Raw genomic sequence first — 57,671 nt, 5'->3', positions numbered from 1 at the left:
CGACGCCAAAAGCGTACGACTCGACCAGTGGCTTCACGCCGCGCGGTTTTACAAAACACGCGCACTCTCGGCGCAGGCGATTAAAACCGGCCGGGTGCTGCTCAATGGCATGCGCACAAAACCGGCCCATGGCGTCAAACCGGGAGATTGCGTCAGCGTGCGACGCGATAGTCTTCAAACCGATGTGATCGTGCGCATTTTGAGCACGCGACGCGCTGCGGCATCGATCACACAGACCTGGTACGAGGAGACCGATGCCAGCCGCGAAGCGCGCGAGGCGCGAGCGGAGCAGCTGCGGATTGGCGCGGCGCTTTCCGCCGGTCCAAAACGCCGTCCTGACAAGAAATCCAGACGTCAAATCATCCGATTTATTCGCGACAAAAAGTAGCTTCTGTTTATGGTTGTCTTTTGTCAGCAGGGGCGGTAAAAGGATCGTATTGCCGTCAATTACTGCGCGGTGAACCGCGACTAATCAGGGACTTATTCATGTCGACTCAAATCGAATTTTTGGTGAGCGCCACCGAAAACGACCTAACGCCCTTAAACGAGGCGATAAACCAGCTCTATCTGGCCGACGAAACCGAATGTGTGGATGCGGCGCTCGCGCTGGCGCGGCTCGAGGCGCCCGCGCAGGCACGCGTGCAGGCGTTGGCCACACAGCTGGTGCACAGTGTCCGAGCCAACCGCAAACGTGCCGGTGGACTCGATGCCTTTTTGCAGGAATACGATCTTTCCTCACAAGAAGGGATTGTCTTGATGTGTTTGGCCGAGGCGTTGCTTCGTGTGCCTGATGGTGACACCGCCGATAAATTGATCAAAGACAAGCTGCAAAGCGGGCATTGGAAAGGTCATCTGGGCAACAACCGCTCGCTGTTTGTGAATGCGTCAACATGGGGATTGATGCTGACCGGGCAGATTCTGGGCGCAGAGAAAGACGCGGTCGACGACCCTGAGTCGTTTATGGAAAAGATGGTCGCCCGCGCCGGCGAGCCGGTCGTCCGAACGGCTATGCGACAAGCCATGCGTATTATGGGCCGGCAGTTTGTGATGGGCCGTAACATAGACGATGCGTTGAAACGTTCTCTGAAAAAGGACAATCGCGACTATCGCTACTCGTTCGATATGCTCGGGGAGGCAGCTCTAACCGCTAAAGACGCACGCCGCTACTTTGACGCCTACGCCAAGGCCATTGAACAGATCGGCAAGAACAAGGCGTCCAAAGGAAAAAGCACATTCGAGTCGCCGGGAATCTCAGTTAAGCTCTCGGCCCTGCATCCGCGTTACGACCTTCATCACCGCAAACGTGTACTCCACGAAATGGTGCCAATGCTCGAAGCGCTGGCGGTCAAGGCGCGCGACTACGATATTGGGTTTTGCGTTGATGCGGAAGAGGCGGCGCGCCTTGAACTGTCGCTCGAGGTCATCGGACGTGTGTTTCACTCGCCAGCGTGCGCCAACTGGGAAGGCTATGGCATCGCCTTGCAGGCGTATCAGAAGCGCAGCCTTGAAATCTGTCGGTGGGTGGTCGAGCAGGGCCGCAAGGCCGGACGGCGCATGTCTGTACGCCTCGTAAAAGGCGCGTACTGGGATACTGAAATCAAACTCGGTCAAGAATTGGGATTGGAAAGTTATCCGGTGTTTACCCGCAAGGCGTCGACCGATGTCTCATACCTCGCTTGCGCGCGAATTTTGCTCGACGCGCCGGAAGCGATTTACCCTCAGTTTGCAACGCACAACGCGCACACCGTCGCGTCGATCGTTGAAATGGCGGGCGACAAACCGTTCGAGTTTCAGCGACTGCATGGTATGGGTGAAGAACTGTATGCCGAAGTGATTGGCGAAGATAAGCTCAACCGCCCCTGTCGCGTTTACGCGCCTGTGGGTGAGCATGAGGATCTATTGCCCTATCTGGTCCGTCGACTGCTTGAGAACGGTGCAAACACTTCGTTTGTTAATCGCATCGTTGACGATAATGCGCCGGTCGAGAAAATCATCGAAGATCCCGTCAAGCAGATCGAACAGCTTGAGCACAAACCGCATCCTCAAATCCGCCTGCCGGTCGACCTGTTTGGCGATGAACGTGTGAATTCCAAAGGACTGAATTTGTTCGACGCGCAGCGTATTCGAACTTTGTCTTCTGATATTGCTACGCACACCTCGACCGCTATCCATACAACGCCCCTGATCGTCAATCTCAACAAGCGAAAATCGCTTGACGTGGGCGACACCATAACGGTACGCAATCCCGCCAATCTCGCTGATACGGTCGGCACATGGCAGACCGCCACGCAGGCCGATGTGGACACCGCAATGGCCACGGCAAAATTTGCCCAAACGCGATGGAACCGGTTGGGCGGTCGCGCGCGTGGCGAGATCCTGATCAAGGCGGCCGAGCTATTGCAACAGAACGAAGCGCGTTTATTCAATGTGTGTATTCGGGAGGCGGGCAAGTCAATTTTCGATGCGCACGCGGAATTGCGTGAGGCGATCGACTTTCTTTACTACTACGGCAAACGCGCCGCTCACGAGTTCGGTGAACCTATGGTGATGCCTGGACCGACGGGCGAGAGCAATACGCTGGCGCTTGAAGGCCGGGGAACCTTTGTCTGCATCAGCCCTTGGAACTTCCCGATCGCAATCTTTACCGGTCAGGTCTCCGCCGCTTTGGCGGCCGGCAATGCGGTGGTGGCCAAACCGGCTGAGCAAAGCACGCTGTGCGCACACGCCGTGACTGAATTGCTGCACAAAGCCGGTGTGCCCAAAGAGGTGCTCCAACTCGTGCCTGGCATGGGAGGCGAGGTGGGTGCTCGACTCGTTGAACACGCTGATGTTGATGGCGTTGCGTTTACCGGTTCAACCGAAACCGCGCGTGTGATCAATCGAGCGCTGGCTGCGAAAGATGGCCCAATCGCCACATTGGTGGCCGAGACCGGCGGGCTCAATGCCATGCTCGTGGACAGTTCGGCGTTGCCGGAACAGGTCGTGCTCGACGTGGTGAGCTCGGCGTTCAACAGTGCCGGTCAACGTTGTTCGGCGCTACGCGTGCTGTTTCTTCAAGACGAGATCGCGCCGCGCGTCTTGGAACTCTTGGCGGGTTACATGGATGAACTGGTGGTGGGCAACCCTGGTTTACTCAGTACCGATTGCGGCCCGGTCATCGACCCAGCTGCACTGGCGATGCTCAATGCACATCGGGCGCATCTACTGTCCACGGGCAAACTCGTTCATGAGTGCCAACTGCCTAAAGACCTGCCGGACGGGCATTACTTTGCGCCCATCGCGGTAGAAATTGATTCCATCGGTCAACTTGAACGCGAGGTGTTCGGGCCTATCTTGCACGTCGTTCGCTATTCGAGTGAATCGCTCGAGAAGATGATTGCCGACATCAACGCGACGGGTTACGGCTTAACGTTGGGTATTCACAGCCGCATCGAAAGCACCGCGCGTTTTATCCAAAAGCGAGTGAAAGTGGGCAATGTCTACATCAACCGCAATCAGATTGGCGCGGTGGTGGGCGTCCAACCGTTCGGCGGCTGCGGCTTGTCAGGAACGGGTCCCAAGGCCGGTGGCCCGTTCTATCTGCATCGCTACGCTAACGAGAAGACCATTACTAACAACACGGCAGCGGTGGGGGGGAACACGAGTCTCCTGTCGTTGGGTCCCAGTACGTAACGCAAATAGCGGCCACGACGTCATTCGGCCTTTATGTCAACGATCGACGGTCAAAAGGGCCGAATCACGCGGAAGCAGGTCGGGGGCAGTCGGCAGAGAGACTGAGTGAGTCCTACAATAGTCAGGCGAGAGGGCGGAGCTTGCCATGAGTATCAGTGCGTTTGACATTTTTAAGATCGGCGTCGGACCGTCGAGTTCGCACACGATGGGACCCATGAACGCCGCGGCGCAGTTCGTGGGCAAGTTACATCAGCGCGGTGAGCTCGATGAGGTTGCTCACGTAACCGCCGAGTTATTTGGTTCGTTGGCGTTAACCGGCGTTGGCCATTGCACGGATACGGCCGTGTTGCTGGGTTTGGAGGGCGTTGAGCCGCGCACGCTTGATCCGGATGTCGGTGAGCAGCAAGTGGCTCGGATTCGCCAAGAACGCGCCCTCAATCTAGGCGGGCGTCATATGATCGCGTTCGACGAGCAGCTCGATCTTCTGTTTCTGACTGAACAGTACCTGCCCGAGCATCCCAATGGTATGCGTTTCACCGCGTTCGATGCCCATGAGCACGTTCTGCTTCAGGAGGAGTACTTCTCGACGGGCGGTGGATTCATTGTGACCAAAGACGAGGTCAATCAGCCGCTTGGTGAGCAAGGGCAGACCTTTCCGTACCCCTACAAAAGCGCCGCGCATATTTTGGCCTTCTGCGCGGAACACAGCGTATCGATTGCGGAGATGGCCATGGCCAATGAGCGTCACTTGGCCGACGAGCAAGCGGTTCGCGAGGGGCTTCTCGCGCTTTGGGGGGTGATGCAGCGATGCGTCGAGCGTGGTTTCTCACAGCGGGGTATTTTGCCCGGGGTGCTTAAAGTGACTCGGCGCGCGCCTAAGTCCCATGATCTGTTGACCGCACCGGACTATAAAAGTCCAACACTGTTTATGGACTGGGTCACGGCCTGGGCGCTGTCGGTTAACGAGGAAAACGCAGCGGGTGGCAAAGTGGTGACGGCGCCGACCAACGGCGCGGCGGGCATTATTCCTGCCGTGATGCATTACTACATGAAATTTGAGGACGACGCAGACGAAGAAGGAATCATTCGCTTTTTGCTTGTGGCCGCTGTGATTGGCAGTCTGTACAAAATGAATGCATCGATTTCAGGTGCGGAAATGGGCTGCCAGGGCGAAGTCGGCGTGGCCTGCTCTATGGCGGCGGGCGGGCTCGTGGCCGCGCTTAATGGATCAAACGAACAAATCGAAAACGCGGCCGAGATTGGCATGGAGCACAATTTAGGTTTGACCTGCGATCCGATCGCGGGGCTGGTACAGATTCCCTGTATTGAGCGAAATGCGATGGGCGCGATCAAAGCCATCAATGCAGCGCGCTTGGCATTGCGCGGCGATGGTACGCACAAGGTGACACTCGATCAGGTGATCGAGACCATGCGTCAAACCGGCAATGACATGAACTCGGTGTATAAGGAAACGTCGCGCGGTGGTTTGGCGGTGAACGTCGTCGAGTGCTGACTGCGAAGATGCGGCTGACTCCGTGCGTAGGATTGAGGGATGTGATTCGGGCGTCGACAGTTGAAGGCCAAGCACATTGGTCGACCTCAATGCGGGAGTCGACTAGTGAGAGACGCCGTGTAAGTTAATAAACGCCTCAATCGCGTCCGCCGGCACCGAGATTGAACGATTCGGTATGGCCACCGCTTCGCCTTGTCGCACACGCGCCAAGTAGCTGCGAATCATGCCGGCTAGCTTAAAGGTGCCGCGTTCACAATGCAGCAATCCACCGCCCGATGAGCCCGCATCGATCCCAGCAGAGGTTAAAAGACCGCCATTTCGGTAGCGGTAAAACTGTCCCTTCGTGGTTGACTGGTCGAGCGCCAGTGGAAAACCAACCGCCCATACCGACTCGTTGGTGACCAATCCGCGGTCGCTGATCTGAATGGGTTGCAGATTTTCAGTGCCGACCATCAGTAATGCCAGATCCGAATACGCATCGCGACCGAGTACGGTCGCCTCTTTGTAGTGATTACCGATGTAGACAAGCCCAACGGACGCGCCTTCGAGAACGTGTGCGGCCGTGAGTACGACATTCGGCGCAACGACAACGCCACTGCCATCGCCGCCATTTGTCGTGATGCTGGCTACGCGCACAATGGCGTCGAGTGTTTCGTAGTCTGGTGAGCGACAATCAATATGGGCATGATGTGCAACCAGATTGGCGGCCTGTGGTGTGGCGGTAACCGAGTAGTGAGTCGACGCGGGTTTAATCCGAGTTTCGGCGCAGGCGGTGAGCAGCAGGGCGCTGCCTACGAGCCAGAGCAAGCACAGTGCGCGACGAAAACTGCGTGGACCGTGTATCACGTTGCCTCTCGATGGTGTCCTTCTGTTGCCGGTTGTCGATATGTTGATGGGATCATGATTGTCTCTTTACACTTTGCCGTCGTCGTTCATAGATCGATTACTAGTACGACACGCAAACGCTGACTCTGGTTCCACCCTGCCAAAAACCGTTCGTCGCGCCTACGATCCAGATCACAGTTTGGTACGTAAAAATGGCGTTATAGGTTAGGGTAATTACCGATAACGGTGAGTAGAAAAAAGCAACATATAGAGTAAGGCGTCGAAATAATGGCCTTTGATTTCAAGGCTGTGTGTCGTGCGCTCAATCAGTGATTGCGCGGAAAGTCGAACGCCACGTAATCGCCGGTTTTGAGTTCCACATTGTGCCAAACGTCTACATCAAAACGCATATGATACATACCGCATGTCGGGATATTATCCACCGCCACTTCGGTCATCATATTGGCAAACTGCGTAAGGCCTGGATTGTGGCCGACCATCATGAGGCAGTCGACGTTGTTGTCGCACAATTGGGTCAGCGATAACAATACATCGGTATCAGCGAGGTACATTTCGTCGAGGACTTCGATTCGATCGGATGGCAGTTTCATATACGGCGCCAGCATTGTTGCGGTGTGATGCGCGCGTTCAGCGGGGCTCGACAAAATCATATCGGGCATGATCTCGCGCGCAGCCAAACGCTCTCCCATGGTCGGCACCTCGCGGCGACCCGTGTCGTTGAGCTGGCGATCGATGTCGGGCACGTCTGGATTGTTCCAGCTGGCTTTAGCGTGGCGCACCAGTATGAGATCTTTCACGAGCAGTCCTTTCGCATGAGTCCGGCGCCCTCTGGCGCGTCAGAATGCTCTAGTTTTAGTGGGAATTCAGGCGCTTGTCAAACGCTCGATGCGACGGCGGCTCGTGTTGCGGTCAGTACATCATGCCGGTTTGAAGCTGTGCTTCTTCGGACATCATGGAGCGATCCCAGGGCGGATCAAACACCAGCTCCACGTCAGTGTCGGTGACGGTTGGCACCAGCGCGACTTTGCTTCGAACGTCTTCGACCAGAATATCGCCCATCCCGCAACCGGGTGCGGTGAGCGTCATGGTGATGCTTACCTGTCGAGTATTGTCCGCGTGTTTGACAATGTCGCAGGTATAAATCAGTCCCAAATCGACCACGTTAATGGGAATCTCGGGGTCATAACACGTTCTGATTTGGCTCCAGATCAGAACTTCAACGTCTTCATCGGTCGAGTTATCTGGCAGCGTGGGCGGCTCCACCGGTTCTTTGCCCAGCGCATCGGCATCGATGCCGCTGATGCGAAACAGGCTGCCGTCCACGTACACAGTAAAGCTACCCCCAAGCGCTTGCGTGATGTAACCGATGCTGCCCTGGGGAAGCTCGATCTCATAGCCTTCGGGAATGAGGGTTGCTTTGCAATTGCGGTGAAGAGTGACCGGTTCGCTGGAGGCGCTGTACATAGTTGGACTCGGTTTAATGAACGTCGTGGCGTTATTCGGTTGAGGCTGTGCCGTCAGCGTTCAGTGCGTTATTGAGCGCGTGCCAGCTCAGGCTTGCACATTTTATGCGGGATGGGTACGCCCGTACACCCGCTAGCGCACCGAGTTTGCCCAGCTCTTCAAGGTTCTCTGGCTCCTCGATGGCGGTAAACACATCGTGCAGTTGCGCAAACGTCTCGCGCGCCTCACTGACGGTCCGGCCCTTCAGCCGTTCGGTGAGCAGTGACGCCGATGCCACCGAAATCGCGCAGCCGCTGCCTTCAAATGCGATGTCGGTAATGACATCGCCATCAAGGGTGATGTAGAGGGTCAACTTATCGCCGCATAGTGGATTGAACCCTTGAGCGGAGTGGGTGGGGTGATCGATCTTGCGAAAATTACGCGGGCTGCGGTTGTGATCGACAATGATCTGTTGATAGAGATCGCGCAAATCCATTATGCAAACATCCGCTGAGCTTTGCGCAGGGCCCCGGCGAGTACATCGACTTCGCTATGTTGATTGTAAAACGCGAACGATGCACGTGCCGTGGCCGGCACGTTGAAGAAATCCATAACCGGCATGGCGCAATGGTGGCCGGTACGGATGGCCACTCCCTCACTGTCTACAATGGTACCCAGGTCGTGGGCGTGGACCGAGTCAAGTACAAAGGAGACAACGCTGGCTTTGTTGCGCGCAGTGCCAATGATGCGTAGATCCGGGATGTCTCTGAGCTGCTCGTGGGCATACTGCAACAGTGACTGTTCGTGCTGTGCGATCACATCGAAGTCGAGCGCTGACAGATAGTCAATCGCTGCACCCAATCCGACAACGCCTGCAATGTTGGGTGTACCGGCTTCAAACTTGGCGGGCAGCTCATTGTAGAGCGTCTTTTCGAAATCCACGGCGAGAATCATGTCTCCGCCGCCCTGATAGGGTGGCATCGCATCGAGTAGTGCCTGCTTGCCATAGAGTACGCCGACACCCGTGGGGCCAAACATTTTGTGACTTGAGAAGGCGAAAAAATCCGCATCGAGGGCCTGCACATCAACCCGGCCGTGCGGCATAGACTGCGCGCCATCAACCAGCACCGGAACATCAAACTGATGCGCGTGCTCGATAATGGCTTTGATCGGGTTGACCGTGCCGATGGCATTCGAAATGTGCCCCACTGCGAGGAGGCGTGTGCGTTCGTTCAACAAGCCCTTCAGTGCATCCAAGTCAAGCTCACCGGCGTCCGTGATCGGCGCCACTACGAGCTTTGCGCCAGTCTGCTTACAGACCATTTGCCATGGCACAATGTTGGCATGGTGTTCCATCCACGTAATCAAGATTTCGTCGCCGGGGCCGAGTCGCTCCCGCCCGTAGGATTGCGCCACAAGATTGATCGCTTCGGTGGTGCCCCGAACAAAAATAATTTCGGCGGTTGACTGCGCATTGATGTAGGCCCGTACTTTTTCTCGGGCGCCCTCATACGCGGCCGTGGCGCGTTCGCTCAAAGCGTGGACACCGCGATGCACATTGGCGTGATCACGCGAATAGTAACGGCTGATCGCGTCAATGACCTGTTGCGGTCGTTGGGCTGACGCCGCGCTGTCCAAAAACACGAGATCTTTACCGTGGACCGACTGATTGAGAATGGGGAAGTCAGAACGAATCGCGTCGATGTCGAACGCTGGGGATGCGGTAGCGGGTACAGTCATTGCGTGTCCTCCACCATGACGTCAAGTTTGGACAGGATTGCCGCGTCGAGCCAGGCAGCGAGCGTGTCGTTGTGCACGTTGCTATATATGTCGCGCACAAAACCCTGCACGAGCAGTCGTTGAGCGTCATGCTTACTCAACCCACGGCTTTGTAAATAGAACAGCGACGTCGGGTCGAGCTGACCGACCGTCGCTCCATGCGAGCATTTGACGTCGTCGGCATAAATTTCGAGTTCCGGCTTGGTGTCGACGGCCGCCTTCTCGCTCAGCAGTATGTTTTGATTGCTCTGCTCAGCAGTGATTTTTTGTGCGTCCTTTTGCACCAACACCTTGCCATTAAACACACCGTGGCCCTTGGTGCCGGCCACCCCGTGATAGCGCTGTTGGCTGTGAGTGTGTGGGGTGTTGTGATGCACCACCGTATGGTGATCCACATGTTGGTCACCATGCGGCAAATACACAGCGAGCATCGTGCATTGCGCGTTGTGATCATTGAGCGCAATGCCCAAGTCGTGACGGGCAAGTTGTGCACCCAAATCAATGGTTAGCGCCGCGTAGTGGGCGTCGCGTCCAACCGTGACCTGCGTGTTATTGATAAAACTCGCGCTGTGGTCATGCTGTTGCAGAAGCGCGTGCTGCACATGCGAGTTGGCGTCGAGCGATAACGAAAGATGCCGGTTGGTGACGCCCGATTCACTATGACCACCCAGATGATCCACCACGTGTAGGTCGCACTGCGCACCGACCTGGATATGCAGTTTGGGTGACGCCAAGGTATGGGTGCCATCCAAGGAATGCACTAAATAGATGGGTTTATCAAGCCGGGTATTGTCCGCGATCGAGAGCACGCCTGCTGAATCGGCGAACGCTTGATTGAGATCTTGCATGACCGAATAGCGAATCGGCGTATCCGCGGGGTGGCGCTCGCCATTTACGCTCAGCGTTACACCCTCGGGCAGTGGTGCTGGCGTGATAAGACGCCCGTTACGCCACTCGATCAGGTGGCTGTTCGTGGCGTCGAATACTCGGTGCTCCACTGAGCGCTCGAGTGCCGCGTCGCGGGCAACTGGCGAGCGCAGCGGCAGCTTCGCTAACCCAAAGAGACTCGTGTATTTCCAGTGCTCGTCTCGACGCCAAGGTAATCCGTGCTCGAAGGCGCGTTGCCAGGCGTGCGCTTGATCATCGACAAGCCAAGCGGGTAGGTTGGCTTGTTCACGGTCGGCAAAGGCCTGCGCCAGCAGGTCCATGGAGGGTCTCATGACGCAACAGCCTGCGGTACAATCCAGTCGTAACCGCGTTTTTCCAGTTCGAGCGCCAACTCTCGATCGCCACTTTTTACGATGCGGCCGTTGGCCAGCACATGCACATAGTCTGGCACAATATAATCGAGTAAGCGCTGGTAGTGCGTGATGACAAGAAACGAGCGTTGTTCATCGCGCAGTCCGTTGACCCCATCGGCAACGATTTTGAGCGCGTCGATATCGAGTCCGGAGTCGGTTTCATCGAGCACTGCGAGCGCGGGTTCGAGCATTTGCATTTGCAGCACCTCATTGCGCTTTTTCTCGCCGCCCGAGAAGCCGGCGTTTACATCGCGCTTGAGAAAGTCCTCGCTCATGTTCATGGTTTTCATGCTGGATTTGATCTTGGTCAGAAACTCGAAGGCGTCGAGTTCGGGCTCGCCGTTGTAGGCACGCTTGGCGTTGAGCGCTGCTTTTAGCAGATAGGCATTGTTGACCCCAGGGATTTCGACCGGGTATTGGAAGGCCAAGAACAGACCGGCGCGAGCGCGATCTTCCGTGCTCATGTCATTAAGGTCGTCACCCAAAAAATCGACGGTGCCATCGGTCACGTCGTAGCGTGGGTTGCCGGCGAGCACACCGGCGAGTGTGCTTTTACCCGAGCCATTTGGACCCATGATCGCGTGCACGCTGCCAGGCTCAATATTCAGGTCGATGCCCTTTAGAATCCGCGTGTCGTCAACGCTTGCGTGTAGATTGTTAATATTAAGCATAGTCATTCCTATCCAACAGCGCCTTCGAGGCTGACCGTCAGAAGCGCCTGAGCTTCGACAGCAAATTCCATTGGCAATTCTTTAAATACTTCTTTGCAAAACCCATTGACGATTAAGCTCACCGCGTCTTCTTCTGACAGACCACGCTGCTGGCAATAGAACATTTGATCCTCGCCAATTTTGGATGTCGTCGCTTCGTGCTCGATTTTAGCTGTGGCGTTAGCGGCCTCGATATACGGGAACGTATGGGCGCCACACTTATCGCCGAGCAGCAGTGAATCGCACTGCGCATAGTTCCGCGCGTGACTGGCGCCGGGCAGCACTTTGACCAGGCCGCGATAGGCATTCTGTGCCTGTCCGGCGGAAATGCCTTTCGAAATGATGGTGCTGCGGGTGTTCTTGCCCATATGAACCATTTTGGTGCCCGTATCGGCCTGCTGCCAGTTATTGGTAACAGCCACTGAATAGAACTCGCCCTGAGAATCGTCTCCCCGAAGAATACAGCTTGGGTATTTCCAGGTGATGGCGGAGCCGGTTTCGACTTGAGTCCACGAAATTTTTGAGCGTGGACCACGACAATCGCCGCGTTTGGTCACGAAATTGTAAATGCCGCCGACACCGTTTTCGTCGCCGGGGTACCAGTTTTGCACCGTGCTGTATTTGATTTGTGCGTCATCGAGTGCGACGAGTTCCACGACTGCAGCATGCAGCTGATTTTCGTCGCGCATAGGCGCGGTGCAGCCTTCGAGATAGCTCACGTGACTGCCTTTGTCTGCGACGATCAGCGTGCGTTCGAACTGACCGGTGTTCGCTGCGTTGATCCGAAAGTACGTTGAGAGCTCCATTGGGCAACGAACCCCCTCCGGGATATACACAAACGAGCCGTCGGTGAACACGGCCGAATTGAGCGCGGCAAAATAGTTATCGGCGTGCGACACGACCGAGCCCAAGTACTGTTTGACTAACTCAGGGTAGTCTTTGACCGCTTCAGAAAAAGAACAAAAGATGACGCCGGCGTCGAGCAATTTCTCGCGAAAGGTGGTGGCGACCGACACACTGTCGAACACGGCATCGACGGCCACACCGGCCAATCGCGCGCGCTCATGCAGCGGAATGCCCAGCTTGTCATACGTTTCGAGCAGCTTGGGATCGACCTCATCGAGACTTTGTGGCTTGTCCTTTTCGGATTTGGGCGCCGAATAATACGAGATCGCTTGGTAGTCGATCGGCTCGATATTCAGTTTCGCCCAGTTGGGTGGCTCCATCTTCAGCCATCGGCGATACGCCTTGAGCCGCCATTCGAGCAAAAACTCGGGCTCGTTTTTAATCGCAGAAATACGTCGAATCACATCCTCGTCGAGTCCTGGTGGAAGCGTTTCGGACGCGATGTCCGTCACGAATCCATGCTTGTACGAGCGATCGACTAAGTCGTGCATATCGTCTTGAGATTTGGCCATTACGGTGTCCGATTAGTTCGCCGAAGCGGGGAGAGGGAGATCAAACTGCATAGGGTTCATTGCCAACGGGCCGCCTTGCAGTAGCTGCGCCAGCGAGATGTCCTCGAGCGCCATGCGGATTTGGTGATTGATGATTTGCCAGCTACGGCCCACGGTGCAGCAAGATTGAATGTGACAGGTGTATTCCGGTGCGCTGCACTGGGTAAGCATGACGGGCCCTTCAAGTGCGTCGATGATTCGGGCGGCACTGATTTCGTGCGCGCTGCCTTTCAGTGCGTAGCCGCCTTGCTGCCCGCGAAACGAATCGACTAGATTCGCGCGTGCGAGTGTCTTGAGGATTTTTTTGACCGTCGGCTCGTTAAGGCGAGTGGCTTCGGCAACTTCTACCGCACTAAACACGGCGCCGGGTTGATTGGCGAGGGTTGCCAAAACCACGGTGCCATAGTCCGTCATTTTGCTCATTTTTAGCACAGCTGTACCCAGTCTTCGCGCCGCCACGCGGCGCATCATCTAAAGGGTACTATTCTAGTCCTGTTTGCTCGTAAGCGCCAGTATTATGTGGTGTTGTTTGGCAATCTCGTACTAGTGCAAGTCGCCACTGGGCGAGTGCGTGAACGGCCTGTGAAGGGGTTTTAGCGCGTTGCGAGGTGGTGACTATCGGGCCGCAACCGCGTCGCGCAAAGGCTGTGGTTTAGCCCTGGGTGCGCGGCGCTGGTTTCGACGACTTTTCACAATGACGGCTTCGATTTCCTCGAGACGCGTTTCAATACGAGCGAATTGGTAGTCGCGAATGTCGGGGGATTTGAGTGCGAGGCGAAGTTGATCGGCCGCCAACGAGAGTTGGCCATTGAGCACATGAAATTCGGACATATAGTAGTGCGCGTCGCCGTTGTAACCGGCGGCGTTTGCTGCCAGCGCCAGGATGCGAAGCTGCTCGGTGGTGTAGTCGACGTTATTAACCAAATCGAGCATCAGTGTGCGCGCCTCTTCGGATTCGCCGGCGTCAACCAGCAGGCTGGCGTGACTCATTGTTAGCGGCACATTGCGCGGGAATAAGCGCTGCGACTGTCCCAGCCGCACCAGCGCCTCGTCAACCTGGTCGTCGGCGAAAAGCGCCTCGCCGTAGAGAATATGGTAGGCGACAGTGGCTTGGTTGCGTTTGAACAGCGGTTCGATGAGTTCGACAGCGCGTTGGGTTTCTCCGGCGCGCATGAGGGCGAGCCCAAAGGCATACTGGACGTCGTCGCGTTCTTCGGAGGGATGACCCTCAATGCGCGCCTCAATGTCACTGAGAGCCACGGTTGCGCTGCGCTTTGATAGAATGTTCAAACGCGCCTTGGCCAGCCCATAGCTCATCGAACTGGGCACACGACGCTCAGGAAGCTGCTCGGCGCGGTTTCGGGTTTCCGCGATGCGATTTCGGGTTACCGGGTGGGTGCGGAGAAATTCGGGTACCTGCTGACCGGCCACGCCGTTACGGCGTGAAAGGGTCTGGAAAAAACTCGGCATGCCCTCGGGATCAAAGCCCGCTTCATACAGAAACTGTACGCCGACGCGATCCGCTTCGTATTCGTTGTCACGGGTAAAGTTGATGCGCTGTTGAATGGAGGCGCCCTGGACAGCCTGCACAGCTGCGCCGATGGCCGCGCTGTCCGCCCCGCCCAAACCGCCGATCAAAATAGCCGCCAAACTTGCCGCGGTCGTGAGCATGCTGTTTTGACCCTGAGATTCGATGAACCGCGCGATGTGTTTCTGACTGACGTGCGCGATTTCGTGCGCCAGTACACCCGCGAGTTCATTTTCGTTACGGGTGGCCGCGATCAAGCCGGTGTGGACGCCGATGAAGCCGCCCGGCAGGGCAAACGCGTTGATTTCTGGATCGTCGACGACAAAAAAGGTGAAGCGCTGGTCGCCTTCGTGTGCGTGAATCGCGATGCGATGGCCGATGGCTTGGATATACGCGGTGAGCTCCGGGTCCTGAAGAATGGCACCGCGTCGCTGTAAATCTCGAACAATCGCGCGGCCAAGCTGATATTCCTGGGTGCTGGAAATGCGTGCGCTGGCGGAGAGGCCGAGATCGGGCAGGTCGCTGTTTACATTTGCATAGATACTTGAGGTAAATCCCATAACAATAAGAAATAAAACAAGTTTCATTTTATGCTCCTGCCCGCCCATCAGTCTTTCAGACCGACTGTCCAGGGTGAGGTTCCCGGTCATGGCGGGCCCCTCATCACGACGGCAGACCGGCGTATCCACGGTGTCCGAGTGGTGTGAGCGAGCCAGCATCCATGGCCTTGGATCTCAAAGGGCATCCGATGCGTAATCGGCCAGACGGGAGCGTTCGCCCTGCATCAGGGTGATATGACCCGAATGGGGCCAGGATTTGAAACGATTCACGACGTAGGTCAGTCCGGACGTGGTTTCGGTTAGGTAGGGCGTGTCGATTTGCGCGACGTTACCGATCGCCACCACCTTGGTGCCCGGGCCGGCCCGAGTGATGAGCGCTTTCATTTGTTTGGCGGTGAGGTTTTGGGCTTCGTCGACAATAATGTACCGCCCGAAGAAGGTGCGACCTCGCATAAAATTCATCGACCGAATTTTGATGCGACTGCGGACCAAATCTTGCGTTGCGCCGCGCCCCCATGAGCCGCTCTCTTCGCTTTGCGTGAGCACCTCCAGATTGTCCATCAGCGCGCCCATCCACGACTCCATTTTTTCTTCTTCGGTGCCAGGCAGAAAACCGATGTCCTCACCCAACGGTACCGTGACGCGAGTCATGATGATTTCTTTGAAGCGATTATCATCCAGCGTTTGTTGAAGGCCAGCGGCGAGGGCGAGCAAGGTTTTTCCGGTGCCTGCTGCGCCGAGTACCGTGACAAAATCGATGTCGTCGTTGAGCAGCAGGTTGAGCACGTAGTTTTGCTCGCGATTACGCGCTCGAATGCCCCACACGTTGTTGTGTTCGCTGCGATAGTCCTGCACTAACTCGACCGTTGCGCCGTCGTCGTCAAGACTGACCACCGTGGCGTCGAAGGCGGTCGCTTGGTCCGAGTAGACGAATTGACCGGGTGCCCATGTGCTGACCAGCGGGCCGCTGAGTTTGTAAAACGTGCGGCCTTCCTCGAGCCAGGAATCCATGTTCTTGCTATGGGTGTCCCAAAAATCATGGGGCAGCTCGCTCACGCCAGAAAAGAGCAGGTCAACATCGTTGAGCGTCTTATCATTGTAGTAGTCCTCGGCGGCGACACCCACAATGCGCGCCTTGATGCGCAGGTTGATATCTTTTGAGACCAGTACGACGTCCGCGTCGGAGTACTTGACCTTGAGATGGATGGCGGTAGAGAGAATGCTGTTGTCCGGCACTTCCTCGGTTAATGCTACTGAGGGCGTCTGGAGGGTATCGGTATCGAACATCAGACGACCCGCGTCGATTTCGTTGTCCTCGCCACGGTGAAATCGCCCAGGCAGCTGAACGCCTTCTTCGATGAGCGTGTCGCCCCCTTTTTGTATCAGCTCGTCAATAAAGCGGCTCGCTTGACGCGCGTTCCGCGCGGCTTCTGACATGCCTTTTTTGCCGCGATCCAGTTCCTCAAGCACCATCATGGGCAGATGAACATCATGCTCGTCAAAGCGGAAAATGGCGGCGGGGTCGTGCATCAACACATTGGTGTCGAGCACAAAGATACGGCGTTTACTCATTGCAGTGCTTTGACGGCCTCCAGAACGTCGTCGACATGACCTTTAACTTTTACTTTGCGCCACTCATTGCGAAGGATGCCTTTTTCGTCGATTAAAAACGTGCTGCGCTCGATCCCCAGAACTTTTCGCCCGTACATGTTCTTCTCTTGAATCACGTCGAACTGTTTGCACAACGTTTCGTCTGGGTCGGAGATCAGATCAAATTTAAAACCCTGCTTGGTTCGAAAATTCTCGTGGCTTTTTAGGCTGTCGCGCGACACACCCAAGACGACCGTATTGCGTCGTTTGAATTTCAGCGAGTTCGCTTGAAAGTCGAGCCCTTCGGTCGTGCATCCTGGCGTGCTGTCTTTGGGGTAAAAATACAGGACAACATTCTTTCCTTTTAATTTGTTGAGCTCGATCGTCGCATCGGACGTGGCCGACGCTTTAAAATTCTTCACTTTCTTACCAATGACGGGTCGGGGCACGGTGTATCCTCTGGTTGGGTGGCGGTGGCTGAGGCGGCTTAGTTTTTGACCGGCTCAAGGATGGCGTCGACATTTATTTCGTCACAAAACTCCGCGAACTCATCGCGCAATCGCGCGATGTGAAGCGTGCTTGGAATGTTGACGATAATTTGCATTTCAAACAGGTTTGCGCCGGTGTGTGGCGCCGCGCGGCAGTGCGTGGCCAGTTCGGCGATGGCAATGTTGCGCGAACCGAAAAAGCCCGACACGGCATGCACTATTCCGGTTTCATCCAATGACACCAGGTCGACCGAGTATGGCAACAGGTTTTGTTTGGGCGGCATGTTCTCGGTGCGACGGCACGAAACGGACAGTTCGCTCTGTCGGTTGAGCGTCTCGAGTTCAGATTCGAGTTTGGCCAACGTATGCCAGTTGCCCGACACCAGAATCAACGTCGCAAATTGCGTACCGAGGGTGGCCATACGGCTTTCAACAATGTTGCCGCCGCAGTCAAGAACAGTGGCGGTAAGGTCGTGTACCAGGCCGGTACGGTCGGCTCCGACCGCAGAAATCAATACAAAGTGAGTCATGAGCACAGTCCGGGATGGTGCGAAACCGTGAGTGTACCGCGTCACAGGTTGCGTGCAACCGCCGCGGGGCCTGTTAGACCGGCATTTTTCGCACTGTCAATGAACGAAATGCGATATCATGCGTCGATTATTATCCGGCTCAACCATTTGAGCTGGAAGAGGCGGCAGGCGCTCGTATCCTTTGGCGACGCGCGCTGATTCGGTCGCGGCGCGAGCCGAACCGTTGGGCAACACCCGAAAACACTGGTTTGGGGAGATAGAATGCGAATCAAGCTCGTAGCAGTGAGCGCACTGAGCGGTTTATTCCTGGCGGCCTGTGGCTCCGACGACGCCTGTAATAAACCCTTGCCGTATTTGGCGAGCACCGAGCGGGGGGAACTGGTTGTTCCGTCCGACCTCAATGCACCGCCTGACGATAGCCAAAAGCGCATTCCGCCAATCGCCGAAGAGCGGCGAGCGCGCTCCAATCCGTGCAGCGTCGGGCCGCCGGACATTGTGATTGAACCGCCGTCCGGCCAAGTCGCTGACGCACCTCCGGCGCGTACGCCGCCAACCACCGCGGCGCCCGTTGAGGTCGGGCCGTTGTTTCGAAGTGAGAGTGTTGAGGAGACCGTGGATGCCTGGATTGCGAGCTGGCGAGCGGGTGACGCGCCGAGCTACCTGAGCTACTACGCGACCGATTTCCAAAGTGCCGATCAAACACTGAGTCGCGACGAATGGATGCACCGTCGTCAGCAACTCGTGCGAGATACCGGAACCGCTCAAATCAGCATTCGTGATGTGCGTGTTGAGGACCTCCCGGCCGGCCGAAAAATGGTTCGTTTGATTCAAGATTTTGTGAGCACCGATGGTGAGCGAGCGTCGGTGGTGAAATTGCTGGAAATGACGCGTGAGTTTGACAGTTGGCGTATCCGCCGTGAGCGCGTGGTCGAGGTGTTGCCTGCAAACTGACGTCCCCGAGTGTCGCGTGAACCGCGTGTCGACACATTGCGCCTCGGAGGCGCCTGGGGTACTCTGCGCGGCCTTGGGGTGAAACCCCTGCAGGTTCCAAAGTGGAGAGTTGGCCGAGTGGTCGAAGGCGCATGATTGGAATTCATGTATACGGTAACCCCGTATCGAGGGTTCGAATCCCTCACTCTCCGCCACTTCGAGTTGGACCTCGCGCACGTCGGGGTTACCGCCGATTGGCGCTCAGTCGCACTGCGTGTCAGAACCGATCTATCGCCCCATCCTGTTGGTAAAGCGAGACTCTATGTTTAGTGGATCTTTGGTTGCGCTGGTTACGCCATTTTCGAATGGGCGACTCGATGAGCCGGCGCTTCGCCGCATGGTTGATTTTCAAATCGAACACGGCACGAACGGACTGGTGCCGGTCGGCACGACGGGCGAGTCACCGACCCTCAGCGAAGCCGAGCACAAGCGCGTTATCGAGGTTGTCGTGGAGCAGGCGGCAGGGCGGGTTCGGGTGCTCGCGGGTGCCGGCTCAAATAACCCGATTGAATCAATCGAATACGCTCGTTGCGCCGAAGAGGCGGGTGCTGACGGGGCGCTGGTGGTTGTGGGTTACTACAATCGACCCTCGCAGGAGGGCATCTACCGTCATTTTGAGATGCTCCATAACGAAACCAACATTCCGCTGGTGGTCTACAACATCCCGCCCCGAGCGGTAGTGGATGTCAGCAGCGAGACGATGGCTCGATTAGCCGCATTGGATCGTGTTGTTGGCGTGAAAGACGCCACCGGCAATTTGGGCCGGGTGTCGGAGGAGCGGCAGCGTATCGGAGATGATTTTGCCTATTTATCGGGCGACGACATCACCGCGGTGGCGTACAACGCAGTCGGTGGAAAAGGGTGCATCTCGGTCACCGGGAATGTGCTACCGGCCGAGTGTGCCGCGATGCAAGCGGCCTGCGAACGCGGCGATTTCGCTGCCGCGCGTGCCATTCACGATCAGTTAGTACCATTGCACCTTGCCTTGTTCACTGAGCCGAGTCCGGCCGGCGCCAAGTACGCCGCATCGCTGCTGGGCCTGTGTGAGGAGGAATCTCGGCTGCCGATCGTCGCGGTGTCCGAGGCAACGCGCCACGCCATCCGGGCAGGGTTGGAACACGCGGGCGTGTCGCTTTGAGACTGCTTGGCGCGATGTGAACACGCCGTGCATCGTCACCGGTGCGCGGTACGCCAATAAGTCAACTGATTTCCCTCCAGTAATAAACCGTTACGAGCTGTAGTTAACGCTGTCTGTGCGATGCGGCGCGGGTACCACATCGGCGTTCCTACGGTGGTCGCCCCCATACAGACTGGGCCGGCGTGCTGTGGATGTCGGGGCGTGTGGCGTGACGGTCAGGCGACTTGATCTCCGTGTGTTGGGCCGCTGGTATTGCGGTTGTTTGTTGCGGTGCGGGTTGATACAGTGCGCAGCGGTGGCTCGCGTCGGTACCTCCGCGACGGCTAGCCGTGAACTCCGCCAGGCCCGGAAGGGAGCAACGGTAGCGGTGACACCGGGTGCCGGGGGACTACTGGCGTGGGCCGCTTTCTCTTCCGATTTTCCGGTGCGATCAGTGGTACAGTAGACGGCCGCGGCTGAGCCGCCGTTGCGCCTAGTTTCAAGAAAGTCGACTTATGAGCTACACCGTTCTTGCCCGCAAGTGGCGCCCACGCAATTTTGCTGAAATGGCCGGACAGGAACACGTACTTCGCGCGTTGATCAACGCCCTGGATAACGATCGACTCCATCATGGCTTTTTATTCACCGGCACCCGGGGTGTCGGGAAAACGACCATCGCGCGTATTTTGGCGAAATGCCTAAACTGCGAACAAGGCGTCAGTTCCACGCCGTGTGGTAAATGCTCAGCCTGTCTAGAGATCGACGAAGGTCGTTTCGTCGATCTGATTGAAGTGGACGCTGCCTCCCGAACGAAAGTCGACGACACGCGAGAACTACTCGATAACGTGCAGTACGCCCCAACGGCCGGGCGATATAAGGTTTACCTCATCGATGAGGTCCACATGCTGTCTCGCCATTCGTTTAACGCGTTGCTAAAAACGCTCGAGGAACCCCCTCCACACGTTAAATTCCTGCTGGCCACGACCGACCCGCAGCGCTTGCCGGCAACTGTCTTGTCACGTTGTCTGCAGTTTAATTTGAAGCGTCTACCGAAAGAGCTAATCGTCGAACGCCTCAAGGCGATTTGTGAGGCGGAGTCATTTAGCTTCGAGTCAGATGCGCTGTCTCTGTTGGCGCACGGCGCCGACGGGAGCATGCGAGATGCGCTGAGTTTGCTCGATCAGGCCGTGGCGTTTGGCGGCGGCGCAGTCAATGAAGCGGATGTGCGTGCCATGCTTGGCACGGTGGAGCGAAATAAGGTCTATGAGCTGGCGCGCCTACTGGCGCGGCGAGACGGTCAGGCGGTGCTCGAGCGCGTCGCGGCGATGGACGAATATGCGCCTGACTATGCCGAAGTGTTGCAGGAGTTGTCGCTGTTGCTGCAACGTGCCGCCATTTATCATCTGACACAGGTCAAGCCACGCGACTCGCAGGAAATGTTCGATTTAGTCACGGAGTTATGCGGCCTGCTGGATAAAGAGGACGTGCAACTGTTGTATCAAATTGCAATTGTGGGTCGCCGTGATTTACCGCTGGCGCCGGATATGCGCAGTGGTTTTGAAATGGTGTTGCTACGTATGCTCGCGTTTTTGCCGGCATCGCCGCAGGGCGAAGGTAAAAAAAAACCGTTGAGTGAGACACAGTCTCACGCTCGATCCACGGTGGCCGCAGCACCGCAAGGGGCATCACATGCGACGAACACCAAGACGGCGACGCAATCGGCATCTCCCAGCTCGGCTGAGCGCGCTCCCTCTGACACCGGTGCGCGGGTTGATTTTCAGGACTGGTCGTCCGCGCTTGAGTTGTTCGGCTTGCACGGTGCGGCGCGCCAGCTGGCGTCGAATTGCGTCGTGAGCGCCAGCGACTCACACTCATTGAGCCTGGTGTTGGATGAATCGAATCAGCACATGTTGACGCCACAGGTGCTCAATAAGCTGACGTCGGTGATTCAGGGCCACCTTGGCGACGCGTTTTCGATTTCCATTGCGTTGGGTAGCGTCACGGCGGATACGCCCGCCAAGCAGCAGCGTGATGCCGAACAGGCCAATCGACTGGCGATCCGCGACTCATTGCTCAATGATCCAAACGTTCAGACCTTACTGGAGACGTTTGACGCGACGTTGCATGAAGATTCCATTAAACCGATCAACTAGCATTGCTATCGGCGACACGCGCCATATGGGATGCAAATAGCCGGCAGGCAAAATCAGGAATACGACTATGATGAAAGGTGGACTCGGCAAGCTCATGAAGCAAGCCCAAAAAATGCAAGAAGACATGAAAAAGGCGCAGGAGGAATTGGCCTCGCTAGAGGTCATCGGCGTGGCGGGTGGCGATATGGTTCAAGTCGTAATGAACTGTAAGCACGAAGTCAGGCAGGTGAAAATTGATGACGCCTTAATCGGAGAGGACAAGGACATGCTCGAAGATCTCATCGCGGCGGCGATGAACGACTGCGCCAAGAAAGTTGAAAAGGCCACGCAGGAAAAAATGTCGGGCCTAACCGCCGGATTGCCCCCCGGCATGAATCTACCGTTCTGATCCATTGTCCTATTCGCCCTTACTTCAGGAGCTCATAGAAGCGCTGCGCTGTCTACCCGGCGTTGGGCCCAAGTCGGCGCAGCGCATGGCGTTCCATCTGCTGCATCGAGATCGTGCTGGCGCCACACGGCTTGCGCAAACGCTGGATAAAAGCGCGTCGGAGATCGGTCATTGTGAACGTTGCCGAATGTTCACTGAGCAGCCGTTGTGTGCACAGTGCGCCTCACCACGCCGCGACGCCACCACGCTGTGTATCGTTGAAACGCCGGCCGACGTAGCCGCGATTGAGCAATCGGGAGGCTACAGCGGCCTGTACTTTGTGCTGATGGGGCATTTGTCGCCACTCGATGGCATCGGCCCGGATGAGCTGGGGCTTGATTTGCTCGAACAACGTTTGCGTGAAGGGGAGGTGCGCGAGATCATTGTGGCAACCAACCCGACGGTGGAAGGCGAAACGACGGCGCAGTACCTGGCCGACATGGCGCGGCATATGAATGTTTCGGCCACACGCATTGCGCACGGTGTGCCGATGGGCGGCGAGCTTGAGTTTGTTGACGGTGGCACGCTCTCTCATGCGCTGGCCGGCCGGCGTCACTTTGACGAAGAAAATCAATAAAACGCGACGACGTACCGAGTCTGTGGCGAATTCCCGTATGGCGCGTCACGTCAACCCATCCGGTGCATTCAGCGCGTTCGCGTCGGTAGGGCTTGTAACGTTGCGCGCGTCGAAACCTGAGTATGCTCAGTGGGGGGACGCACTGGCGTTTAGCTCGCGCATGAGCGACAACAGACGAAGATAGCTGGTGTAACGGCGCTCAAGAATAATCCCTTGGTCCACTCGCGCTTTAACCTCGCACCCGGGTTCGTGCTCGTGGCGACAATTGGCAAATCGGCAATGTCGCGCGGCGGCAAAGATCTCGGTATAACCATTAACCACTTGCTCTTCTAGCAGGGTTGGCGGAGCAAAGTCTCGCACACCCGGCGAGTCGATGAGTCCACCCTCCGCCGGTTCGGCAAAACGATACATATAGCTTGCCGATGTGGTGTGGCGTCCAAACTTCCCAGACGTCGAAATTTCTTGCGTTTCTTGATCACTACCCGGGATTAATCGATTTAAAAGTGACGATTTGCCCACACCAGATTGCCCAACGAGAATGCTCACGCCGTGCTCACAATGCGCCATGAGGGATTCGATGCCGTCGCCGGATTTGGCGCTGCAGCGAATCGTCGGGTAGCCCAGTTGTGCAAACGAGTCGAGCCAGTCGAGATGGCTGTCGGCAAGCTCAACTTTGTTCTGCACCAGCACGCAGTCGATCTGCAGGTGCTCGGCGGCCGCGATATAGCGGTCGACAAGAAACGGGTCCGCAGGGGGTTGGGAGGCGAACACGACGATTAGTCGGGTGAGATTCGCCGCAACGTGTTCATCGCGACCGCGGCGGTTTGGTCGCATGAGCACATTGTCACGCTCGTTAATGGCGGTGACCACGCCATCCACGGTGTCGTCCACCAAGGGTGACCATGTTACGTAGTCGCCGCACACCGGTCGGATCCGACGGCCTTTCATACGGCAGCTAAAACGTTCCCGTGCGGGAGTTTCAATAATAACCTGACGACCAAACGCGGCGACGACCTGCGCTGTCGCCGTGGCCGTGCTCATGAGGCGTTATTCGTCATGCGTTGAGTAGTTTTTGCAAATAGGCAACCCGCACAGGGCCAGGTGGGTGCGAATCGTAAAAGCGACTGTGAAGCTCGTCCGGTACAAGCGTTGACGCGTTTTCTTTGTAGAGTTTGCCCAGGGCACTGATCAGCGCATTGGCATCGCTTTGTTCGTGCGCATACTCATCCGCTTCGAATTCGTGCTTGCGTGAAAAGTAGGCGCTAACGGGGGTCAAAAAGAACGTGAACACAGGGATTACGAGCATAAAGAGCATGAGCGCCATATGGTTGGTCATGGACGTCACCCCCAGTGACGTATAGAACCAGGTTTGGTCTTTCAAGAACCCAAGGATGGCCAATCCAATTAAACCGGTTGCGAAGCCCCAGATGAGTCGTGAGCGAATGTGTTTCTTTCGAAAATGACCCAACTCGTGCGCGAGCACGGCCTCGACTTCCAGCGGTTCGAGACTGTCGATCAGCGTATCGAAGAACACAATACGCTTATTGTTGCCAACACCGGTGAAGTAGGCATTACCATGCGTCGAACGTCGTGAGCCGTCCATGACAAAAATACCTTTGCTTTGGAATCCACAGCGACCGAGCAACGCCTCGATCCGCGAAATCAGCGACTCGTCGGAGAGCTTTGAGAACGTGTTAAATAGCGGCGCGATAAAGGCCGGATAAGCCCAAGTGATGGCCAGTGAGAACGCAACCCACACGATCCATGCGTACAGCCACCAGTAAGTCCCCGTCGCGTCCATGATCCATAGAATCGCTGCGAGCAGCGGAGCGGCCAATACAAGCGCGACTAGCCAGCCTTTAACCATGTCTCCCACGAACAAGCCGGCTGTCATTTTATTAAAGCCGAAGCGTGCCTCGACGCCAAATGTTCGATAGAGCGACAGTGGGATCGAAAGTAGCGACATCACAAAGAGTATCGCTAAGATACTGGCTACGCCGGTGACTAACGGGCCCCAGCCGAACGCGCTAACGAGATTATCGATCCACTGTAATCCTCCGCCGAGTGTCCAGCCCAACAACAGCAGCGTATCGATGACGATGTCCCAAAGACCGACGCGTGTGCCGGCAGCGGTGTAGTCGGAGGCCTTTTGGTGTTCTTCCAGTGACAACGCTTTGTCGAAGCCCGCCGGGAGGGCATTGCGCCGTTCGCGCATGGCGCGAAGTTGTCGAAACGACAGCCACAGCCGGATACCGGTGCCGACCGCGAGGAAAATCAAAAAGGCCATTTGGAACGAGTGCATAAGAAAACCTGCGGAGATGCAAAATTGAGCGCCTGAGCTTAGCCAATGGTACTATGGCGCGCAAGCAATTGAGGACTATAACCCCATGTCAAATCCGTCCACGAATCTGATCTGGATCGACCTGGAAATGACCGGACTGGACCCGTTTACCGACATGATTATTGAGATCGCGACGGTGGTCACCGATCAGGATCTCAACGTACTGGCTGAAGGACCCGAAATCGCGATTCGGCAGCCACGATCCCTCATGGACAGCATGGACGAGTGGAATACCCGTCATCACGGTGATTCGGGTCTTACCGACCGCGTGCTTGCCAGCTCGCACGACACTCGGGATGCCGAGTCCGCGACGCTGACCTTCTTGCGCCAGTGGGTCAATGATGGCGCGTCGCCCATGTGCGGTAATTCGATTTGCCAAGATCGTCGGTTTATGGCGCGTCTAATGCCCGAGCTCGAGGCGTTTTTTCACTATCGCAATCTTGACGTCAGCGCGCTCAAGCAGTTGGCGTTACGCTGGGCACCGGCGATTGCCAAAGGCGTTGTGAAAGAAAACCGACACCTCGCGCTGAGCGATATTCACGATTCGATCAATGAGCTGAAACACTATCGGGAGCACTTCCTGATTGTCGATTCACGCGATTGATGTTGGTCTGCCTGACCCACCGATTTCTGTCTATCGATCTTAATGCGGTGGGCGGTCGGTTCGGTGACGCGCAACGCCGTCGATGCACGGGGCCGTCGACCTTCGGCGATCTTGAACGTCGCGGTGTGTGCACGCGTCAAACGTGGTGCGCGTAGTGCCGGGCGTTCCCTCACGACTCGGCTATTCCCCAGCCGCCGAGCGCAATCAGCAACCCATATTGGCGAGTTTACGAACGCTATTGAGCGGCGAGCGACACTGGCGTGTACTCGAGATTGGAAGCGGCACCGGTCAACACGCTGTGTACATGACGAACGCGCTGCAGAATGTCACTTGGTACACCAGTGATCTTCCTGACAATCTCGAACAGATCAACGCGTTTTTGGCTGCCAACGGCAATGATCAGGTGATCCGCCCCGTGGCGCTAGAGGCCGCTACGCTGCACCATTTCCAGGAGCCAGTCGATGTCATCTTTACGGCCAATACGTGCCACATCATGGCCTGGCAAGATGTCAAACGGCTTTGCGTGAACGCGGGGCGGTGCTTGTCCCCTGGTGCCATGTTGGTGATCTATGGTCCGTTCCACGTCGGGGGGCGGGCGACCAGTGAGGGTAACTACCGTTTCGATCTCACGCTCAGTCAGAGCAATCCCTGGCAAGGTATTCGTCATCGTGAGGCGCTGATCCAGACGGCGGATCAAGCTGGCTTTAGCTTGTTGCGAATCGACGTCATGCCAGCCAACAATCAGCTACTGGTGTTGTCTCGACGCCGTGACCTAAGTTAGGCCGAACGGGCGTTCAGTCACTCCTGCCAGACGCCCGTGGTGATCGATGGGCGTTTCTGTCGCGCGTTGTTGCATGGAATTAAGGCAAGGTCTCCGAGTCCGCTCCGGAATCCTCGTCGTGCGCCGTCTGCGGCTCGGCCTGTTGCTCGTCCGTTTCTTCGTCTTCGTAGTAGTCGTAAACCGGCGACTTGGTCACAACGGCCGCCAGGGCTTCGGTAAATGGAATTTGATCGTCCGAGTCGGCTTGTTCGCGTTGGAAGACGCGATACAAAATATACAGCGCGAGCGCCGCATCGGCGATTGCGATGGGCAAAAACATGCCGCCAACCCCCGCCATGCCAATAAAAGCGGAGCCAATAAAAGGGCCCACGACGGCGCCCAAGCCGTAAACGAGCAACATACCGCTGGAGATCATGACAAAGTCGTCCGGTTGCGCATAGTCGTTTGCGTGGGCAATGGAAATAGAATAAATCGGAAACGACATGGCTCCCCAGATCAGATTCACAACCAGCAGTGTATTGGTCGAGAGTTGGCCGGATACGAGCCAAAGTCCAACACTGAGCGCACAACAAACGACGGCGCAAAAGGCGATCACAAAACGCCGGTCGATGCGGTCAGAGACATACCCCAAGGGCCACTGGCCGAGTGCGCCGCCGAGCACCGCAGCGGTCATGAAACTGGCGGCCAGCGTTAGATCGTCACTCTGAGCGGCGGTGTAAAGCGGTGAGAGAGAATAAAAAATGCCGCTCGCGATGCCCGCAGCGACACAGCCCAGGACGCCAGCGGGCGAGATCACATAGAGCTTTTTGAAGTTGACCTTTACGCCTTCCGGCACAATTTGCGGCATGGGCGAAGTTGATAACGCCACCGGTACGGCCGCCAGCGAAACGAGCACCGTAATGGCGGCAAACAAAGGCATTTGCGCGGGGTCGGCGAGCAACAACATTTGCTGACCGAGTGCCACCACGGTGAGGTGAATAATCACATACACCGAAAAAATCATGCCGCGGTTTTCGTTGGTGGACATTTCGTTCAACCAGCTTTCGATCACCACGTACAAGGCGGCGAAACAAAAGCCACTGAGGAACCGAAAAATACACCAGGCGACATCGTGGATGAACAAGCCATGCAGCAACGGCGTCGCGGACGCGATCGCTGTCATTGCCGCGAACACTCGGATATGACCGACCTTGCGAATCATGTCGATGCCGCGAACGCAGCCCAAGGTAAAGCCCAAGAAATAGGCGGCGCCCATGATGCCGACCATAAGCGCTGAGAATTCTTCGAGGTTTGCGCGGACAGGCAGCAGCGTGCCCTGCAGACCTTGTCCGGTGATAAGAATTGCGACGCTGAAGAGCAGTGCCGCAACAGGTGCCAGTGTTCGAATCACGATATTCCGTCGCCTCGATTCGCGCTACGACGCCATGCGCCTTGGGCGAATCGTATCTCACTCAAAGCGCCAGACAAAACACTTTTTCAACCTCGGTGGATACGGAGGGCAGCTCGTATATTCTCGCGCCGACGGTCACCTGTCTGTCGCGACCCCAGACCCGCATCTTGCGCTATTCGGGTATGATGATGTCATCGAACAGCCTGTGGAGAATACTGATGAGGGTCCGTCCCCTAGCCATTATTAACGTCATTGACCGAGCGGCTTCTGCCACTCGCCTGGCGTGCCTGTTGACGACGCTTGCTGTGGTCACGGCCTGTATGCCGTCAGCGCTTCCGCCTGACACGTCGGAGATCGATCCTCAGTCAGAGTCGGTCGACCATGACGCGGTAGCTGACGAGGCGTCGACGGACGATGCGCAACAGGCTATTGCGGCGACGGTGCCGGATACCGACATATTTGTGTTTGTGATCAATCCTGCCACCGATGCAATCGCGACTCGGTTTTTGGCCAATGTCACGCAGCGCGCAGGCTATGACAATCAGCCCGCTTACGTACCGGGCACGAACGATTTTTTGTTTGCGAGCATTTTGGATGGTCGGCAAAGTGATGTGTACCGCTTTCACTCGCGCGACCGTTCCCTCAGTCAAGTTACGTCAACATCGTTATCAGAATATTCGCCGACACCGATCGATAGCGGTTTCTCGGCGGTAGTCGTTGAGGGAGATGGCACGCAACGCTTGTGGCGGTACGATGCTCTGGGCGAGGCGGATGTGCCGATCCGCGAAGATGTCACAGGAGTTGGCTATCATGCCTGGCTGCCGGACGATCAGTTGGCGTTGTTTGTAGTTGACCAACCGCTTATGCATCTTGACGTCGTGACTGTACAAAGCACGGAACGCTATGTGTTGACCGTGAACGGCGGTCGCTCGTTGCATCGTCGACCCGATACCGGCACGTTGAGTTTCGTCCAGCACTTGCCGGGCGCACCGTCACGCCTGATGGATTGGAACGGCAGCGAATTGACCTTCTTAGTCGATATGCCCGTCGATGTTGAGGATTTGACTTGGTTACCCGATGGCCGCGCCCTCACTGTGGTGGACGGGAAACTCTTATCGTGGTCGCCCGGTGATGAATCCTGGCAGGCGCATGCCGACCTCAGTACTTATTTGCCGGGCACCGTAACCCGTTTGGCAGTGAATGATACGGCCACTCGGCTGGCGATTGTTAGCAGCATGCCGCCGCTTGAAAAATAGAGCTAGACACGAATATCGCCGCCAATGAACGAACGTGTGGTGGGGCGCAACGGCGATTGCCGTCGACCGGCGACAGTGAGAGTGCGATGGATGACGTTGGCACGGCGACCATCACGGTCCGAGTCGGATGCGGTGCTCGGTCATGCGACATTGATCTTGCTTAGTCGAGCGGCGTTGCCGAGGGCGTGAGCCAGGGCGATAGCGGATTTGTCGTACACCCTATCTTCTCTCGGTGAATGTGTATGGCATCAACACGCTCTTGAGAAAGTGGGTGCGTGAGGAAGAGGCTGATCGAGCGCCGTGCAAGCGTGTCCTTGTCGATGTGCCGTTCAAAAAAGTCGCTGGCGCCGCCACCGTGCCCGTAGTATCGACACAAAAGCTCGACGCCGAAGCGGTCCGATTCCGCCTCTTGTTGTCGATTACTGCCTTGAAACAAAGCGTGTGTCGATAGGCCCGCAATCTGATTCGATGCGGAGGTATTCGATCCGACTAGCAGCGCGCCAGTGGTGAGGAGCGCCAGCCGGCCCAGTCGGCGCCAGTGATGTTGGTGGTATATGTGGCCAAACTCATGAGCCAATACCATGGCGACCTCGTTTTCCGAAGTGGCCGCATCCAAAAGACCCCTAAACACCACGATCGTACCGCCTGGAATCGCGAGTGCATTGATATCGGGCGTGTCGATGATCACCAGACGATACGCTCGCGGGTCGTCGTTGGGCAGATGCCGTTTAAGCTGTTCAAAGATGGCGTGTGTACGTTCCACCTGCTCGCCCGATACCATCGGTTCTCCAAACTCAATGAGAAAATCATCTGGAAGCTGGGCGCCAATACGATTGTCGTATTCCGGTGGAATGAAACGGACTAACTGGTCGATCAAAAAACCGCCGAGCAAGTACACCACGACAATAATTAACAGTAGGCCGCCTCCGAGCCAGACCAGGTCAGCCAGTGGATGGCGGTCAGGAAGGTTGACTTGAGCGTCGACGTCTTTGGGAATATAGCGCATGGAATACGCCAGCGATGCTAGCGATTGTAAAGCGCCGTGCCATAGGCGTGAACTTCAACTGACCCAATGCCTGCGCCGGATGACAACGTTGATGTCTCAATGCGCAGATTGGCGATGCGATCCGCGTCGCCGGCACGTTCTTTCATCCGCAGTACCGCTTCGCGTCGAGCGCGGTCGACGAGCGTTTCGTAGGCACTCACTCGGCCGCCGAAAATCGCCCGAAGGCCAGCCAGAAACCGCTTGAAGTAATCCACCGATATCACCACGCTGCCGCTGACCAATTCGGCCCGGGCAATGGAGGTATCGGGTGGGAACTGGGTGTCGTCCATTTCATCAAATGTTACAGCGGGACGGTTTATCAGCGCTTTTTCGCGTTTAACGATTGAGCGAAAATGGTTTCGCTCGGCCAAGGATCCAATAAAATAGCCCAACAACAACAGCAGGATGGGAATCCCAAGGTTGAAGATTAAAGTGAGCCAATCCATCACAGGGTTGAGACCACCACCGCGGTGCCATAAGCGAAAAGTTCAGCCGCACCCGGCGCAACCGACGAGGTTGCGTAGCGAATATTGACGATCGCGTTGGCGCCTAGACTCTCGGCCTGCTGAATCATCCGCTGCGTGGCTTCATCTCGCGATTCTTGCAACAGTTCGGTATAGCCTTTGAGTTCTCCGCCGAAGATGTTCTTAAAACCCGCGGCCAAATCGCGGCCGACGTGCTTGGCGCGAATCGTGCTGCCGCTCACCAGCCCAAAGTGGGCGGTGATATCTCGACCTGGCACAGTCTGTAGTGATGTCAGAATCAAAATGACCTCCAAAAAGGCTCAAAATGAAGAGGACGGCACGGCGCTAGCCGACGCTCATGCCACCTAAAAATAGGCGTGTTTCGATGACCGTGTCCGGGTTGAGCGACATACTCTCTATTTCTTGGTCGAGTAGCCACTGGGCAAGATCTGGGTGATCGGAAGGGCCTTGTCCACAGATGCCGATGTACTTGTTCTGTCGTCGACACGCTGAAATGGCCATCGACAGCATTTTTTTGACGGCCTCATCTCGTTCATCAAACAGATTAGCGATAAGGCCTGAGTCGCGATCAAGTCCGAGCGTGAGTTGCGTCAGATCGTTCGAACCAATCGAGAAGCCATCAAAATATTCGAGAAACTCGTCGGCGAGCAGTGCATTGGACGGGAGCTCACACATCATGATGTGTTTCAGGTCGTTGCTACCGCGCGCCAATCCGTTTTCTTCCAAGATAGCCGACACAGTTTGTGCCTCAACCAGTGTGCGCACAAACGGGATCATGATTTGCACATTGGTTAAGCCCATCTCATTGCGAACGCGCTTGATCGCCTCGCACTCAAGATTGAAGCAGGGGCGAAATTCATCGTCGATGTAGCGCGAAGCGCCGCGAAAACCCAACATCGGGTTTTCTTCGTGTGGCTCGTAACGTTGTCCGCCGATTAAGTTGGCGTATTCGTTTGATTTGAAATCGGACATCCGCACAATAACGGGCTTCGGTGCAAAGGCCGCTGCGATGGTGCCTACGCCCTCAGCGAGGCGACCGACAAAGAACTCAATCGGATCGTCGTAGCCCGCCATCTGCTCTTGAATGGTCGACTTGAGCGAATCATCGAGCGTGTCAAAATCGAGCAGGGCACGGGGGTGCACGCCGATCATGCGATTGATAATAAATTCAAGACGCGCCAAGCCCACGCCGTCGTGCGGCAGACTGGCAAAGTCCATCGCGCGATCAGGATTGCCCACGTTCATCATGATTTTGACCGGAACGTCGGGTAGGGCGGTCAGGCTATGCTCTGCGTGATCAAATTCCAGCACGCCATCGTAAACATTGCCCGTATCGCCTTCGGCACAGCTTACCGTCACGGGCGTCATGTCACGGATCTTATCAGTCGCGTCACCGCAGCCGACCACGGCAGGGATTCCCAATTCGCGCGCAATGATGGCGGCATGACAGGTGCGGCCGCCGCGATTCGTCACGATCGCTGACGCGCGCTTCATCACCGGCTCCCAATCGGGATCGGTCATGTCGGTCACGAGTACCTCACCGGGTTGTACTAAGTTCATTTCAGACGGATCGCGAATAATGCGGGCATTACCGGTGCCGATCTTATGACCGATACTGCGACCGGTCGTCAGCAGGTTGCCCTGCCCTTGGAGGGTATAGCGCTCGATTACTTGCGCCTGCTGCCGGCTCCGTACGGTTTCCGGTCGGGCTTGAAGGATGTAAAGATGGCCGTCTTCGCCGTCTTTGCCCCACTCAATGTCCATGGGTCTGCCGTAGTGTTGTTCAATGATGACCGCTTGTCGTGCGAGTTGCTCGACTTCTGAATCACTCAGGCAAAACCGATCGCGCTCCATTCTGTCAACCGGCAAGGTCTGTACGCCACTGCCATCCTCGCCGTAGGTCATTTTGATCGCTTTGCTTCCGAGGTTGCGACGGATGACGCTTCGTCGATTGGCCGCGAGCGCAGGCTTGTAGCAATAAAACTCGTCGGGGTTGACCGATCCTTGCACGACCGTTTCGCCCAGCCCGTACGAGGCGGTCACGAACACCGCGTCGCGAAAACCCGATTCGGTATCGAGTGTGAACATCACACCGCTCGCGCCCACATCAGAACGCACCATTCGCTGAATGCCGGCCGATAACGCAACCTGGCTGTGTTCAAAGTTCTGATGCACTCGATACGATATGGCGCGATCGTTAAACAGCGAAGAAAACACTTCTTTGACGCGGTCGATCACATCGTCGATGCCGCGCACATTGAGAAAACTCTCTTGTTGTCCAGCAAATGACGCTTCAGGCAAGTCTTCAGCCGTGGCCGACGAGCGCACGGCAACCGCGATGTCGTGCCCACCCGACAGCGATGCGAAACTGTTGCGGATGGCGGCATCGAGTGCGGGTGGAAAGGGGGTTTCCATGATCCAATTACGAATCTTGGCGCCGGTGTTTGCAAGCGCCTCCAGGTCATCAACATCCAGTGTGTCGAGGGCGCTGTTGATGCGATCGGCTAAACCGTCATGGCTTAGAAATTCTCGATAGGCGTCTGCAGTCGTCGCGTAACCTCCCGGCACATCCACCCCGGCATTGGCGAGGTTCTGAATCATCTCGCCAAGCGATGCGTTCTTACCGCCAACTCGCTCGACATCGTCCATGCCCAACTTTTCGAAACCTATAACGTATTCAGTCACAACAAGAACCTTGTATTATTGGCGAAGACGTGGAAAATCGGTGAAAACTCAAACAGGAAGGCGGGAGACGATGCTAACCAGAACGGTTTTTTATATTTCGGACCAAACCGGGATCACCGCAGAAACGTTAGGTCACAGCCTGCTCACGCAGTTTGAGGATGTCAATTTTCGCGCCGTAACTCTGCCATTTATTGATACCATTGACAAGGCACAGGAGGCGTGTCGCCGAGTCAACTTAACGTGTGAGGTGGAAGGCAGCCGGCCCATCGTTTTCAGCACGTTTGTGCTCGATGAAATTCGCGATGTCATCAAACAGAGCAATGGCCTGTTTTTGGATTTTTTCGACGCCTTTATTGGTCCCCTTGAAAAAGAACTCGGTCGCAAATCCACTCACACGACGGGCAAGGCGCATGGTCTCGCCGATTCCGACAACTATTCGCGTCGTATGGAGGCGGTCAACTTTGCGGTGACCTACGACGATGGGGTCAACCTCAACGGATACAGTCAAGCGCAGGCCATTCTGGTCGGTGTGTCTCGATGCGGGAAAACCCCCACTTGCCTCTATCTCGCTCTTCAGCACGGCGTATTTGCGGCCAACTATCCGCTGAATGAAGACGATTTTGAGGCAGGGCGTTTGCCACGCGCTCTGGAACAAAACAAGGACAAACTATTCGGTTTGACTATCGAATCCGCGCGTCTTCAGCAAATACGTGAGGAGCGCCGCCCGGACAGTCGGTACGCGTCATCTCGCCAAGTGAGCTATGAGCTTCGTGCCGCTGAAGCCCTGTTTCGTAAATACGGAGTCCCCCATCTGAACACCACCCACACTTCGGTTGAAGAAATCGCCGCGAAAGTCATGGCCCACATGCATTTAAAACGATACGAATAGCGAGTTGCGCTCTCCAGTAGTGGGTTAAATGTCTGTTATGTATATAAAATTTAATGACTCCATCATTCTGTGAACCCGGTCGCGGCAAGATTTTCGTCTCTGCCTCAGGATGAGTCTTAATCCGGGGTGAAAAGAGGCCCTGTGATATAGTGAAAACATGAGGATAAACGAGAAGTTAAAGTCAGTCAGCGACAGTAATTTGGAGTCCGGGTGGAATCTTCGACCGGGCAGCTTTACCGCACTTATGGCGCTCTATGAGAGCAACTACCTGCGACTCAACTGGCTGATCGATGAGATGGAATTTCTGCGTGGCGAGTATCGCTCCGACAGTCCCGATGACTTTCCGCTTCACCTCAGTGTTCGCGATGTCAGCCGCTACACGACGTCCATTCATCTGACCTATTGGTTTGAGGGCGATGGTATAGACGCGGTGGCCGATCCGGATTTGGATATCAGGATTTATCACGATGCACGGTTGGCGGAGGCCATGGCCTGTCGCCACAATCGACGGCATCGGGTTTTGCAGGGATTTGTTACCGATCACGGCTCGGAACTGAGTCGTCGTTGGGCCCGCAATATGATGCTGAATAAATGGCTGGAGTATTGTGCGGACGCGAACCATCGATTTCGCGAGGTAGCGCCGCAACGCGACGTAAAGAACTTGCCCGAGCAGGACACCTAAGGGCAGGCGAGCAAGTTGGACAGATTTTATGATTGACGACGTAAACAGAATGATGGGTGAGCACTCCTCCGGGAGCAAGAAGCTGGGTCGGATGTTCCGCAAGTCGGCCGACGACAAGCTGCTCGACCTATTCTGGAACCGCGCAGACTTGAAAAAGCAGTTTTCCAATTCGCGGGACGATATTTACGATTTAAAAACGCAGCTCAAGAGCGCTGAAAAAGAACTTAAGCGTCAGAAGAATGAGATGCGTGCGTTGGAAGCACGGTTGGCCGACCCGGTCGCCGGCTACAACGCGATGGTGTATTTCCAGTTGCGCGATCTATGGGATCAAGCGATGGCCAAGCTCGAAGCCTTCAGTGAAGAGCTTATTACCCAACAGAAAGATCGCGAGCGCAAAAAACAGATTATGGAGTTCAATCAAGAGCGGCAAAAGCGGCTTAAGGAACTCAATGAAAAAATTGTCGAGGTCAAAAAGCAGTCTGACAACGCGAAAGGGGCGTTAACGGCGATTGAAATGCGTTTCAATGAATTGACCGGCCTACTCAATACGTTCAAACGCAAGAGTCTTCAGCCAGCGGTGGAGCAGCATCGCGAAGACTATGAACGCGTGAGAGAACGTATCGAGGGTTTGTTTGATGACCGCATTAAAATCGAGAGCGAGCCGTGGCCTGAATATCCAGGTCTCACCGTAGACGGTCGGCGGGTCATTAACATGGCGGTCATCGCGCTGGCTCAGCATTTGTGCGTGCATTTTTCTGAGCATGCGTTAGCGAATCAAGCGCGCATCGCCGTGACTCAAAAAATTCAGAAAGTCGATTATGGTAGTAAGAGCGACTGCGAATTTATGATGACAAAAATTCGATCGGCCGTCGTGAGCATGCAAGAAGATCGTGGTTTTGCCAGTGAGCTCAAAGCGCGCTCGAAATGGCTGCGAAGCAAAGCCGAGTACCGCACCGAGGACGATACGCGCCCAGTAGCCGAAAGCGTCGGTGGCATTCCGGTGTCGCTGCCGGGAATCGACCTTGGCAATACCGTGGCGGGCATGCCACTTGAGATTAACGTGCTGGCGGAAGACTACTGGAATTTGTCGCAGGTGTTGGTGGACTGATCGACGCACTCAACGAGTATTAAAAGAAAGCCTGGAGTGTTCACACACCAGGCTTTTTTTTTGCGCTAGCGAATCGGATTCAAGGTGCGCTGGTGGCGCGACCCGAAGCGGCTGTGCGCAGTACTTTTCGGGTCCATTTCGCAATGCCATCGACCACCACGTAGACAAACGGCACAATAAACAACGATGCGATGGTCGAAAACGCCAGGCCACCGATGATCGCCCGAGCCATTGGGAAGTAGGGCGGGCCGTCGCCACCCACCTGAGTCGTGCCAATCGCCAACGGCAGCAAGCCCAGAATGGTAGTCGCCACAGTCATTAAAATGGGGCGTAGCCGGTCTTTACCCCCTTGAATCAACGCCTCGTCACGCGACAGACCCTGCTTGCGCAGATGGTTGACGTGATCGATCAACACAATGCCATTGTTCACCACCACGCCGATGAGTATCAAGATGCCGATTGAGGCCATAAAAGAGAACGTGGTACCAGTGAGCGCAAAGAACCAATACACACCCACAATGGATAAGGCGATGGAGGTCATGATTGAGAGTGGATACAGCATGGACTCAAACATGGCGGCCATCACAAAGAAAATGAGTATCACGGCCAGCATTGTATTCACGCCCATCTGCTCTTGGGCATCATTGGATTGATCAAACCCGCGGCCGAGCTTCCAACTGTATCCGACCGGCAGCGTGTACCCTTTGAGAACGCGTTCAACGTCGGGCCGGATTTCCTCCAGCGAGCTGCCTTTTGCGAGGTTAGCTTCGATGATCACGGCGGTGTTGCGCGAGATACGACGAATGACGCGAGGTCCGTAGTTGACATGGAAACGAGCAACAGAGCTGAGTTCGATTAACTCGCCATCCGCAGTGTAGAGGGGAAGTTTGGCCAGGTTCGCGATGGTCTGCTGCTGTTCGTCTTGAAATGCCAACCGCACATCCACTTCGCCGTCGTCCGCGCGAAATTCACGTAAGTTCTCACCGCGCATGGCGACCGCTACGGCGCTGGCGACCGACATTGGCGACATACCAAACCGCGCGGCCTTGTCGCGATCGACTACCACCTGCAGTTCTTTTTCTTTTTCAAACGCTTCGAGACGAACGTTTTCGAGGCCGTCGACCTGCGCCAATATTGGGATCATCTCACGCGCATTCGCGTTGAGCTGTTCGCTTGAGTCACCGCGTACTTGGAGCGTAAAGCCCTGACCGCCGCTGCCTTCTTGATCCAGCTTGAAACTGGGTTCGCCAATAATGATCTCTGGGATTTCTTCGTTGATGATCGCAATGATCTCTTTCGTGCTGAGAGTGGCGTTATCCTCATCGGTTAGAAGGATGGTCGATTCGGCTTGCTCTTCGTTATAGTACGAGTAGACCGCCACGATATTTAGGCGTTCTTGATTGGCGTATAGGTAGTCCTCAACTTTGTCGACCGCTTCTTCAACGGTCTCCAGTGGGTAGTTCGCTTTCAGGTAGTAAGGCAGAAACAAGCTCCGCTTGGCCTCTTGCGGAAACATATCAATCGTCACTAGTTTTTGGGCGATGGCCCCTGAGCCCAACAAGAGCAACGTCACCAGCAGCATCTTCCAACGATGATCGAGAACGCGCGTGAGCGTGCGACCGTACCAGCCCGTCAACCGATTCATGGCCGATGAGGCTGGTTTTGCTTTTGGAATTTGCACACGCGATGCAAGCATCGGCACCAGCGTTTGCGAAATGAGCAATGAGGCGAGCATTGCGACCGTAATCGACATCGCAACGTGGGTCAGGAAGATGGTGAGCTGATTTTTCTCGCCAAAAATGATGGGGAGGAAGACGCTGATCGACGTGAAGGTGCCGGCGATCACCGCGAGCCCCACCTGGTTGACCGCTTCGGTGCTGGTCTTTAGGGGGTGCGAATCATCCATCTGACGCCGACGGAAAATGTTTTCGGTCACCACGACTGCATTGTCCACGAGCATGCCGATCGCGAGCATCATACCCATCATTGACAAGATGTTGAGCGTCAAGCCAAAGAAATAAAGGGCCGCCAAGGTCACGAGCAACGAAAGCGGCACGGACAGGGTGACGATGAGCGTGGTAGATAGCTGGCGTAAAAATAAATACAGAACGGCGATGGCCAGCAGCGCCCCCATGAGCCCAGACATAATTAAGTCGGACAGCGTGTTGCGAATGTCGTCGCCTTCATTTTGCAACTCAAAGATATTGACGTCACGCAGTTTGGGCGAATCACGAACTTTGTCGACTTCGGCGAGCACCCGGTCAGTGACGTCCACAATGTTCGCGCCGGTGCTTTTAAACACATCCAGTCCGATCGCATAGGTTTGATCGAGATGGCGGCCGTAGTTGCGTTCGGGTATTCGTAACTCGATATCGGCAACGTCGTCCAATATGAGGTTGCCAGTGCCGATGCGAAACTGTTTGAATTCATCAATCGAGTCGAACTCACCTTTTGGCCGCACGCTCAAGCGCATACCATTGTCAGTGATATTTCCCGCGCTCATCGAAAAATTGGCGCGACGCAACGCTTCGGCAACGATTCGTGCATCAACATTGTGCGCCGACAAGCGTACAGGGTCGAGCAATATGCGAATTTCAGCCGGGTCGACGCCCTGTAGCTCAACTCTTGATACGCCTTCCACACGTTCGATCCGTCGTTTGAGTAGTTGATCGAGCATGTCGTACGACAGCGACAGATCGCGCTCGCTGGAAACGCGGATAACGAGCACCGGCTGGTCGGCAAGCGATCCGGTAAACACGAACAGATTGCGAATATCATCCGGCAGATCATCACGTACCGCATCAATGCGCGCACGCGCTTCGATGCCCTTAGCTTGCGCTTCCTCTCCGAGCGTAAAGGCAACAAACAACCGTGCTTCACTGCTCGTGCTCCACGACTGCATAAATTCGACGCCACTCAGCGTCGCCAACGATTCCTCGATTGGACGGGTAATCAAACGCTCGACTTCTTCAGGCGTGGAGCCGGGGTAGGGCACCGACACAAAAATGCCGGGGAACTCGACATCTGGGAATTTTTCAAGCGGCAACAGTTGCGATGAGATAAGGCCCACGAGGCTCAGCGCCACGAACACCATGACAATGCCGACGGGCCGTCGAATGGCGGTTTCAATATGTTTCATTGGAACGTCACCGGGTCGGAGCTAGGCGGCGGGTCGATCGCGCGAAATTGTTTTCGGTCAAGCAGCGAATACACCACCGGTATCACGACCAAGGTAAGGGCCGTTGAGGTCAGTAATCCGCCAATCACGGTAATGGCCATGGGTGCCCGAATCTCCGCACCCTCGCCAAATCCGATTGCCATGGGGAGTAGGCCCAACGCGGTGGTCATGGTGGTTATCAGAATCGGGCGCAACCGCGTTTTACCAGCCTCTCGAATGGCCTCAACTTTTTCCATGCCGTCGGCACGCAGTTGATTTATCAAATCAACCAGAACAATTGCGTTATTCACTACGATACCGGCAAGCATAATGGCGCCAATAAAGACCACCACGTTGATCGTTGAGCCGGTAAGGTACAGCGCCAGGATCGCGCCGACAAAGGCGAGCGGAATCGTAAAGAGAATCACAAATGGATGAATTATCGACTCAAACTGCGCGGCCATCACAAGATAAACCAAAAAGACGGCCATCAAGAGCGTAAAGATCATTGAATTGAACGATTCGCTCATCTCGGCATTTTGGCCACCGATTTCAATCAGCGTTGTGGCCGGTAGTGGCAAATCATCGAGAAGCGAATCAAGACGGGTGACCGCCGAGCCAAGATCGCCGTAATTCAGTCCTGCAGTAATGATGGCGACGCGCTCTTGATCGCTACGACGAATTTCGGTCGGCCCCATCTCAATATCGACGTCTGCCACCGACTGCAACGACACCGGGCGCTCGCTCAGTGGATTTACGATCAGATTACGCAGTTCTTCGACCGTGGCGTTTTGAGTGTTGACGCTGCGGACCAGAACATCGATCTTGCGGTCGCGAATGCTGTAGCGTGTTGCGACATTTCCGCGCACGTTGGCAACGACCGTGTCGGCGACGTCACGCACGGTGAGACCGAGCTGATGAATGCGCACTTGGTCAAAATGAATTTGAACTTCGGGATTGCCATTCTCGATGGTGGTTTTGACATCAGCAAACTGTTCGTCTGCACTCAAGGCGGACACAATCTGCTCGCTCGCCGTGCGCAGATCTGACAGGTTGTAGCCCTGAATCTCGATCTCAAGCGGTGTGCTCAGCGTGAACAAGGCCGGTCTTGAAAACTCGTACTGCACGCCCGCCATATTGCCCACCGCATCGCGTAGGGTTTGCATGGCGCGGGCTTCGGCCTGGTCGCCGGCCCCAGGCTTAAGTTTGAGACTCAGGGTAGCCGTGTTTTCCCCTTCATCGACGGGACTGGCGTCAAGACGGTTGCCGGATCCGGCGACCGAGAAACTGCGTTCGAGCGTATCGATCTGTCGCGTTGCCTCATAAGCTTTGGTCACTGCCTCGTCAGATTGATCGAGCGTCGCGCCCGAGGCGAGCCGCAAGTCAACTTGAAACTCGCCTTGAGAGAGTTGCGGAATAAGCTCGGTACCCAGACGAGGCAGGAGCGAAACCGTGCCGCCAAGCGCCAGAGCGGCGATCAAAACCACCACGATCCGGTGCCTCAAGCTCCAGTTGAGAATCGGAACGTAGAGGCGGGCGAGCAGCGAGTAGAAACCCTGAACGACAAGCGTGAAGGGCAGTGCGATCAAGCGCAACAGTTTGCCCATCAGCGCGATCAGTGCGCCAATGCCCCAGGCCACGAAGGCAAAAACACGTGTGGTTTCACTGGGTGGACGGACATCATCGTGGTCGTGGTATTGCTCTTTGCCTTGCCAACCACTGAGCATCGGGATAAGTGTGAGTGCGACGAACAATGAGAAAACCAGGGCAAAGGTGACGGTTAGCGCCTGGTCGCGGAACAGCTGACCGGCAATACCGCTTACAAATACCATTGGAAAGAAGACGGCGATAGTGGTGAGTGTCGCCGCTACGACGGCGCCGCCGACTTCGCTCGTGCCCTTGCGTGCCGCCTCAAATATGCCACTGCCGTTTTCGCGGTGCCGAGAGATGTTCTCTAGCACCACAATTGAGTTGTCCACCAGTAGTCCGACGGCCAGGGCAATGCCGCCCAGCGACATAATATTGAGCGTGACGTCATACAAATACATCAGCATGAACGTGCCGATGACCGACACTGGAATCGCGACCGCAATCAGTAGGGTGGAGCGGAAATTTCGAAGGAAAAAATACAACACCAGCACAGCGAGTATGCCGCCAATCAGAGCGGCCGATTGCACTTGCTGCACAGCGCCGGAAATAAACGTGGACTCGTCGTACATCACATCGAGCTGCATCGAATCAGGCAGCGTATCGCGCACGGTGTCCAGACTGTCTTTTATATTGGTCGCTACGGCTACGGTGTTGGCATCGCCTTCCTTATAAATCGCAAGCTCGACGCTCTCGCGACCATTAATTCGGGTGATGGCTTCACGTTCTTTATGGCTGTTGGTGACGGTGGCGACGTCGCGAAGATAAACCGTTTGGACGCCGGGCGCCGGTATAATGGCGTCACCAATTTCGTCGACCGACTGAAATTCATTTATCGTGCGCACCATATATCGCTGTGAGCCGTCTTCGAGACGGCCCCCGGACAGGTTGACGTTCTCAGCGCGAAGTTGACTGATAATTTGATCGATTGAAATCCCAAGCTGGGCGATACGCTGCTGGTCAACAAGGACCTGAATCTCGTCTTCCAGACCGCCGCTGACTTTTACAGCGGCTGTGCCTTCCACCGCTTCGAGCGAGTTTTTGAGTTCCTCATCAGCAATTTGCCGAAAGTAACGGAGCTCGTCGTCGGTGATGGCGGCTCCCGATTCGGATTGCTTGGACAATGCCAGCCGCATGATCGGCTCGTTGGACGGGTCAAACCGCAACAGAATAGGGCGCTCGGCGTCTTCCGGTAAATCGAGAAGATCGAGTTTTTCACGCACATCAACACCGGCGTAATCCATCTCGGTGCCCCAAACAAACTCCAAGATGACATCAGACTGTCCTGAACGTGAGACGCTGCGTACTTTGCGCACATTGCGTATCACGCCCACCGCTTCCTCGATGGGTTTGGTAATCAGGTTCTCGATTTCCAGGGGAGCTGCGCCCGTGAGTTCGGTGCGTACCGTAATCGTCGGATACGACAAATCGGGCAAGAGATTGACCCGCAGACGCGTGAGCGAGACGATGCCAAACAAGATAACGGCAAGCGTCACCATCAGCACGGTTATGCGGCGTTCAGTGGCGATTTCTACGATACGCATGATTTATTCTCGCTCGCTGTCAGACTGAGTCGGTTATCGATGGGGGTGTCGTGCACTCGATCATTCGGCGGATTGGGCAACGGCCGTTTCCGTGTCCTCAAGCAGCACATCGGTCGCGTCGTCGTCGCCCACGACTTTGATCAGGCCGTTGTCTTTCAGTCCGTTTTGACCGATAACGATGACCCGCTCGTTGCCGGTCAGTCCATCAATCACCTGCACGTTTTGACCGCTGATGTGGCCGGTGATTATGGCCTGTTGACGGGCTTTATCACCGTCTGCAATAAACACCGAAGGACGTCCGTCGCTTTCAACTACGGCGCCGCGTGGCAGCAGCACCGCATTGGCAAACGTGTCGTAGACGATGGCAATTCGGCCAAACATGCCCGGCTTGAGCGCTTGGGAATCGTCATTGACTTCGATCGTGACTTTAAAGGTGCCCGTTGCGGGATCGACAACAGGGCTCACGCGTGCGATCGACCCGACGAAGGGTTGGCCGGGCAGGGCGTCAACGGTGAGATCAACGCGCTGTTCGGCTTTGAGTTTCTGAAAGTCCTTTTCTGGTACGTACAAATAGGCGAGCAATGGGTCCAGGTCGGTGATCGTGAACAATGTCTCGCCGACCGAAATATTGTTGCCGGCTTTCACGTCACGCGCCGAGATGACACCGGCAATCGGCGCGCGGATTGTGGTGTAGCTCAGCTCTAGACGTGTCAGTTCATAGGAGGCTTTGAGGGCGTCCAAATCGTAGCGCAGTCCTTCGAACACTCCGGCCGGTAGCAGTCCTTTGTCATGAAGTTCAATGTTTCGCTGGTAGTCCTGCGCCACCTTGTCGACATTCGCTTTAGCTCTGGCGAGCTCAAGCTTAAGACGGGCGTCATCGATCTTCGCCAAGGGCTGGCCAGCTTTGACGATATCGCCTTCTTCCACTAATAGACGAATAATCTCACCATTTACTTTGGCTTTTACCTGGGCTTCGCCATCGGCTTCGAGCGAGGCCGTGCCCACATACACCGCATTGACTGTGCCGCGCTCGACCGCGGACACTTCTACCGGTACCGGTTCGGGTGGCTTGTCTTCGTCGTTATCGGTGTCCGTTCCGCTGCCCGGGGGCTGACAGGCCAGCAGGGCAAACGTGCTCAATACCAACCAATGTGTTCTGCGCTTCATCATGAGGTGCTCTTAGTGTGGAAGTAAAATGGGGTCACAGCGTTCACGTCGGGTCGTGCAGTAGTGAACTGGCCTGTCAGGCAGTCTGACTGCGGTAGCCGGGCGGTCGTTCCGCGTGTGAAATGGCGCTCCAGCTGTGTCGCACAGGCGTTTATCATGTTCCTTCTGCCCCGCCCTGACGGGCGTCCTTGGTAATTTAGTGTTGTAGTAGAGTATAACACCATACTACCGAAATGCAAAAGATCGTTGCGATCCACCCCGCAGCGATCATAATGCATTGAATATCTTGAAGATTACGTGATGTTGATACCGCGACGGTCACGATTCGAGCGACGCCTACCCTTTACGATGCGTGAATCGATCGGATCGTTTCAAGCCAATTTGGACAGATCGGTCCAACGGTGAGGTAAATCGATGGCGGGGCGTCTGCGCGGCGCGCGGACTTATTTAGACTCTTTCTAATAGAGGTGATGGTGACCGTGAATTGGTCAACCGTCAGTGTTGTCCAGGCAAGAAAAAAGCCGCCCGTGGGCGGCTTTCTTTGGCGTTGTTGCCCTAGCTTAGTTGGTGCCCGCTCGTGCAGCGGACAGTTGCGACTGGGTGAGAATGTCGGCCATCACTTCGCCGGTCTCGTCCAGAATGGCGTCCAGATCTTCACGGTCTTCGAGTTCTTCGGTCGTTTCGAAAGCGTTCAGGCCGTGAGCGGCGCGCCGAATGTTCTCATTCTCGAGGCGTTGTTCGTCGATCTTTTTGTTTTCCGCTTCCCGCGCATTGAGATTGAGCGACACAAATTCGCGATTTCGCAGATTGCTCGCACGTGTAATTTCACGCTCAAGGTACATGAGGTCGGGGTCGCTTTGACTGCGCTTGAGTACTTCGCGTTTAAGCGCCTCAACATCCACTGAAAAGGCCGAGCTTACGCTCTCGAATTTTGTGGTTTCAATCTCATCCCACAAGAGCGCGCTCTCTCGTGTGTTTTCACCCACGTCTTCTACCGGAATGAGCGAGGGCAGCTCGATGTCGGGGATCACGCCGCGATGCTGCGTGCTGCCGCCATTCACTCGGTAATACTTGCCCATTGTGAGGTTCAGGCGGCCGTACTGTTGCTCCCGCTTGCGGGGCTGCCGATCAAGCGGATAGACGTTCTGCACTGAGCCTTTACCAAACGTTTGCTGACCGATCACGATGCCGCGACCGTAGTCTTGAATGGCTGCAGCGAAAATCTCTGAGGCCGAGGCGCTGAAACGATTGACCAATACCGAAACGGGACCGTCCCAGATGGCGCCGCGGTTATTGTCTTTGTACACCTTAACGCGGCCGCTATGTTCGCGAAGCTGAACAACGGGACCATGATCGATGAACAGTCCAGTCAGGTCGACAGCCTCCGTAAGCTGGCCACCGCCATTGCCGCGTAGGTCCATGATCACGCCCTGAACATCTTCTTCTTTCAGCTCCAACAGAAGGCGACGCACGTCGCGGGTCACGCTGGTGTAATCTTTGTCGCCGTTCATGCGCGCTTGGAAATTTTGATAGAAGCTCGGCACGGTGATCACACCGAGTTTAACGATCTGATCGTCACGCGGCACTTCGATGATCTTCTTTTTCGCGGCTTTGGCTTCGAGTGTTACTTTGCCGCGTGTGAAAGGCACAATTTCCTCTTCGCTGCCAGGCGCCGCGCCGGCGCGTAGGATTTGCAGCCGCACAACGGTACCGTCGGGGCCGCGAATTTGATCGACAACATCGTCAAGACTCCAGCCCACGACATCGACGATCTCGCCCGATTCTTCCTGGCCGACACCGGTAATGCGATCGTTTTGGCTGATGGTGCCAGCGACAGAGGCTGGGCCGCCCGCCAGAATTTCCATCACCGTCACAAATTCATCTTTAATTTGCAGCGAAGCGCCAATGCCAAAGTATTCGAGCGACATTTGAATGTCGTATTCTTTAGCATTCCGCGGCAGGAAGTAGTGCGAATGCGGATCGAGCGTGTCGGCATACGAATTCATGAAGGTTTCGAACACTTCGTTGCTGTTTAGGTCCTGAGTGCGGTCGAGCACACGCTCATAGCGTTTGGTCAGGATGTCGCGCGCTTCATCAATTGTCTTCTTGTTTAACAACTGGCCCAATACGTCGTTCTTCGTTTTCTTTCGCCAGATTTCCCGCGCCTCGGCATCCGATGTCGGCCATTCGGCGTCTTCTCGATCAAACACAAAGTTCTCATCGAGCGTGAAATCCAAATCGCTATTGAGTACTTCCAGAGCGTGGTTCATACGCTCGACTACACGATCGCGATAGACGTCGAAAATGGCGAATACCGGATCGACCCGACCGGAGCGCACACTGTCATCGAGCGCGAATCGGTATTTTTCAAAGGCGTCGACGTCGTCAGACAGGAAGTAGAAGCGGTTGCTGTCGAGTGCTTTGAGATAACGGTCGAGAATCTTAGATGACAGGTCATTACTGACTTTGGCGCGACGGTAGTGGGAGTGCTCAAACAGTGTGGTCACAATGCGGCTGACCTTGGCGTGCTGAGGCTGGGCTTCCAGAACTTCTTGCTCATCAATAGCTGCCGAGACGATAATGGGCAGACTGACGCAGGCTAAAAACAAAGCAAGGCGGGTGATACCACGCGAAATGTACCGTTGCGAACCGTTTTTCATAGGCTGTCTTTCTCGTTGTTGTGCGATCCATTTAGATCGAAAATAATGTCCTTAGGCTAGAGGTCGAACCCAATATTATCAAGGGCGTATTCCTCATTTTTGCCGCCAAACCCCAACCGGAGTGCAATTCCAGGTGACGCCTCTCGTATTTGTGAGCGGAATCCTCTTAGGAACCGCTTTTTCCATCTTTTTCGGCCTGGCCGTTGTGGCACTCATTATGGCCATGCTCGGTGTCGACACCCCGCGCGTCGAGGCCGAAATTAAGCCTTTACTCGGGTATTCGGGCCTGTTCCTCTTTCTGACCGCGACCAGTGCATGGGGTTTCATCGCCCAGCTTAAAACGACGCCACGTCGGTGGCTCGCTCAGGCGTTGATGTGGATAAGCTGGATCGGCACCATTGTGGGCGTCATCGCGCTCAAAACCCAGGGCAATTGAACGCCTCGAATCGATCATTAAAATTAATTATAAGTGATTGAAAATAATAATATATGGCTGTTCGCCTATGGCTCTTTACTGTGGCGCCCTGGGGTGGCGTACGACCAGGCGGAGCGTGGCACACTTCAGGGCTGGGAACGACGATTCTGGCAGGGATCCCCGGATCATCGCGGCACTGATACTCAGCCGGGTCGCGTTGTGACGCTGGTTCCGTGCGATGAACGGTCAGTGACCGGTCGACTTTACGCGCTGCCACGCACCCGCATCGCCGACACGCTGGCCTATCTGGATCATCGTGAGAGCGGTGGCTACACGCGCTGCTGGGTGACCGTGCATCGCGAGGGGGCGGGCCGTTGTCGGGCATTGACCTACGTCGCGCTGCCGGGCAATCCACACTATTTAGGTGACTGTCCGGTCGATGAATTGGCCGCTCATATCCGGCGATCAACGGGTCCAAGCGGACATAATTACGATTATTATCAGGATCTTATTGATTCGCTGATCGCGCTCAAGGTGCCGCCATCTGAATTAGAAGCCATCCGCGTGTTCGACTGATCGTGACCGCCACCGAGTCGGGTGAGTGTGCCGCTCCGATACCGATTCAAATCCTTGAAAAGTAATGAATTTGCCTATTTGTGCGCCTTATCACAGCGGGTAAGAGGTGGCGTCTATATGCTGAGCCCTTCTATCGAGTGTCCGGCCTCTGAGCCGTTCACCGCCACACGAGGTACGTCGATTGAAAGATTTGCGGGTCAAAGCGATCGTTTTGTCATTGATTGTCCTGGGTACCGCTCAAGCACTGGGCGTCGTGTTCAGTTTGTGGCAAGAGCAGTCACGTCAGACGCAGGCCGGTGCCGAGCAGATTGAGCTGGCGGCGCGTGTTGTTGGCGAGTCGTACGTAACGCGCGCCACCCAAAACCGCTTGTTGGCGGCGCGTTTGGCGGCCGACCCGGCGCTCAGACTGCAAGCCTATCGTGGTTCGATTCAAGACCTCGAGGCGCTGTTGCGTCGGCGAGCACCTCTGTCGGCCCACGAATTTGTGGCGATCACCGACGCGGGTGGCGCGCTATTATTCTTGACGACCGGTGCTGAGGTCAGACTCCCTCAGCCGGCGTTGGAAGCCGCACTGGCGGCCCACGATACAGACCGTCTATTGCCGCTCTCAGGTCAGACAGTGGCTGTAGCCCGGGAGTCATTTACGCAACGCGAGTCGACCTTTGGCCTGATAACCGGGTTTTCTCCCGTGCCGGTGATCAAGACCCGTCTTGCCGCGTCAATGGACGGTCAAGTCCAGATCGTCGAAACGGACAACGGGCGTCCAGTCATCTCGCTGCCACTTGATGCGGAGGGCAACATCTCGCTGACGGCCAATTTACAGCTCGCCGATCAATCAAACAGCACACTCTACTTATTTATCCTGGGCCAGTTCGGCGCCGCACTTTTTATCTTAAGCATGGCGGCACTGGCTTGCGCACTGTTGTATTCACGCTTGTTTACCAAACACATTGATCGCCCCATATCTTCACTACGGCGATCCATTCGCAGTCTCAAAGACGGACGCTTGCAGGAGCCGGTTCGGGCTATCGAACAAGCGCCGTTTCACAATGTTGCGAGCGATCTAGAGGCCATGCGCGAAGCGGTTTCCGAGCGCGAAAACAAGGTCATGCACCACGCCGAATACGATTCGCTTACCGGGCTCACGAATCGGTCGGTCGTATCCGAGAAAATTAAGACAGCCATGACACGTGCTCATCGAAACGGCACGGTGGTCGCTGCGATGGCCATTGATCTGTCGCGCTTTAGTGAGATTAATGGGTCGATGGGTCATGAGGTTGGCGATGAGGTGCTCAAAGAAATCGCTCGTCGACTCGCGAGTAATGCTCGGGTAACGGATACCGTTGCGCGGGTAGGTGGAGACGAATTTTTTGTTGTCCTTGAGGATGATGACGTCAAACTCGCACAATCATTGGCTCGCTTTATGCTCTCCAGTCTCACGACGCCAATCCATGTGAGCGATGCGGAGTTTAAGCTCAACGTTCACGCTGGATTGGCGTTTTATCCGATGCACTGCGATAGCGCCGACAGCTTACGTCGTATGGCCAATATTGGCCTTTACACCGCCAAGGAACAGGATGATTCATTGGTGATCTACGAACCGGGGCAGGACGAAAAACACCTGCGCGAGCTCGCGATCATTCACGACCTGCCCAACGCCATTAAAAACCGCGAGCTGTATCTGCAGTACCAACCCAAAATTGACATGGACAATCAGCAGGTTCGACAGGTTGAGGCTTTAGTACGGTGGCGTCATCCTCAGCTTGGCTTTATTCCGCCCGACGAGTTTATTGCGCTGCTCGAAAAGTCGGGCATGATCGGCAAGCTGACAGAATGGGTGTTCAAGGAAGCGGTCTTGCAGGCGCGAGCCTGGATGGAAGCCGGTCACGATATCGGCATTGCGGTGAATATCTCGGCGAACGATTTGCTTAATGAAGCGCTGCCTGGGCAGATCAAAAAGCTGTTGCACTATCACGCGGTGGACGCCAATCGAATTACAATCGAAGTCACCGAGAGTGCGGTGATCAAAAATCCTGACACATCGGTCAAATTGCTCAATGAGCTTAGATCGAGTGGTATTCGCTGTTCGTTGGATGATTTTGGCACAGGCCAAACGTCGTTGGCATTACTCAAACAGCTACCGATCAGCGAAATCAAAATCGACAAGTCGTTTGTGCAAAACCTCCGAGCCGATAGCGGCGACGCCATCATCGTGAAGTCTATTATCGATCTTGGCCACAATATGGGCCTGCATGTGACGGCGGAAGGGGTTGAGAGCAACTATTGTTGGAACCTGCTGAACTCTTACGGCTGCAATCTGGTGCAGGGTTATCTGGTCAGCGCGCCGCTGACCGCCGATGAACTGGCCGAATGGCATTTACGCTTGCAAGACCGTCATATGAATAAGCTCGATCTGAGTTTCGTACACAATATGACCGCCTGATCCAGCACGGCGCGGGCGCATTGTATCCTGCGAAAAATGCCGTATGATTTCAGCTTAATCCATGTTCCATACGGGTGCGTATGAATCAGCTCACGCTGTGGTTTCGCCGCCAGTTTGATAACCCTCAGGTCGTATTCCTATTGGCGGCCGTGCTGGGGCTCGTGGCGCTCGTTTTTTTCTTTGGCTCGTACCTTGGCCCGGTTTTCGCCGCGGTGGTCATCGCCTATCTGATGCAGGGGTTTGTCGCCAAGCTCGAACAGCTTGGCTGCAATCATTTACTGGCGACACTGTTTGCCTTCGTTCTGTTTTTGTTCGTGGTGTTTATTATTGTCTTTGGCCTTTTTCCAAGTCTGGCCAAACAGGCGTCCCAGCTTGTTAAACAGACGCCCGTGATCATCAGCTCCGTGCAAGAGCTGATCTATCAGCTGCAGGCAAAATACCCGGAACTCGTGACCACCGAGCAAATCTCAGAGGTTATGGGCAATATCGGCACCGCGCTGATCGATGCCGGACAAGAAATTGTCGGCTTCTCCCTCACGTCGCTTGTCACCTTTATGCAGGTGATGCTCTATTTTATTTTGGTTCCGCTGCTGGTCTTTTTCATGATTCGCGATCGCGAGAAAATCCTTGCGTGGTTTAGTCAGCTTCTGCCCAGAAACCACGAGTTGGCAGGCCAGGTGTGGACCGAGGTTAATGATCAGATCGGCAATTACATTCGTGGCAAGGTGTGGGAAATCCTCATCGTTGGTGGCGCGGCGTATGTTGTTTTTACAATCTTGGGTTTGCAATACGCCGAGCTGTTGGCCGTGCTCACCGGTGTCTCGGTGTTGATCCCGTATATCGGTGCGGCGGCCGTGACCGTGCCCGTATGCGCTGTGGCGTTCTTTCAGTTTGGCTGGGGTGCGGATTTGGCGAAAGTCTTCGTGGCGTACGGTGTGCTGCAAGCACTCGATGGAAACGTGCTTGTGCCGTTTCTGTTTAGCGAAGTCGTCGACCTTCATCCGGTCGCAATTATCGTCGCCATCTTGTTCTTCGGTGGAATTTGGGGTTTTTGGGGGCTGTTTTTCGCGATTCCCTTTGCTACGGTCGTGCAGGCAATTCTCAAATCTTGGCCGCGTGAGCAGCCATCTGACGACGAATCTACACCCGCCGAGGCTTGATCCATTTCGCTTCTTCGACGCATGTCCGGCTGTGGATGCCCGTTGATCGCCGGCTGGCACGTGCGGTTGGCGTGTGTTGATCTGACCAACCGGTGACCAACGCCATCGACACATCGACGACCTCTCAGCCGAGCGTTTGGCAGGAGGTGCGTGAGGCGCTGGGTCACCGTCAGTTTCAGGTCGCGTTTCTCTATTTTTATTGTCTGCTGTTTGCCTACTACCTGTTGCGGCCCGTGCGTGAGGAAGTCGGTATTTTGCAGGGCGTAGATAAACTGCAATGGCTGTATACGGGCACTTTTGTGGTGATGCTGTTAATCGTGCCCATTTTTGGCTGGCTCAAGAATCAGCTTCGACGCCGCACGTTGGTCCGCGCCATCTATTTTTTCTTCGCGGCAAATCTACTGATTTTTTACGTGCTGTTTGCCGAGTCGTATTTGAACGCCTGGGTGGCGCGCGCCTTTTTCGTATGGCTCAGCGTATTCAATATGTTTGCCGTGTCGGTTTTTTGGAGCCTCATGGCGGACGTTTATCCGCGGAGTAAAGCGCGTTCGTTGTTCGCGCCGGTCGCGGCGGCGGGCAGCCTGGGTGGCATCACTGGCAGCTGGGTAACCGGTCAGTTTGTGACGCTCATCGGTATTCGCAGTTTGCTGCTCATGGCGGCGATACTGCTGATTGTCGTCGCTTTGTGCGCGGCCGTTTTGCTCACGTACGAGGACCGTCAGGCCAAAAAGGAGCGGCAAACCGTCAGCGAGTCAGGCGAGACAGAGAAGGGGGGCATCTTTGCCGGTGTAACGGCACTCGCCCAATCGCGCTACCTGGGTAAGATCGCCGTGATCTCATTGCTGTACACGTTGATCGCCTCGCTGTTGTATTTTATTCAGCAAAATCTCGTGAGCGAACTACTCACCGACTCATTACAGCGTACGCAATTCTTCGCGCGAATCAATCTGGTGATCAATGTTTGTGCGCTGCTTTTTCAGTTCTTTGCTACCAGTTGGTTAGTACGTCGATTTGGCGTCAGTGGCGCTTATGGCGGCAGTACTGCGGCGATTATCGCGGGTGTGATTGTGCTTGGCGTTTGGCCGGCCGTGATGACCATCGCTGTGGCCCAAGTGGTGCTTCGTGCCGCCCAGTTTGGCACCATGAAGCCGTGTTACGACATGTTGTTCAGCGTGGTTGACCGCGAACAGAAGTACAAGGCAAAGAACTTTATCGACACCTCGTTGGTGCGTGCCGGCGATCTCGCGGGCGGGTGGCTGTTTACCGGGCTTAAGTTTGGGGGGCTGACCATTGGCGGCATCACGGCGGTAACGGTCGTGCTGCTGGCGGGATTAGCTGCCGTGGCGATCAATGTTAGTCGTGAGTTCGATCGCCGCTCGGTAGACCGTTGATGCAAGGCGCTGATGCGCCGTGATGGCCGCCATGGTGTCTACCTTGGATTCCTGATCCAGGCTCAAGGCCACAGCGGCGCTTTGTGTCAGTGCGTGGCGCCACCGATGCCAAAAAACTGACTGATCTTGTTGGCGAGTTGCTTGGCCAACGAGTGATCGTCATCGAGTGTCGTGGCATGTGTGTGGGCGAAGCTACGCGCGTTCATGGCGCGTACCCGTACCGCCATGAGGTTGCCCAATTCCTGCGCGATTTCTGGCCGTGCTCGTAAGATCGGCTCAAGGTCGTCACGGTGAATGGACAATGCGTGTACATGGGTGTCGGCGGTTACGGATGCTCGGCGAGGGGCGCCGGTTAGCACTGACATTTCTCCGAGCGCTTGACCAGGCTCAATTTTGCCCACCATTTTTGAAGAGCCGTTCGTGCCTGTGCGCACGTTGGCAATGCCCTCCACAACCAGATACAGACTGTCGCCATCCTCGCCTTCGTTGAAGATGATCGTACCTTTATCGAAATCATGAGGCTGAGCAACCTGCGCAAGCTGTTCGAGCTCGTGATCTTTTAATGGCTCCAACCAGTCAATGCGCGATAGCAAACGTTTTGCATCGATTCGACGCTCCTGTCGAGCGCGTCGGTCGCGTGTAATGAGAATTTCTTGTTGCTGATACGGAATCGATACGCCCGCTTGACTTAAATAACGCAGCACGTTCGCGGCCAGTTTGTGGCGAAGTCCAACGCGCGACGCCAAGTCATCGATCCAGAATCGAATCTGATACTCCACGCCGCGTTCTGAAAAATTCTTAATACGGACATTGTGGTCGCCGCCTTCAACCAGGCCGGACGTCGCGCTGATCGCAGACTGGAGAATATTGGTAATTCGATCTGGATCGGCGGTGTAGTTTAGCGTGATGTCCAACGACTCACGATAGCTGCGTCTGGGTAGACTGTAATTCACAAACTGGCGAGCGGCGAAATTATTATTTGGTACGATCACTGTGCGTTGTGACAAGGTGACTAAGCGCGTCGATCGCCAGTTGAGTTCGGACACTTTGCCAACCAGGCCTGGTTCGAGTTCAATCCAGTCACCGATCGAATAGGGGCGTTCAAAATTGATGGCCAGGCCGGAGAAAAAGTCAGCAATCATGTCGCGTATTGCAAGGCCGATAATCAAAGTCACCAGGCCGGATGTGGCCATGAGTGCGCCGACGGGTTTTTCGAGAACAAAATGCACGGACATGAATCCGCCCGCAATAAATACAACGGCGTAAATGCAGTTAACGAGAATAGCGGGAGCGTCTTGTCCGGTGCGGGCGCGACTAAACGGGTGCAGCAGCAACGCGAGCAGCGAGCGACTGATCAACAGGGCGCTTGCCATCCATAGGCCCATGCCGACGGTTTTGCGTAGCACATCGCCGCCAGGGTGCACACCCACCGCGGCCAACTGTTGAGCGAGGCTGTCCAGATTGCGCTGAATGAGGAAAAAGCCCACCACCATTAAAGCAGGCGCGAGCAGAATACGGGCGCTGACAGATTGTTGTTGAGCCATAACGTTCTTAAAGCAAACTTGCGAAACGGCGAATGCGTCGATAGGGCTAACGTTACGTCAAGTGGCTCAAGGGCAGTGTGAGTAGTCTCACACTTCAATCAGACGGTAATGGGCTTATGTCAAAATTAGCCGTTATTCGCATCGAATGACGATGCTGTCAGTGGTTGCGCCGAGCGGTCGCTACTCGCCAACCGGGTGCTGGAACACGGCAAATTCCGAAAACACGGTTTTGCCCATACGCTGACAATACTGAGTGAGTGTCGGCTGGTCTATAACAAAATCAAAGAGTGGGCCGGTGAACGGCGTATACAAGATATTGGCCACAAAGGAGAACGCAACCGCATCCACACTGGACGGTGAGTTTCCGAGCATAAAGCGCTGATCGCCTAACACGTCTACCAACGCCTGCAGATCGCGCACGCCAATGTGATAAATCTCGTCTGGTGCGTGCAGCGCGATGCCGTGACCTTTGAGGCTGTTGGCAACGCCTTTGCGCACTACGTTGGGCACAAAAGAACGGGCGATAAAGGGTAAATCATTAAACCACGTATCTTTGATGCGCGGCCAGTTCGCGTCGTCGATCCAGCGGCTGTAGACCAAAGCAAAGTAAAGCCGCTCTTCGAGCGCTCCGGTTAGCGCACGCGCAATCCCTTTCTTCTGCGCGCTTAGATCATGATCGAGAGTGACGTTATATGTGCGTTCAAGATATTCCAGTATGAAGCTGGAATCCGCGATGGTTTTGTCTTTATCGCGTATAAAGGGGAGCTTGGTCTTGGGTGCTTTGCGGGGATCTTTGATGATCTGCATCGAATACGGAATGTTGGCCATACGCAGATAGCATTCCACTTTCATGCAAAAGGGGCTGACGTTAGGCAGGCCGTATTTCGGTTCAAATTGATAGAGTGTCAGCATGGATCCCCCTAAACAAACACCAAACGGCGCAACATTAATAAAGCGGCAGGCCGGTCTGAACCTGCCACAGTGACTGGTAGATGCCCGGTCGATTTATCAGCTCTTCATGTGTGCCGGTGTCGACTATCTTACCCCGATCCATAACATAAATGCAGTCGGCGTGAACGATCGTCGAGAGACGGTGGGCCACGATAAGCGTGGTGCGATTTTTCGATACCGCCTGCAGCGCTCGCTGTATGGCGGCTTCGGTTTCGTTGTCCACGGCGGACGTCGCTTCATCCAAAATTAGAATTGGGGCGTCTTTATAAAGCGCGCGTGCAATGGCTAGGCGCTGGCGCTGACCGCCAGACAATCGCTGGCCGCGCTCACCGACACGGGTCGCCAGTCCCTCCGGAAAGCGCTCAATAAACTCCGTTGCGCCGGCAGTGCGAGCGGCATCCGCCAGGCGCTGCTCATCTGGCTCAGCCTCACCGTAGGCGACGTTTTGCGCGATGCTTCCTGGGAAAAGATAACTGTCCTGCGCAACCAGCCCTATATGGCCCCGAAGGCTATTGAGCTTGATGTCATTGAGGGGTATGTCGTCAATTTGAATGTGTCCTTGATCCGGTTGATAGAAGCGCAATAAGAGTTTGACTAACGTGCTTTTACCCGATCCGGTGGCACCGACGAACGCGGCCGTGCTGCCAGCGGGGATGCTCAACGTCAGGTTTTGCAAAACGGGTAGATCGTCGCGATAGCTGAAATGGACGCCGCTAAACTGCACGGCGCCGCTGGGTTGATTGAGATTCACGGCGTTTGCGCGATCTCGGATTGGTGAGTCTGCTCGAATCAGGCTCAAAATACGATTCGACGAGGCCATAGCCCGCTCAAACAGATCGACCACTTCGGCCAAGCCGGTGAGTGGCCAAAGCAGTCGCTGTGTGAGAAAAACGAGCGCCCCATAGCTGCCGACCTGCAGATCGCCCTGAATCGCCATCCAACCGCCCAGGAGTAGCGTAGCGAGAAAGCCGGCGAGAATCGCCATGCGGATTATTGGAATGAAGGCGGAGCTGACCCGTATCGCCCGGCGGTTGGCCTCGACATAGCGTTTGCTGTCACGGCTAAGATTGGCGTGCTCAAACGCTTCGGTGGTAAAACTCTTGATGGTTTGAATGCCAGCGAGGTTGGCTTCCAGTCGTGCACTCAGGTCGCCCACTTTTTCGCGCACGTCGGCATACAGCGGCTGCGCGCGTCGCTGGAAGAAAAACGCACCGAGTATGATGATCGGAATCGGGCTAAACGCTATGAGTGCGATCGTGGGCGATAGTATGAAAAATATCGCGCCGACGATCACCACGGCCGTCAGAATCTGAATGAGGCTATTCGCGCCGCCGTTGAAAAACCGCTCTAGTTGATTGACATCATCGTTGAGAATCGACACCAGATTGCCGGTGGAGCTTTGGTCGTAGTACTGAAGGTCAAGATGCTGGACATGGTGATAGGCGTCAAGACGGAGATGATGCTGCAGATCTTGTGCTAGGTTGCGCCACAGCACGAGGAATAAATACTCAAATAACGATTCGCCTGCCCACACCAGCAAAGTGGCAAATCCAAGAATCAGAAGCTGATGAAACGGATCACGAACACCGAGGCTTGCTAAGAACGAGTCCTGCTGACGAATCACGACGTCGATGGCAACGCCAATCAGCAACTCGGGCATCACATCGAGCACTTTGTTGATAAATGAACACAGCGAGGCCAGCAGAATGCGTCGGCGAAATGCGGTGGCATAAACCAGCAGTTGGCGCAATGCTTCAAAAGATGAGCCGGTCGGAACGCGGTTAGTCTGATTCGTCATGGTCGGTGCGGTAGGGGGTGTGGAGTCGGTCCACTAATTGTACACCGCAACGTCCGTGACGCGACCGCTGAAATCCTTAGTGGTCGAACGGACAAACGCAAGACTGGGAGTGTAACGCCTGGTGGCCAGTGCTTCTATCGACTGTGGTACCAATCGACGCCGTCAATTCGCTCGCGCTCGATGCGCCCTTGATGCCGCAGGTGATTAAAATGGGCCATCGTTTCGCCAACCGCCATCACCCGGTTGCTGTCGTCGATCGCGGAGTGAAAGAGCACGTCAAAGACATCGATTGCTCGTTGTGGCGTGGAGCAGCGAGCGAAGAGCTGCTCTAGCGAGGATTCGTGATGATCAATGAGTTGACGAAGCCTGGCGGGCGCGCCATAAAAGGGTAGGCCGTGCGAGGGTAGTACGAGCGTGTCCGCGGCCACGTCGTGTGCGAATCGTCGGCACGATTGGAGCCAGTCGCCCAGCGGATCCGCTTCGGGCTCGGTCGGCCACACGGCGATAATGGATGAGATTCGTGGCAGAATTTGATCGCCGCTAATGAGCACGTTGCGTTCGGCGTTAAAGAGGCAGGCGTGCTCCGGTGAATGGCCATTGCCCACCAATATCGTCCAGGTTTCGTCGCATAGATCGAGTGTGTCGCCTTCTTGGAGTCGTCGATACGACTGAGGTAGCGGGGTGACTGCTCTGCCGAACCCGCCGTACATGGAGGAGTAGAGTTTGAGCTGTTCCTCGGTAATGCCCGCCGCACGATAAAACGCCAGTGCTTCCTCGGGTATCTCAAGACTGCTGTCAAAACACAGTGTGCGACACAAAAGGTATTCGCTGCGTGTCATATACAGCTCACAATCATGCTCGCGTGTGAGCCAGCCAGCGAGGCCAACGTGATCAGGATGGAGGTGTGTTGCGACGACTTTCGCAAGAGTTCGAGGTGCAACATACTTACTGAACAGCGTTTGCCAGGTCTCTTTGGATGTGCGCGTATTGATGCCCGTGTCGATAATGACGCTCTGCTGATCACTGCGCGAAATCCACACATTGATGTGGTCAAGTGCCATTGGCAGACCGAGGCGCGCCCAGAGTAATCCTGGAAAGATCTCAGTCGCGTCTCCAACGGCAGGTGCTTGATCGAAGGCGTAACGGATGACGGGCTGGGACATTGGTGGTACCTAAATTGGGGACACCAAGTGTCCGTGCAGTTCTGTCGAATAGCAACACCTTTGTTTACTTTTTGTCTCCTGGTGCAGTACTGTTTGTCGAACCTGGGG

At 55.6% G+C, this 57,671-nt stretch carries 47 protein-coding genes, 1 tRNA gene and 1 other RNA gene (1 of these 49 only partly in view); 21 read left to right on the top strand and 28 right to left on the bottom strand.

Annotation, left to right across the window (positions count from 1 at the left end; genetic code table 11):
• From AAF465_04080 to AAF465_04070, 3 genes are all read left to right on the top strand, one after another.
• Positions 1–388, top strand: partial view of a S4 domain-containing protein gene (locus AAF465_04080; GenBank protein ID MEM7081887.1) — the 3' portion only. Its footprint begins 17 nt before the window's first position; only the last 388 of its 405 coding nucleotides appear in the window; its start codon lies beyond the left edge, outside the window; it ends in the stop codon at positions 386–388.
• 98 nt (positions 389–486) lie between these two features.
• A complete protein-coding gene (gene putA / locus AAF465_04075; protein ID MEM7081886.1) occupies positions 487–3,672 on the top strand; it encodes a bifunctional proline dehydrogenase/L-glutamate gamma-semialdehyde dehydrogenase PutA in 3,186 nt (1,061 codons plus the stop codon).
• A 145-nt stretch (positions 3,673–3,817) separates the two neighbouring features.
• Positions 3,818–5,185, top strand: coding sequence for an L-serine ammonia-lyase (locus tag AAF465_04070; GenBank protein MEM7081885.1), 1,368 nt, complete (start codon positions 3,818–3,820; stop codon positions 5,183–5,185).
• Between the two features lie 102 nt (positions 5,186–5,287).
• On the opposite strand, the gene AAF465_04065 is transcribed toward AAF465_04070, so the two are convergent.
• From AAF465_04065 to AAF465_04005, 13 genes are all read right to left on the bottom strand, one after another.
• Entirely contained in the window at positions 5,288–6,031 is a 744-nt protein-coding gene (locus AAF465_04065; protein ID MEM7081884.1) for a serine protease, read from the bottom strand.
• Positions 6,032–6,336: 305 nt separating this feature from the next.
• Positions 6,337–6,828, bottom strand: a complete 492-nt coding sequence (locus tag AAF465_04060; GenBank protein MEM7081883.1) for a histidine phosphatase family protein — start codon at positions 6,826–6,828, stop codon at positions 6,337–6,339.
• 112 nt (positions 6,829–6,940) lie between these two features.
• Positions 6,941–7,495, bottom strand: coding sequence for a putative Fe-S cluster assembly protein SufT (gene sufT / locus AAF465_04055; protein MEM7081882.1), 555 nt, complete (start codon positions 7,493–7,495; stop codon positions 6,941–6,943).
• A gap of 31 nt (positions 7,496–7,526) precedes the next feature.
• Positions 7,527–7,970 carry a Fe-S cluster assembly sulfur transfer protein SufU gene (gene sufU, locus AAF465_04050; protein MEM7081881.1) on the bottom strand — a complete coding sequence of 148 codons (444 nt, stop codon included), beginning with the start codon at positions 7,968–7,970 and terminating at the stop codon, positions 7,527–7,529.
• Positions 7,970–9,214 carry a cysteine desulfurase gene (locus AAF465_04045; GenBank protein ID MEM7081880.1) on the bottom strand — a complete coding sequence of 415 codons (1,245 nt, stop codon included), beginning with the start codon at positions 9,212–9,214 and terminating at the stop codon, positions 7,970–7,972. Before AAF465_04045 ends, sufU begins: the two co-directional genes overlap by 1 nt.
• Entirely contained in the window at positions 9,211–10,473 is a 1,263-nt protein-coding gene (gene sufD / locus AAF465_04040; GenBank protein ID MEM7081879.1) for a Fe-S cluster assembly protein SufD, read from the bottom strand. The genes AAF465_04045 and sufD overlap by 4 nt, the downstream gene beginning before the upstream one ends.
• Entirely contained in the window at positions 10,470–11,225 is a 756-nt protein-coding gene (gene sufC, locus AAF465_04035; GenBank protein MEM7081878.1) for a Fe-S cluster assembly ATPase SufC, read from the bottom strand. Before sufC ends, sufD begins: the two co-directional genes overlap by 4 nt.
• Positions 11,226–11,233: 8 nt before the next feature.
• Positions 11,234–12,682 (bottom strand): Fe-S cluster assembly protein SufB, encoded by a 1,449-nt coding sequence (gene sufB, locus AAF465_04030; GenBank protein MEM7081877.1) that lies wholly within the window; start codon positions 12,680–12,682, stop codon positions 11,234–11,236.
• Between the two features lie 12 nt (positions 12,683–12,694).
• On the bottom strand, positions 12,695–13,144 hold the full coding sequence (locus tag AAF465_04025) for an SUF system Fe-S cluster assembly regulator (protein MEM7081876.1): 450 nt from the start codon (positions 13,142–13,144) through the stop codon (positions 12,695–12,697).
• 192 nt (positions 13,145–13,336) lie between these two features.
• Positions 13,337–14,836, bottom strand: coding sequence for a M48 family metalloprotease (locus AAF465_04020; GenBank protein MEM7081875.1), 1,500 nt, complete (start codon positions 14,834–14,836; stop codon positions 13,337–13,339).
• Between the two features lie 147 nt (positions 14,837–14,983).
• The gene (locus AAF465_04015) at positions 14,984–16,381 is read right to left on the bottom strand and encodes a PhoH family protein (protein MEM7081874.1); all 1,398 of its coding nucleotides are present in this window, start codon (positions 16,379–16,381) and stop codon (positions 14,984–14,986) included.
• Positions 16,378–16,848 carry a peroxiredoxin gene (locus AAF465_04010; GenBank protein MEM7081873.1) on the bottom strand — a complete coding sequence of 157 codons (471 nt, stop codon included), beginning with the start codon at positions 16,846–16,848 and terminating at the stop codon, positions 16,378–16,380. Before AAF465_04010 ends, AAF465_04015 begins: the two co-directional genes overlap by 4 nt.
• A 38-nt stretch (positions 16,849–16,886) precedes the next feature.
• Positions 16,887–17,417 (bottom strand): ACT domain-containing protein, encoded by a 531-nt coding sequence (locus AAF465_04005; GenBank protein MEM7081872.1) that lies wholly within the window; start codon positions 17,415–17,417, stop codon positions 16,887–16,889.
• 261 nt (positions 17,418–17,678) lie between these two features.
• Between AAF465_04005 and AAF465_04000 the strand changes: the two genes are divergently transcribed.
• The 7 genes from AAF465_04000 (at position 17,679) to recR (ending at position 22,681) form a co-directional block, all read left to right on the top strand.
• Complete coding sequence (locus AAF465_04000) at positions 17,679–18,368, top strand: hypothetical protein (GenBank protein MEM7081871.1); 690 nt, start codon at positions 17,679–17,681, stop codon at positions 18,366–18,368.
• Positions 18,369–18,471: 103 nt separating this feature from the next.
• A tRNA-Ser gene (locus tag AAF465_03995) sits at positions 18,472–18,562 on the top strand.
• Positions 18,563–18,669: 107 nt separating this feature from the next.
• Positions 18,670–19,545 (top strand): 4-hydroxy-tetrahydrodipicolinate synthase, encoded by an 876-nt coding sequence (gene dapA / locus AAF465_03990; GenBank protein MEM7081870.1) that lies wholly within the window; start codon positions 18,670–18,672, stop codon positions 19,543–19,545.
• A 303-nt stretch (positions 19,546–19,848) separates the two neighbouring features.
• Positions 19,849–19,945: signal recognition particle sRNA small type (gene ffs, locus AAF465_03985), an RNA gene on the top strand.
• 94 nt (positions 19,946–20,039) lie between these two features.
• Complete coding sequence (gene dnaX / locus AAF465_03980; protein MEM7081869.1) at positions 20,040–21,677, top strand: DNA polymerase III subunit gamma/tau; 1,638 nt, start codon at positions 20,040–20,042, stop codon at positions 21,675–21,677.
• A gap of 67 nt (positions 21,678–21,744) precedes the next feature.
• Positions 21,745–22,065 (top strand): YbaB/EbfC family nucleoid-associated protein, encoded by a 321-nt coding sequence (locus tag AAF465_03975; protein ID MEM7081868.1) that lies wholly within the window; start codon positions 21,745–21,747, stop codon positions 22,063–22,065.
• A gap of 4 nt (positions 22,066–22,069) precedes the next feature.
• Positions 22,070–22,681, top strand: coding sequence for a recombination mediator RecR (recR, locus tag AAF465_03970; GenBank protein ID MEM7081867.1), 612 nt, complete (start codon positions 22,070–22,072; stop codon positions 22,679–22,681).
• A 126-nt stretch (positions 22,682–22,807) separates the two neighbouring features.
• Here recR and rsgA read toward each other — a convergent pair whose 3' ends face one another.
• Both rsgA and AAF465_03960 read right to left on the bottom strand, forming a co-directional pair.
• A complete protein-coding gene (rsgA, locus tag AAF465_03965) occupies positions 22,808–23,722 on the bottom strand; it encodes a ribosome small subunit-dependent GTPase A (GenBank protein MEM7081866.1) in 915 nt (304 codons plus the stop codon).
• A gap of 13 nt (positions 23,723–23,735) precedes the next feature.
• Positions 23,736–24,983 carry a M48 family metallopeptidase gene (locus AAF465_03960; protein ID MEM7081865.1) on the bottom strand — a complete coding sequence of 416 codons (1,248 nt, stop codon included), beginning with the start codon at positions 24,981–24,983 and terminating at the stop codon, positions 23,736–23,738.
• Positions 24,984–25,068: 85 nt separating this feature from the next.
• Here AAF465_03960 and orn point away from each other — a divergent pair, with 85 nt between their 5' ends.
• Together orn and AAF465_03950 are read left to right on the top strand one after the other, a co-directional pair.
• On the top strand, positions 25,069–25,626 hold the full coding sequence (orn, locus tag AAF465_03955; GenBank protein ID MEM7081864.1) for an oligoribonuclease: 558 nt from the start codon (positions 25,069–25,071) through the stop codon (positions 25,624–25,626).
• 127 nt (positions 25,627–25,753) lie between these two features.
• A complete protein-coding gene (locus tag AAF465_03950; GenBank protein ID MEM7081863.1) occupies positions 25,754–26,407 on the top strand; it encodes a DUF938 domain-containing protein in 654 nt (217 codons plus the stop codon).
• Positions 26,408–26,486: 79 nt separating this feature from the next.
• On the opposite strand, the gene AAF465_03945 is transcribed toward AAF465_03950, so the two are convergent.
• Positions 26,487–27,797 carry an MFS transporter gene (locus AAF465_03945; GenBank protein MEM7081862.1) on the bottom strand — a complete coding sequence of 437 codons (1,311 nt, stop codon included), beginning with the start codon at positions 27,795–27,797 and terminating at the stop codon, positions 26,487–26,489.
• Between the two features lie 218 nt (positions 27,798–28,015).
• On the opposite strand from AAF465_03945, the gene AAF465_03940 reads away from it, so the two are divergent.
• Positions 28,016–29,053 carry a hypothetical protein gene (locus AAF465_03940; GenBank protein ID MEM7081861.1) on the top strand — a complete coding sequence of 346 codons (1,038 nt, stop codon included), beginning with the start codon at positions 28,016–28,018 and terminating at the stop codon, positions 29,051–29,053.
• Positions 29,054–29,213: 160 nt separating this feature from the next.
• Here AAF465_03940 and AAF465_03935 read toward each other — a convergent pair whose 3' ends face one another.
• From AAF465_03935 to ppsA, 4 genes are read right to left on the bottom strand one after another with little or no spacing between them, the layout of a single operon-like run.
• Complete coding sequence (locus AAF465_03935) at positions 29,214–30,059, bottom strand: M48 family metallopeptidase (GenBank protein MEM7081860.1); 846 nt, start codon at positions 30,057–30,059, stop codon at positions 29,214–29,216.
• A 17-nt stretch (positions 30,060–30,076) separates the two neighbouring features.
• Complete coding sequence (locus AAF465_03930; protein ID MEM7081859.1) at positions 30,077–30,544, bottom strand: heavy metal-binding domain-containing protein; 468 nt, start codon at positions 30,542–30,544, stop codon at positions 30,077–30,079.
• Positions 30,544–30,864: a YbjQ family protein gene (locus AAF465_03925; protein MEM7081858.1), complete on the bottom strand. Its 321-nt coding sequence runs from the start codon at positions 30,862–30,864 to the stop codon at positions 30,544–30,546. Before AAF465_03925 ends, AAF465_03930 begins: the two co-directional genes overlap by 1 nt.
• Positions 30,865–30,907: 43 nt before the next feature.
• Complete coding sequence (gene ppsA / locus AAF465_03920; protein MEM7081857.1) at positions 30,908–33,268, bottom strand: phosphoenolpyruvate synthase; 2,361 nt, start codon at positions 33,266–33,268, stop codon at positions 30,908–30,910.
• A 70-nt stretch (positions 33,269–33,338) separates the two neighbouring features.
• Here ppsA and AAF465_03915 point away from each other — a divergent pair, with 70 nt between their 5' ends.
• The 3 genes from AAF465_03915 (at position 33,339) to AAF465_03905 (ending at position 35,947) form a co-directional block, all read left to right on the top strand.
• Positions 33,339–34,157, top strand: a complete 819-nt coding sequence (locus tag AAF465_03915; protein ID MEM7081856.1) for a pyruvate, water dikinase regulatory protein — start codon at positions 33,339–33,341, stop codon at positions 34,155–34,157.
• 157 nt (positions 34,158–34,314) lie between these two features.
• Positions 34,315–34,839, top strand: a complete 525-nt coding sequence (locus AAF465_03910) for a DUF1249 domain-containing protein (GenBank protein MEM7081855.1) — start codon at positions 34,315–34,317, stop codon at positions 34,837–34,839.
• 28 nt (positions 34,840–34,867) lie between these two features.
• A complete protein-coding gene (locus AAF465_03905) occupies positions 34,868–35,947 on the top strand; it encodes a hypothetical protein (GenBank protein MEM7081854.1) in 1,080 nt (359 codons plus the stop codon).
• 79 nt (positions 35,948–36,026) lie between these two features.
• On the opposite strand, the gene AAF465_03900 is transcribed toward AAF465_03905, so the two are convergent.
• The 4 genes from AAF465_03900 to AAF465_03885 all read right to left on the bottom strand — a co-directional run bounded on the left by AAF465_03900 (position 36,027) and on the right by AAF465_03885 (position 46,122).
• Positions 36,027–39,086: an efflux RND transporter permease subunit gene (locus tag AAF465_03900; protein MEM7081853.1), complete on the bottom strand. Its 3,060-nt coding sequence runs from the start codon at positions 39,084–39,086 to the stop codon at positions 36,027–36,029.
• Positions 39,083–42,295: an efflux RND transporter permease subunit gene (locus AAF465_03895; protein ID MEM7081852.1), complete on the bottom strand. Its 3,213-nt coding sequence runs from the start codon at positions 42,293–42,295 to the stop codon at positions 39,083–39,085. The genes AAF465_03900 and AAF465_03895 overlap by 4 nt, the downstream gene beginning before the upstream one ends.
• Before the next feature lie 60 nt (positions 42,296–42,355).
• Positions 42,356–43,465, bottom strand: coding sequence for an efflux RND transporter periplasmic adaptor subunit (locus tag AAF465_03890; GenBank protein ID MEM7081851.1), 1,110 nt, complete (start codon positions 43,463–43,465; stop codon positions 42,356–42,358).
• Positions 43,466–44,022: 557 nt separating this feature from the next.
• Positions 44,023–46,122, bottom strand: a complete 2,100-nt coding sequence (locus AAF465_03885) for a carboxy terminal-processing peptidase (GenBank protein MEM7081850.1) — start codon at positions 46,120–46,122, stop codon at positions 44,023–44,025.
• A gap of 133 nt (positions 46,123–46,255) precedes the next feature.
• Here AAF465_03885 and AAF465_03880 point away from each other — a divergent pair, with 133 nt between their 5' ends.
• From AAF465_03880 to AAF465_03860, 5 genes are all read left to right on the top strand, one after another.
• Positions 46,256–46,558 carry a hypothetical protein gene (locus AAF465_03880; GenBank protein MEM7081849.1) on the top strand — a complete coding sequence of 101 codons (303 nt, stop codon included), beginning with the start codon at positions 46,256–46,258 and terminating at the stop codon, positions 46,556–46,558.
• Between the two features lie 33 nt (positions 46,559–46,591).
• Positions 46,592–47,113: a gamma-glutamylcyclotransferase gene (locus AAF465_03875; GenBank protein MEM7081848.1), complete on the top strand. Its 522-nt coding sequence runs from the start codon at positions 46,592–46,594 to the stop codon at positions 47,111–47,113.
• A 181-nt stretch (positions 47,114–47,294) separates the two neighbouring features.
• The gene (locus AAF465_03870; protein ID MEM7081847.1) at positions 47,295–49,556 is read left to right on the top strand and encodes an EAL domain-containing protein; all 2,262 of its coding nucleotides are present in this window, start codon (positions 47,295–47,297) and stop codon (positions 49,554–49,556) included.
• 80 nt (positions 49,557–49,636) lie between these two features.
• Positions 49,637–50,716, top strand: coding sequence for an AI-2E family transporter (locus AAF465_03865; protein MEM7081846.1), 1,080 nt, complete (start codon positions 49,637–49,639; stop codon positions 50,714–50,716).
• Positions 50,717–50,808: 92 nt separating this feature from the next.
• Entirely contained in the window at positions 50,809–52,107 is a 1,299-nt protein-coding gene (locus AAF465_03860) for an MFS transporter (GenBank protein MEM7081845.1), read from the top strand.
• 86 nt (positions 52,108–52,193) lie between these two features.
• Here the strand turns inward: AAF465_03860 and AAF465_03855 are convergent, their stop codons facing one another.
• The 4 genes from AAF465_03855 to AAF465_03840 form a co-directional block, all read right to left on the bottom strand.
• Positions 52,194–53,651 (bottom strand): mechanosensitive ion channel family protein, encoded by a 1,458-nt coding sequence (locus AAF465_03855; GenBank protein MEM7081844.1) that lies wholly within the window; start codon positions 53,649–53,651, stop codon positions 52,194–52,196.
• Between the two features lie 180 nt (positions 53,652–53,831).
• The gene (locus AAF465_03850; GenBank protein ID MEM7081843.1) at positions 53,832–54,563 is read right to left on the bottom strand and encodes a glutathione S-transferase family protein; all 732 of its coding nucleotides are present in this window, start codon (positions 54,561–54,563) and stop codon (positions 53,832–53,834) included.
• 34 nt (positions 54,564–54,597) lie between these two features.
• Positions 54,598–56,400, bottom strand: a complete 1,803-nt coding sequence (locus AAF465_03845) for an ABC transporter ATP-binding protein (GenBank protein MEM7081842.1) — start codon at positions 56,398–56,400, stop codon at positions 54,598–54,600.
• A 134-nt stretch (positions 56,401–56,534) separates the two neighbouring features.
• Entirely contained in the window at positions 56,535–57,563 is a 1,029-nt protein-coding gene (locus tag AAF465_03840; GenBank protein MEM7081841.1) for an MBL fold metallo-hydrolase, read from the bottom strand.
• Positions 57,564–57,671: the final 108 nt, after the last annotated feature.

It is taken from the genome of Pseudomonadota bacterium (genome assembly GCA_039028935.1).
Lineage (GTDB): Bacteria > Pseudomonadota > Gammaproteobacteria > Steroidobacterales > SZUA-146 > SZUA-146.
This window is presented reverse-complemented; position numbering and strand designations above follow the sequence as displayed.

What these genes read in the sequence shown, in the direction of transcription:
- putA (MEM7081886.1), top strand. Translation starts at nt 487, where the DNA reads ATGTCGACTCAAATCGAATTTTTGGTGAGCGCCACCGAAAACGACCTA.
- AAF465_04070 (MEM7081885.1), top strand. Translation starts at nt 3,818, where the DNA reads ATGAGTATCAGTGCGTTTGACATTTTTAAGATCGGCGTCGGACCGTCG.
- sufT (MEM7081882.1), bottom strand. Translation starts at nt 7,495, where the DNA reads ATGTACAGCGCCTCCAGCGAACCGGTCACTCTTCACCGCAATTGCAAA.
- sufU (MEM7081881.1), bottom strand. Translation starts at nt 7,970, where the DNA reads ATGGATTTGCGCGATCTCTATCAACAGATCATTGTCGATCACAACCGC.
- AAF465_04045 (MEM7081880.1), bottom strand. Translation starts at nt 9,214, where the DNA reads ATGACTGTACCCGCTACCGCATCCCCAGCGTTCGACATCGACGCGATT.
- sufD (MEM7081879.1), bottom strand. Translation starts at nt 10,473, where the DNA reads ATGAGACCCTCCATGGACCTGCTGGCGCAGGCCTTTGCCGACCGTGAA.
- sufC (MEM7081878.1), bottom strand. Translation starts at nt 11,225, where the DNA reads ATGCTTAATATTAACAATCTACACGCAAGCGTTGACGACACGCGGATT.
- sufB (MEM7081877.1), bottom strand. Translation starts at nt 12,682, where the DNA reads ATGGCCAAATCTCAAGACGATATGCACGACTTAGTCGATCGCTCGTAC.
- AAF465_04025 (MEM7081876.1), bottom strand. Translation starts at nt 13,144, where the DNA reads ATGAGCAAAATGACGGACTATGGCACCGTGGTTTTGGCAACCCTCGCC.
- AAF465_04020 (MEM7081875.1), bottom strand. Translation starts at nt 14,836, where the DNA reads ATGAAACTTGTTTTATTTCTTATTGTTATGGGATTTACCTCAAGTATC.
- AAF465_04015 (MEM7081874.1), bottom strand. Translation starts at nt 16,381, where the DNA reads ATGAGTAAACGCCGTATCTTTGTGCTCGACACCAATGTGTTGATGCAC.
- AAF465_04005 (MEM7081872.1), bottom strand. Translation starts at nt 17,417, where the DNA reads ATGACTCACTTTGTATTGATTTCTGCGGTCGGAGCCGACCGTACCGGC.
- AAF465_04000 (MEM7081871.1), top strand. Translation starts at nt 17,679, where the DNA reads ATGCGAATCAAGCTCGTAGCAGTGAGCGCACTGAGCGGTTTATTCCTG.
- dapA (MEM7081870.1), top strand. Translation starts at nt 18,670, where the DNA reads ATGTTTAGTGGATCTTTGGTTGCGCTGGTTACGCCATTTTCGAATGGG.
- dnaX (MEM7081869.1), top strand. Translation starts at nt 20,040, where the DNA reads ATGAGCTACACCGTTCTTGCCCGCAAGTGGCGCCCACGCAATTTTGCT.
- AAF465_03975 (MEM7081868.1), top strand. Translation starts at nt 21,745, where the DNA reads ATGATGAAAGGTGGACTCGGCAAGCTCATGAAGCAAGCCCAAAAAATG.
- rsgA (MEM7081866.1), bottom strand. Translation starts at nt 23,722, where the DNA reads ATGAGCACGGCCACGGCGACAGCGCAGGTCGTCGCCGCGTTTGGTCGT.
- AAF465_03960 (MEM7081865.1), bottom strand. Translation starts at nt 24,983, where the DNA reads ATGCACTCGTTCCAAATGGCCTTTTTGATTTTCCTCGCGGTCGGCACC.
- orn (MEM7081864.1), top strand. Translation starts at nt 25,069, where the DNA reads ATGTCAAATCCGTCCACGAATCTGATCTGGATCGACCTGGAAATGACC.
- AAF465_03940 (MEM7081861.1), top strand. Translation starts at nt 28,016, where the DNA reads ATGAGGGTCCGTCCCCTAGCCATTATTAACGTCATTGACCGAGCGGCT.
- AAF465_03935 (MEM7081860.1), bottom strand. Translation starts at nt 30,059, where the DNA reads ATGCGCTATATTCCCAAAGACGTCGACGCTCAAGTCAACCTTCCTGAC.
- AAF465_03930 (MEM7081859.1), bottom strand. Translation starts at nt 30,544, where the DNA reads ATGGATTGGCTCACTTTAATCTTCAACCTTGGGATTCCCATCCTGCTG.
- AAF465_03915 (MEM7081856.1), top strand. Translation starts at nt 33,339, where the DNA reads ATGCTAACCAGAACGGTTTTTTATATTTCGGACCAAACCGGGATCACC.
- AAF465_03910 (MEM7081855.1), top strand. Translation starts at nt 34,315, where the DNA reads ATGAGGATAAACGAGAAGTTAAAGTCAGTCAGCGACAGTAATTTGGAG.
- AAF465_03905 (MEM7081854.1), top strand. Translation starts at nt 34,868, where the DNA reads ATGATTGACGACGTAAACAGAATGATGGGTGAGCACTCCTCCGGGAGC.
- AAF465_03900 (MEM7081853.1), bottom strand. Translation starts at nt 39,086, where the DNA reads ATGAAACATATTGAAACCGCCATTCGACGGCCCGTCGGCATTGTCATG.
- AAF465_03895 (MEM7081852.1), bottom strand. Translation starts at nt 42,295, where the DNA reads ATGCGTATCGTAGAAATCGCCACTGAACGCCGCATAACCGTGCTGATG.
- AAF465_03890 (MEM7081851.1), bottom strand. Translation starts at nt 43,465, where the DNA reads ATGATGAAGCGCAGAACACATTGGTTGGTATTGAGCACGTTTGCCCTG.
- AAF465_03885 (MEM7081850.1), bottom strand. Translation starts at nt 46,122, where the DNA reads ATGAAAAACGGTTCGCAACGGTACATTTCGCGTGGTATCACCCGCCTT.
- AAF465_03865 (MEM7081846.1), top strand. Translation starts at nt 49,637, where the DNA reads ATGAATCAGCTCACGCTGTGGTTTCGCCGCCAGTTTGATAACCCTCAG.
- AAF465_03855 (MEM7081844.1), bottom strand. Translation starts at nt 53,651, where the DNA reads ATGGCTCAACAACAATCTGTCAGCGCCCGTATTCTGCTCGCGCCTGCT.
- AAF465_03850 (MEM7081843.1), bottom strand. Translation starts at nt 54,563, where the DNA reads ATGCTGACACTCTATCAATTTGAACCGAAATACGGCCTGCCTAACGTC.
- AAF465_03845 (MEM7081842.1), bottom strand. Translation starts at nt 56,400, where the DNA reads ATGACGAATCAGACTAACCGCGTTCCGACCGGCTCATCTTTTGAAGCA.
- AAF465_03840 (MEM7081841.1), bottom strand. Translation starts at nt 57,563, where the DNA reads ATGTCCCAGCCCGTCATCCGTTACGCCTTCGATCAAGCACCTGCCGTT.